This is a genomic window from Streptomyces sp. NPDC059832 (assembly GCF_042731715.1).
Lineage (GTDB): Bacteria > Actinomycetota > Actinomycetes > Streptomycetales > Streptomycetaceae > Streptomyces.
In genome coordinates, this window is the sequence record NZ_JBHWIY010000024.1 from 56,388 (window position 1) to 111,536 (window position 55,149).

At 69.9% G+C, this 55,149-nt stretch carries 56 protein-coding genes, 1 tRNA gene and 1 pseudogene (2 of these 58 running past the window's edge); 29 read left to right on the forward strand and 29 right to left on the reverse strand.

Features of this window, described 5'->3' with window-relative positions; translation table 11 throughout:
• Window positions 1-953 carry the 5' portion of an alpha/beta hydrolase gene (locus ACFV8T_RS32020; protein WP_385334428.1) on the reverse strand. It extends 325 nt beyond the left edge of the window, so the window shows 953 of its 1,278 coding nt (coding positions 1-953); it begins with the start codon at window positions 951-953; its stop codon lies off the left edge, out of view.
• Window positions 954-1,077: 124 nt separating this feature from the next.
• Entirely contained in the window at window positions 1,078-2,247 is a 1,170-nt protein-coding gene (locus tag ACFV8T_RS32025) for a steroid 3-ketoacyl-CoA thiolase (protein ID WP_385334430.1), read from the reverse strand.
• Between the two features lie 280 nt (window positions 2,248-2,527).
• Here ACFV8T_RS32025 and ACFV8T_RS32030 point away from each other — a divergent pair, with 280 nt between their 5' ends.
• Window positions 2,528-3,808 (forward strand): cytochrome P450, encoded by a 1,281-nt coding sequence (locus ACFV8T_RS32030; RefSeq protein ID WP_385334432.1) that lies wholly within the window; start codon window positions 2,528-2,530, stop codon window positions 3,806-3,808.
• Window positions 3,809-3,957: 149 nt separating this feature from the next.
• The gene (locus tag ACFV8T_RS32035) at window positions 3,958-4,968 is read left to right on the forward strand and encodes an AEC family transporter (protein ID WP_385334434.1); all 1,011 of its coding nucleotides are present in this window, start codon (window positions 3,958-3,960) and stop codon (window positions 4,966-4,968) included.
• Between the two features lie 204 nt (window positions 4,969-5,172).
• Here ACFV8T_RS32035 and ACFV8T_RS32040 read toward each other — a convergent pair whose 3' ends face one another.
• Complete coding sequence (locus ACFV8T_RS32040; RefSeq protein WP_385334558.1) at window positions 5,173-7,158, reverse strand: bifunctional glycosyltransferase 87/phosphatase PAP2 family protein; 1,986 nt, start codon at window positions 7,156-7,158, stop codon at window positions 5,173-5,175.
• A 407-nt stretch (window positions 7,159-7,565) separates the two neighbouring features.
• Between ACFV8T_RS32040 and ACFV8T_RS32045 the strand changes: the two genes are divergently transcribed.
• Window positions 7,566-8,663: a DUF2330 domain-containing protein gene (locus ACFV8T_RS32045; protein WP_385334560.1), complete on the forward strand. Its 1,098-nt coding sequence runs from the start codon at window positions 7,566-7,568 to the stop codon at window positions 8,661-8,663.
• Window positions 8,664-8,793: 130 nt separating this feature from the next.
• Entirely contained in the window at window positions 8,794-9,300 is a 507-nt protein-coding gene (locus ACFV8T_RS32050) for a GNAT family N-acetyltransferase (RefSeq protein ID WP_385334436.1), read from the forward strand.
• Between the two features lie 6 nt (window positions 9,301-9,306).
• Here ACFV8T_RS32050 and ACFV8T_RS32055 read toward each other — a convergent pair whose 3' ends face one another.
• Window positions 9,307-11,355 (reverse strand): MFS transporter, encoded by a 2,049-nt coding sequence (locus ACFV8T_RS32055; RefSeq protein ID WP_385334438.1) that lies wholly within the window; start codon window positions 11,353-11,355, stop codon window positions 9,307-9,309.
• Window positions 11,356-11,675: 320 nt separating this feature from the next.
• On the opposite strand from ACFV8T_RS32055, the gene ACFV8T_RS32060 reads away from it, so the two are divergent.
• Complete coding sequence (locus ACFV8T_RS32060; RefSeq protein ID WP_385334440.1) at window positions 11,676-12,338, forward strand: HAD-IA family hydrolase; 663 nt, start codon at window positions 11,676-11,678, stop codon at window positions 12,336-12,338.
• Window positions 12,339-12,419: 81 nt separating this feature from the next.
• Here ACFV8T_RS32060 and ACFV8T_RS32065 read toward each other — a convergent pair whose 3' ends face one another.
• A complete protein-coding gene (locus ACFV8T_RS32065) occupies window positions 12,420-13,154 on the reverse strand; it encodes an ABC transporter permease (RefSeq protein ID WP_385334442.1) in 735 nt (244 codons plus the stop codon).
• 267 nt (window positions 13,155-13,421) lie between these two features.
• On the opposite strand from ACFV8T_RS32065, the gene ACFV8T_RS32070 reads away from it, so the two are divergent.
• From ACFV8T_RS32070 to ACFV8T_RS32080, 3 genes are all read left to right on the forward strand, one after another.
• Window positions 13,422-14,066, forward strand: a complete 645-nt coding sequence (locus ACFV8T_RS32070; RefSeq protein ID WP_385334444.1) for an HNH endonuclease family protein — start codon at window positions 13,422-13,424, stop codon at window positions 14,064-14,066.
• A gap of 1,076 nt (window positions 14,067-15,142) precedes the next feature.
• Window positions 15,143-15,598: a DoxX family protein gene (locus ACFV8T_RS32075; RefSeq protein ID WP_385334446.1), complete on the forward strand. Its 456-nt coding sequence runs from the start codon at window positions 15,143-15,145 to the stop codon at window positions 15,596-15,598.
• A 278-nt stretch (window positions 15,599-15,876) separates the two neighbouring features.
• Window positions 15,877-16,548 carry a DedA family protein gene (locus ACFV8T_RS32080; protein ID WP_385334448.1) on the forward strand — a complete coding sequence of 224 codons (672 nt, stop codon included), beginning with the start codon at window positions 15,877-15,879 and terminating at the stop codon, window positions 16,546-16,548.
• Here ACFV8T_RS32080 and ACFV8T_RS32085 read toward each other — a convergent pair.
• From ACFV8T_RS32085 to ACFV8T_RS32100, 4 genes are all read right to left on the reverse strand, one after another.
• Window positions 16,535-16,759, reverse strand: coding sequence for a DUF2277 domain-containing protein (locus ACFV8T_RS32085; protein WP_072483455.1), 225 nt, complete (start codon window positions 16,757-16,759; stop codon window positions 16,535-16,537). The genes ACFV8T_RS32080 and ACFV8T_RS32085 overlap by 14 nt on opposite strands.
• An 86-nt stretch (window positions 16,760-16,845) precedes the next feature.
• A complete protein-coding gene (locus ACFV8T_RS32090) occupies window positions 16,846-18,234 on the reverse strand; it encodes a DUF1254 domain-containing protein (RefSeq protein WP_385334450.1) in 1,389 nt (462 codons plus the stop codon).
• Window positions 18,235-18,266: 32 nt separating this feature from the next.
• Entirely contained in the window at window positions 18,267-18,701 is a 435-nt protein-coding gene (locus ACFV8T_RS32095) for a hypothetical protein (RefSeq protein WP_385334452.1), read from the reverse strand.
• A gap of 141 nt (window positions 18,702-18,842) precedes the next feature.
• Window positions 18,843-19,499, reverse strand: a complete 657-nt coding sequence (locus tag ACFV8T_RS32100) for a hypothetical protein (protein WP_385334454.1) — start codon at window positions 19,497-19,499, stop codon at window positions 18,843-18,845.
• Between the two features lie 82 nt (window positions 19,500-19,581).
• Here ACFV8T_RS32100 and ACFV8T_RS32105 point away from each other — a divergent pair, with 82 nt between their 5' ends.
• On the forward strand, window positions 19,582-19,986 hold the full coding sequence (locus ACFV8T_RS32105; protein ID WP_385334456.1) for a MerR family DNA-binding transcriptional regulator: 405 nt from the start codon (window positions 19,582-19,584) through the stop codon (window positions 19,984-19,986).
• Between the two features lie 41 nt (window positions 19,987-20,027).
• A complete protein-coding gene (locus ACFV8T_RS32110) occupies window positions 20,028-20,102 on the forward strand; it encodes a 50S ribosomal protein bL37 (RefSeq protein ID WP_015034725.1) in 75 nt (24 codons plus the stop codon).
• 89 nt (window positions 20,103-20,191) lie between these two features.
• Here ACFV8T_RS32110 and ACFV8T_RS32115 read toward each other — a convergent pair whose 3' ends face one another.
• Together ACFV8T_RS32115 and ACFV8T_RS32120 are read right to left on the reverse strand one after the other, a co-directional pair.
• Complete coding sequence (locus tag ACFV8T_RS32115; protein WP_385334458.1) at window positions 20,192-20,476, reverse strand: hypothetical protein; 285 nt, start codon at window positions 20,474-20,476, stop codon at window positions 20,192-20,194.
• A 212-nt stretch (window positions 20,477-20,688) separates the two neighbouring features.
• Window positions 20,689-21,237 carry a DUF1062 domain-containing protein gene (locus ACFV8T_RS32120; protein WP_385334460.1) on the reverse strand — a complete coding sequence of 183 codons (549 nt, stop codon included), beginning with the start codon at window positions 21,235-21,237 and terminating at the stop codon, window positions 20,689-20,691.
• A 461-nt stretch (window positions 21,238-21,698) separates the two neighbouring features.
• On the opposite strand from ACFV8T_RS32120, the gene ACFV8T_RS32125 reads away from it, so the two are divergent.
• The 3 genes and pseudogenes from ACFV8T_RS32125 to ACFV8T_RS32135 all read left to right on the forward strand — a co-directional run.
• A complete protein-coding gene (locus tag ACFV8T_RS32125; RefSeq protein ID WP_385334462.1) occupies window positions 21,699-22,277 on the forward strand; it encodes a fasciclin domain-containing protein in 579 nt (192 codons plus the stop codon).
• 428 nt (window positions 22,278-22,705) lie between these two features.
• Entirely contained in the window at window positions 22,706-23,002 is a 297-nt protein-coding gene (locus tag ACFV8T_RS32130; RefSeq protein ID WP_266737179.1) for a GYD domain-containing protein, read from the forward strand.
• Between the two features lie 2 nt (window positions 23,003-23,004).
• Window positions 23,005-23,085 (forward strand): annotated as a pseudogene (locus ACFV8T_RS32135) (integrase); the annotation flags it as partial.
• 84 nt (window positions 23,086-23,169) lie between these two features.
• On the opposite strand, the gene ACFV8T_RS32140 reads toward ACFV8T_RS32135, so the two are convergent.
• A tRNA-Val gene (locus tag ACFV8T_RS32140) sits at window positions 23,170-23,244 on the reverse strand.
• 302 nt (window positions 23,245-23,546) lie between these two features.
• Here ACFV8T_RS32140 and ACFV8T_RS32145 point away from each other — a divergent pair.
• Together ACFV8T_RS32145 and ACFV8T_RS32150 are read left to right on the forward strand one after the other, a co-directional pair.
• Window positions 23,547-24,263, forward strand: a complete 717-nt coding sequence (locus tag ACFV8T_RS32145) for a DUF4097 family beta strand repeat-containing protein (protein ID WP_385334562.1) — start codon at window positions 23,547-23,549, stop codon at window positions 24,261-24,263.
• Window positions 24,264-24,335: 72 nt separating this feature from the next.
• Window positions 24,336-25,703: a hypothetical protein gene (locus ACFV8T_RS32150; protein WP_385334464.1), complete on the forward strand. Its 1,368-nt coding sequence runs from the start codon at window positions 24,336-24,338 to the stop codon at window positions 25,701-25,703.
• Between the two features lie 42 nt (window positions 25,704-25,745).
• On the opposite strand, the gene ACFV8T_RS32155 is transcribed toward ACFV8T_RS32150, so the two are convergent.
• A complete protein-coding gene (locus ACFV8T_RS32155) occupies window positions 25,746-25,895 on the reverse strand; it encodes a hypothetical protein (protein WP_385334466.1) in 150 nt (49 codons plus the stop codon).
• Between ACFV8T_RS32155 and ACFV8T_RS32160 the strand changes: the two genes are divergently transcribed.
• Window positions 25,888-26,478 (forward strand): DUF4383 domain-containing protein, encoded by a 591-nt coding sequence (locus tag ACFV8T_RS32160; RefSeq protein ID WP_385334468.1) that lies wholly within the window; start codon window positions 25,888-25,890, stop codon window positions 26,476-26,478. The genes ACFV8T_RS32155 and ACFV8T_RS32160 overlap by 8 nt on opposite strands.
• A gap of 101 nt (window positions 26,479-26,579) precedes the next feature.
• Complete coding sequence (locus ACFV8T_RS32165; RefSeq protein WP_385334469.1) at window positions 26,580-26,801, forward strand: zinc ribbon domain-containing protein; 222 nt, start codon at window positions 26,580-26,582, stop codon at window positions 26,799-26,801.
• A 48-nt stretch (window positions 26,802-26,849) separates the two neighbouring features.
• Here ACFV8T_RS32165 and ACFV8T_RS32170 read toward each other — a convergent pair whose 3' ends face one another.
• Genes ACFV8T_RS32170 through ACFV8T_RS32185 form a run of 4 tightly spaced genes read right to left on the reverse strand, consistent with a single transcriptional unit; the run spans window position 26,850 to window position 32,158 of the window.
• Complete coding sequence (locus ACFV8T_RS32170; RefSeq protein WP_385334471.1) at window positions 26,850-27,509, reverse strand: O-methyltransferase; 660 nt, start codon at window positions 27,507-27,509, stop codon at window positions 26,850-26,852.
• A gap of 46 nt (window positions 27,510-27,555) precedes the next feature.
• Window positions 27,556-28,419: an HAD family hydrolase gene (locus ACFV8T_RS32175; protein ID WP_385334473.1), complete on the reverse strand. Its 864-nt coding sequence runs from the start codon at window positions 28,417-28,419 to the stop codon at window positions 27,556-27,558.
• A complete protein-coding gene (locus ACFV8T_RS32180) occupies window positions 28,416-30,998 on the reverse strand; it encodes a phosphoribosyltransferase (RefSeq protein WP_385334475.1) in 2,583 nt (860 codons plus the stop codon). Before ACFV8T_RS32180 ends, ACFV8T_RS32175 begins: the two co-directional genes overlap by 4 nt.
• A complete protein-coding gene (locus tag ACFV8T_RS32185; protein ID WP_385334476.1) occupies window positions 30,995-32,158 on the reverse strand; it encodes an HpcH/HpaI aldolase/citrate lyase family protein in 1,164 nt (387 codons plus the stop codon). The genes ACFV8T_RS32180 and ACFV8T_RS32185 overlap by 4 nt, the downstream gene beginning before the upstream one ends.
• 219 nt (window positions 32,159-32,377) lie before the next feature.
• On the opposite strand from ACFV8T_RS32185, the gene ACFV8T_RS32190 reads away from it, so the two are divergent.
• The gene (locus tag ACFV8T_RS32190; RefSeq protein WP_385334478.1) at window positions 32,378-33,241 is read left to right on the forward strand and encodes a TerD family protein; all 864 of its coding nucleotides are present in this window, start codon (window positions 32,378-32,380) and stop codon (window positions 33,239-33,241) included.
• A gap of 104 nt (window positions 33,242-33,345) precedes the next feature.
• Here the strand turns inward: ACFV8T_RS32190 and ACFV8T_RS32195 are convergent, their stop codons facing one another.
• The 6 genes from ACFV8T_RS32195 to ACFV8T_RS32220 form a co-directional block, all read right to left on the reverse strand.
• Complete coding sequence (locus ACFV8T_RS32195) at window positions 33,346-34,080, reverse strand: Tellurium resistance (protein ID WP_266419652.1); 735 nt, start codon at window positions 34,078-34,080, stop codon at window positions 33,346-33,348.
• Between the two features lie 172 nt (window positions 34,081-34,252).
• Window positions 34,253-35,395, reverse strand: coding sequence for a DUF475 domain-containing protein (locus ACFV8T_RS32200; protein ID WP_385334480.1), 1,143 nt, complete (start codon window positions 35,393-35,395; stop codon window positions 34,253-34,255).
• A gap of 70 nt (window positions 35,396-35,465) precedes the next feature.
• Window positions 35,466-36,041: a TerD family protein gene (locus ACFV8T_RS32205; protein WP_266733268.1), complete on the reverse strand. Its 576-nt coding sequence runs from the start codon at window positions 36,039-36,041 to the stop codon at window positions 35,466-35,468.
• Between the two features lie 171 nt (window positions 36,042-36,212).
• Window positions 36,213-36,788 carry a TerD family protein gene (locus tag ACFV8T_RS32210; protein WP_037696943.1) on the reverse strand — a complete coding sequence of 192 codons (576 nt, stop codon included), beginning with the start codon at window positions 36,786-36,788 and terminating at the stop codon, window positions 36,213-36,215.
• Window positions 36,789-36,934: 146 nt separating this feature from the next.
• The gene (locus ACFV8T_RS32215) at window positions 36,935-37,393 is read right to left on the reverse strand and encodes a peroxiredoxin (protein ID WP_266419646.1); all 459 of its coding nucleotides are present in this window, start codon (window positions 37,391-37,393) and stop codon (window positions 36,935-36,937) included.
• Window positions 37,394-37,644: 251 nt separating this feature from the next.
• Complete coding sequence (locus tag ACFV8T_RS32220) at window positions 37,645-38,082, reverse strand: DUF3052 domain-containing protein (protein ID WP_114244351.1); 438 nt, start codon at window positions 38,080-38,082, stop codon at window positions 37,645-37,647.
• 471 nt (window positions 38,083-38,553) lie between these two features.
• Between ACFV8T_RS32220 and aceE the strand changes: the two genes are divergently transcribed.
• Entirely contained in the window at window positions 38,554-41,295 is a 2,742-nt protein-coding gene (gene aceE, locus ACFV8T_RS32225; RefSeq protein WP_385334483.1) for a pyruvate dehydrogenase (acetyl-transferring), homodimeric type, read from the forward strand.
• Between the two features lie 91 nt (window positions 41,296-41,386).
• Here aceE and ACFV8T_RS32230 read toward each other — a convergent pair whose 3' ends face one another.
• The gene (locus ACFV8T_RS32230) at window positions 41,387-41,764 is read right to left on the reverse strand and encodes a peptidase inhibitor family I36 protein (RefSeq protein ID WP_385334485.1); all 378 of its coding nucleotides are present in this window, start codon (window positions 41,762-41,764) and stop codon (window positions 41,387-41,389) included.
• A gap of 189 nt (window positions 41,765-41,953) precedes the next feature.
• Window positions 41,954-43,564, reverse strand: a complete 1,611-nt coding sequence (locus tag ACFV8T_RS32235; RefSeq protein ID WP_385334487.1) for an MFS transporter — start codon at window positions 43,562-43,564, stop codon at window positions 41,954-41,956.
• Between the two features lie 117 nt (window positions 43,565-43,681).
• Between ACFV8T_RS32235 and ACFV8T_RS32240 the strand changes: the two genes are divergently transcribed.
• The 5 genes from ACFV8T_RS32240 to ACFV8T_RS32260 all read left to right on the forward strand — a co-directional run bounded on the left by ACFV8T_RS32240 (window position 43,682) and on the right by ACFV8T_RS32260 (window position 48,962).
• Window positions 43,682-44,347 carry a TetR family transcriptional regulator gene (locus tag ACFV8T_RS32240; protein ID WP_385334489.1) on the forward strand — a complete coding sequence of 222 codons (666 nt, stop codon included), beginning with the start codon at window positions 43,682-43,684 and terminating at the stop codon, window positions 44,345-44,347.
• A gap of 228 nt (window positions 44,348-44,575) precedes the next feature.
• Window positions 44,576-45,787 (forward strand): alpha/beta hydrolase, encoded by a 1,212-nt coding sequence (locus tag ACFV8T_RS32245; RefSeq protein WP_385334491.1) that lies wholly within the window; start codon window positions 44,576-44,578, stop codon window positions 45,785-45,787.
• Between the two features lie 84 nt (window positions 45,788-45,871).
• Complete coding sequence (locus ACFV8T_RS32250; RefSeq protein WP_385334493.1) at window positions 45,872-46,840, forward strand: DUF4429 domain-containing protein; 969 nt, start codon at window positions 45,872-45,874, stop codon at window positions 46,838-46,840.
• A gap of 119 nt (window positions 46,841-46,959) precedes the next feature.
• Complete coding sequence (locus ACFV8T_RS32255; RefSeq protein ID WP_385334495.1) at window positions 46,960-48,282, forward strand: sensor histidine kinase; 1,323 nt, start codon at window positions 46,960-46,962, stop codon at window positions 48,280-48,282.
• Complete coding sequence (locus ACFV8T_RS32260; RefSeq protein ID WP_385334497.1) at window positions 48,279-48,962, forward strand: response regulator; 684 nt, start codon at window positions 48,279-48,281, stop codon at window positions 48,960-48,962. Before ACFV8T_RS32255 ends, ACFV8T_RS32260 begins: the two co-directional genes overlap by 4 nt.
• 52 nt (window positions 48,963-49,014) lie before the next feature.
• Here ACFV8T_RS32260 and ACFV8T_RS32265 read toward each other — a convergent pair whose 3' ends face one another.
• Window positions 49,015-49,338 (reverse strand): hypothetical protein, encoded by a 324-nt coding sequence (locus ACFV8T_RS32265; RefSeq protein ID WP_385334499.1) that lies wholly within the window; start codon window positions 49,336-49,338, stop codon window positions 49,015-49,017.
• Window positions 49,339-49,581: 243 nt separating this feature from the next.
• Between ACFV8T_RS32265 and ACFV8T_RS32270 the strand changes: the two genes are divergently transcribed.
• The gene (locus ACFV8T_RS32270) at window positions 49,582-50,628 is read left to right on the forward strand and encodes an alpha/beta hydrolase (protein WP_385334501.1); all 1,047 of its coding nucleotides are present in this window, start codon (window positions 49,582-49,584) and stop codon (window positions 50,626-50,628) included.
• A 75-nt stretch (window positions 50,629-50,703) separates the two neighbouring features.
• Here ACFV8T_RS32270 and ACFV8T_RS32275 read toward each other — a convergent pair whose 3' ends face one another.
• Both ACFV8T_RS32275 and ACFV8T_RS32280 read right to left on the reverse strand, forming a co-directional pair.
• Window positions 50,704-51,720, reverse strand: a complete 1,017-nt coding sequence (locus ACFV8T_RS32275) for an aldo/keto reductase (RefSeq protein WP_385334503.1) — start codon at window positions 51,718-51,720, stop codon at window positions 50,704-50,706.
• Window positions 51,720-52,181 (reverse strand): MerR family transcriptional regulator, encoded by a 462-nt coding sequence (locus ACFV8T_RS32280; RefSeq protein WP_385334505.1) that lies wholly within the window; start codon window positions 52,179-52,181, stop codon window positions 51,720-51,722. Before ACFV8T_RS32280 ends, ACFV8T_RS32275 begins: the two co-directional genes overlap by 1 nt.
• 70 nt (window positions 52,182-52,251) lie before the next feature.
• Between ACFV8T_RS32280 and ACFV8T_RS32285 the strand changes: the two genes are divergently transcribed.
• A complete protein-coding gene (locus ACFV8T_RS32285) occupies window positions 52,252-53,073 on the forward strand; it encodes a serine hydrolase domain-containing protein (RefSeq protein ID WP_385334506.1) in 822 nt (273 codons plus the stop codon).
• Window positions 53,074-53,079: 6 nt separating this feature from the next.
• Here the strand turns inward: ACFV8T_RS32285 and ACFV8T_RS32290 are convergent, their stop codons facing one another.
• Complete coding sequence (locus ACFV8T_RS32290) at window positions 53,080-53,514, reverse strand: ATP-binding protein (RefSeq protein ID WP_385334508.1); 435 nt, start codon at window positions 53,512-53,514, stop codon at window positions 53,080-53,082.
• A gap of 85 nt (window positions 53,515-53,599) precedes the next feature.
• On the opposite strand from ACFV8T_RS32290, the gene ACFV8T_RS32295 reads away from it, so the two are divergent.
• From ACFV8T_RS32295 to ACFV8T_RS32305, 3 genes are all read left to right on the forward strand, one after another.
• Complete coding sequence (locus ACFV8T_RS32295; RefSeq protein WP_385334510.1) at window positions 53,600-54,448, forward strand: helix-turn-helix transcriptional regulator; 849 nt, start codon at window positions 53,600-53,602, stop codon at window positions 54,446-54,448.
• A complete protein-coding gene (locus ACFV8T_RS32300) occupies window positions 54,408-54,674 on the forward strand; it encodes a DUF397 domain-containing protein (RefSeq protein ID WP_385334512.1) in 267 nt (88 codons plus the stop codon). The genes ACFV8T_RS32295 and ACFV8T_RS32300 overlap by 41 nt, the downstream gene beginning before the upstream one ends.
• 388 nt (window positions 54,675-55,062) lie before the next feature.
• Window positions 55,063-55,149, forward strand: partial view of a GNAT family N-acetyltransferase gene (locus ACFV8T_RS32305; RefSeq protein WP_385334514.1) — the 5' end (the start) only. 540 nt of this gene lie beyond the right edge of the window; the window shows 87 of its 627 coding nt (coding positions 1-87); it begins with the start codon at window positions 55,063-55,065; its stop codon lies off the right edge, out of view.

Below are 55,149 nucleotides of genomic sequence, written 5' to 3' on the forward strand. Positions count from 1 at the left end.
ATGATCTCCTCCTCGGTGTGGTTGGTGTCGAAGAGTTCGTCCACGATTCCCGCGTAGGGCTTCCGGAACGCCTCGGAGGGGTCCTTGTAGAGCGGGTGCAGTCGGCTCTGCGCGGTGAGGTAGTACGTCATGTAGAAGACGGCGCTGATGTCGTTGACCCTGCCGTCGAAGAGGGCGGGCGTCTCCGCGTGCTCGATGTCGTAGGGGCCCGATACGGGAGCGAGGGCCCGGAGCCTGAAGTGCCGGTCCACGCCGTTGTCGAGGGCCTTGCCCAGGGCCATCGCGACCTGGCCGCCCTGCGAGAAGCCGCTGGCGTACACATCGCCGGTGAGCGGCCGGTCCAGGCGCTGCGCGGCGGTGCGGGAGGCCCTCAGCATGTCGACGGAGGCCGTGACGGAGGACTTGGTGTCCATGTACGGGTGGCGTCCGGGGCCCTTGCCGAGGCCCAGGTAGTCGGGTGCGGCGACGGCGCGGCCCGCCGAGGCGTGGAGGTACGGGGCGAAGCGGCCGAAGTCCTCGCCGACGGAGGGTGCGTAGTCGCGGTGGGCCATGGTGCCGTGGGTGTCGGAGACCACGTCGAGGCGGTGGGGGCCGCCCTTGGGGAGGGCGAGGAGACCGGTCGCGGTGGTGGGTGCGCCCTGCGGGGTGACGGTGCGGTAGGTGAGGCGGTAGGCCCGCAGTCCGTGGCGGACGGTGCCGGTGTCCATGCCGCCCGCGGCGAGGAACCGGGCGACGTCCGCGCGGTCGAGGTCGGCCACGGGGGTGATGCCCAGCAGGGTTCCTCTGCCGTGCGCGGCGACCGAGTGCGGTGCCCCGGCGGGCTGTTGCGCGACGGCGGGCACGGCGCCCAGGGCGGCGAGGACCATCACCGCGGCGGCCGCCGTCGTCCGGCGGGCGATGCGCCGGCGCTGGCGCGAAGTCGGGTATCCGGTACGGCTGTTGTTGTTATCCATGGCCATGACGCTATTCAGCCGGGCGCCGCGCCGACATCGGCGTGGGCCCCCGGCCCGGGGTGCACCTGACAACACCCCCGGGCGGGGGCCCACCCTCCGCGGAGCCGCCGGGCAGCGCCCCGGGTCAGAGCCGCTGGATGATCGTCCCCGTCGCCAGCGCGCCGCCCGCGCACATCGTGATGAGGGCGAACTCCTTGTCCCGGCGCTCCAGTTCGTGCAGGGCCGTGGTGATCAGCCGGGCGCCGGTGGCGCCCACCGGGTGACCGAGCGCGATGGCACCGCCGTTGACGTTGACCTTTTCGAGGTCCTGCCCAAAGACCTGTGTCCAGCTCAGCACCACGGAGGCGAAGGCCTCGTTGATCTCGACGATGTCGATGTCCTTGAGCGACATCCCGGCCTTGCCGAGCACCGCACGGGTCGCGTCGATCGGCCCGTCGAGGTGGAAGTGCGGGTCCGAACCGACCAGGGCCTGGGCGACGATCCGGGCGCGCGGCTTGAGCTTGAGGGCGCGCGCCATCCGCTTGGAGGCCCACATGATCGCGCAGGCGCCGTCGGAGATCTGCGAGGAGTTGCCCGCGGTGTGGATGGCGGTGGGCATGACCGGCTTGAGCCGGGCGAGCCCCTCCATGGTGGTGTCGCGCAGCCCTTCGTCCCGGTCGACCAGGCGCCACATGCCCTGTCCGGCCGCCTGTTCCTCCTCGGTGGTCGGCACCTGGACGGCGTACGTCTCCCGTTTGAACCGTTCCTCGGCCCAGGCGACGGCGGCCCGCTCCTGCGAGATCAGCCCGAGCGAGTCGACGTTCTCCCGGGTCAGCCCGCGTTTGCGGGCGATGCGCTCGGCGGCCTCGAACTGGTTGGGCAGGTCGATGTTCCACTCGTCGGGCCAGGGCTTGCCCGGTCCGTGCTTGGAGCCGCTGCCCAGCGGCACGCGCGACATGGCCTCGACACCGCAGCTGATGCCGACGTCGATGACTCCGGCCGCGACCATGTTGGCCACCATGTGGGAGGCCTGCTGCGAGGAACCGCACTGGCAGTCCACGGTGGTGGCGGCGGTCTCGTACGGAAGACCCACGGCGAGCCAGGCGTTGCGGGCCGGGTTCATGGACTGTTCGCCGGCGTGGGTGACCGTGCCGCCGACGATCTGCTCGACGCAGTCGGCGTGGATGCCGGTGCGACCGAGGAGTTCTCGGTAGGTCTCGCCCAGCAGATAGCCGGGATGCAGATTGGCGAGCGCGCCTCCGCGCTTGCCGATGGGGGTGCGTACTGCTTCGACGATGACGGGTTCCGCGGCCATGAGCTCGTCCTCTCCTCGCACTTCCGCAGGGGCGTCCCGGCGCCCGCGGATGGAACTAGTACGCGTTCTAGTTCTTTAGCAGTCTTATGAGGCTTACCCCCGGTACGCAAGAGGGCTGCACGCTCCTTGCGTCCGCTTCATACCGACCCCACCCACTCTTCACGCAACAGAACGAACCACCTCTCTTGCCAGTTGTAGAACTCGTTACTACCTTTCCGTCAACATCTGATGGGTCGTCAGGCAACGTCCGGGCGGCCCTCGGACCGACCTGGAGCTGCCGATGTCCTGCCCCCATCTGCCCGAAGGGTTCGACTTCACCGATCCCGACCTGCTCCAATCCCGCATTCCGCACCCGGAGTTCGCACAGATGCGGCAGACCGCACCGGTCTGGTGGTGCACCCAGCCGGCCGGCATCTCCGGTTTCGACGACGCGGGCTACTGGGTCGTCACCCGGCACGCGGACGTCAAGTACGTCTCCACCCACCCCGAACTGTTCTCCTCCAACACCAACACCGCGGTCATCCGCTTCAACGAGTCGATCAGCCGGGACCAGATCGAGGTCCAGAAGCTGATCATGCTGAACATGGACCCGCCCGAGCACACCCGGGTCCGTCAGATCGTCCAGCGGGGCTTCACGCCCCGGGCGGTGCGCTCCCTGGAGCAGGCCCTGCGCAGTCGCGCCCGCTCGATCGTCGAGACCGCGCTCGCCTCCGCCGACGACGACGGATCGTTCGACTTCGTCACCAACATCGCTGTCGAGCTGCCGCTCCAGGCCATCGCGGAACTCATCGGCGTACCGCAGGAGGACCGGTCCAAGCTCTTCGACTGGTCCAACAAGATGGCCGCGTACGACGATCCCGAGTACGCGATCACCGAGGAGGTCGGCACCGAGGCGGCCATGGAGATCGTCTCGTACTCGATGAATCTGGCGGCCGCCCGCAAGGAGTGCCCGGCCAAGGACATCGTCTCCCAGCTGGTCGCCGCGGAGGGCGAGGGGAACCTCTCCTCCGACGAGTTCGGCTTCTTCGTGATCCTGCTCGCCGTCGCCGGGAACGAGACCACCCGCAACGCCATCAGTCACGGCATGCACGCCTTCCTCACCCACCCCGACGAGTGGGAGCTCTACAAGCGCGAGCGCCCGGAGACGACCGCCGAGGAGATCGTCCGCTGGGCCACCCCCGTGGTCTCCTTCCAGCGGACCGCCACCCAGGACACCGAACTGGGCGGGCAGCGGATCAAGAAGGGCGACAGGGTCGGGCTGTTCTACTCGTCGGCCAACAACGACCCCGAGGTCTTCGAGAACCCGGAGGCCTTCGACATCTCCCGCGATCCCAACCCCCACCTCGGCTTCGGCGGCGGCGGTCCGCACTTCTGCCTCGGCAAGTCCCTTGCCGTGATGGAGATCAACCTGATCTTCAGCGCAATCGCGGACGTACTTCCCGACCTGCGGCTGGTCGACGATCCGCGGCGGCTGCGCTCGGCGTGGCTCAACGGGATCAAGCAGCTCCAGGTCAGCACCGCCGCGAGCAACGCCGGCGGCGGTACCGCCGCCGGGAGCTGACCGCTGCCGTCGATTGCGGACGGTGGGGGCTCGTTCCGGACGGCGGGGGTCTCGTTCCTCACGCCCCGGCCCCCGCCGTCCGTACCCGGCACCGCGCCCTGCCGAACCCCCGCGTGGGAGGCGCACAACGGCGCGAGGATCATGGCGGCATGCACGCCCTGCTCTCCGCCTTCGCCCCCATCTGGATGCTCACCACGATCGGTTACGCGGTCGGCCGCAGCGGTCTGCTGGGCGAGCAGGCGGAGGCCGTGCTCGGCCGGTTCGTCTTCCATGTGGCCATGCCCGCCGCCCTGTTCACCATGGTGTCCGGGGCGCGGCTGGACTCCTTCGCCAACTCCTCGATGGTGGCCTTCGCCGTGGGTACCGCGCTGGTCTGCGGTCTCGGGTTCCTGGCGGCCGGGCGGCTCTTCGGCCGGGGCACGGCCGACCGGGCGATCGGCAGCATGGCGTCGGGCTACGTCAACTCCGCCAATCTCGGCATCCCGGTGGCGGTCCAGGTGCTCGGTGACGCGTCGTTCGTCGCCCAGATCATCCTGTTCCAGGTCCTGTTGGTCTCCCCGGTGATCCTGACGCTGCTGGACATGGGGACGGGTACGGGGGCGGGGACGGGTTCCGGGAAGGCCGTCGTGTTGCGGCGGATGCTGACCATGCCGGTCCGCAACCCCATCATCATGGCCTCGTTGCTCGGTGTGGCCGTGTCCGCGCTCGGACTGCGGCTGCCGCACGCCCTCGCCCACTCCTGCGACCTGCTCGGCGCCGCCGCCGTGCCGACGGCCCTGATCACGCTGGGCCTGTCCCTGAACGCCCGCCCGGCCACCGTCGGTTCGACGGACCTCGCGCGGGACGCGGCACGCCCGGTGCGCGCAAAGGGCGCGGGGCACACGGCGCGTGCCGAGGTCGTCGTGGCGGTGGCGCTCAAGACGCTGGTCCAGCCCCTGATCGCCTTCGCCGTCGGCGGCCCGCTGCTGCATCTGCCGGAGCACCAGCTCCTTGCCGTGGTGCTCTGCTCGGCACTGCCGACCGCTCAGAACGCCTTCATCTACGCCCAGCAGTACGGACTGGACACCCGGGTGGCCCGCAATGCCGTGGTGGCCTCGACGGTCGTCTCCATGGCCACGCTCTCCCTCGCCACCTGGGCCCTGGGCACGACCGGCTCCTGAGCCGTTCGAGTGGCGGACCGGGGCCGGCGGGCGGATGCTGGTCTGGCGGCGATCCACGCCGAAGGGGTGCCAGGACGAGGTGTTCGTCCCGGCGCCCCTTCGGCCCTTTCGAGGCGCCAGGGAAACCCGGTGACCTGAACCGCCGGCGCCCTGCCCCATCACGGCGCGCCCACGGCACCCCGGGAGCCGCTTGACGCCCGGCCCTCAGAGCTGCTTGCTGCCCACCCCTTCGTCCGGCGCTCTCGGCACCGGCACCGGCAGCGACCGCTCCAGGTCGTCCTGCGGCTTCGCCGCCGCCGGTAGGGCCGCCGGCCGCAGCCTCCGCGGCCCCGCCAGCAGATGGGTGAGCCCGAAGCCGAGCGCGACGACGGCCGCTCCGCCCACCGCGTCCAGCACCCAGTGATTGGCCGTGGCGATGATCGCGGAGACCGTGAAGAGCGGGTGCAGCAGCCCCAGCGCCTTCATCCACGCCTTCGGGGCCAGCATCACGATGACGACACCGCACCAGAGCGACCAGCCGAAGTGCAGCGAAGGCATCGCCGCGTACTGGTTGGTCATCGCGGTCAGGCTTCCGTAGTCCGGCTTCGCGAAGTCCTGGACGCCGTGGACCGTGTCGATGAAGCCGAGCCCCGGCATCAGGCGAGGCGGGGCCAGCGGGTAGAGCCAGAAGCCGACCAGCGCGAGCAGTGTGGCGAAGCCGATGGTGCTGCGGGCCCAGCGGTAGTCCGCGGGACGCCGTACGTAGAGGACGCCGAGGATCACCAGCGGCACGATGAAGTGGAACGTCGAGTAGTAGTAGTCGAAGAAGCCCCTCAGCCAGCCGATGTTCACGACCGCGTGATTGGCCCAGTGCTCGATGTCGATGTGCAGCCACTGCTCGATGGAGTGGATCTGGCGGCCGTGGTGTTCGGCGGTGGCGCGGCCGGCCGTCGCCGCGAGCCTGACATGGGAGTACGCGGAGTAGACGACCCTGATCAGGAGCAGTTCCAGCAACAGGTTGGGCCGGCTCAGCACCCGCCGCCAGAAAGGCAGCAGCGGGACACGGCTCCAGCGGGCCGGGACCGGGGCGGCACAGTCCGTGGGGATCGGATGCTGCCAGTACTCCGAGGTGCGCGGCAGGAACGGCACGGCGCAGGCCGCGGCGAGCGCGGCGATCAGCAGCACGTTGTCGCGTACGGGGGAGACCGCCTCGATGTTCGGCACCAGAATCTGCCCCGGCAGCGTGAGCACCAGGACCACGACCGCGGGCCAGACCAGCCGGTCGGAGGCCCGCTTCCCGACCCGGCCGACCACGGCGAGCAGCACCCACAGCAGCTGGTGCTGCCAGGCGGTCGGCGAGACGGCGACGGCGACGCAGCCGGTCACGGCGACGGCGAGCAGCAGCTGACCGTCCACCGCGTACCGTGCGGCGCGGCGCAGCCCGACGAAGCAGACGGCGGCCGCCAGCATCACGTACAGCGCGATCTCCAGCGGGCCCGCGAGGCCGAACCGGAGCAGGGCGCCGTGCAGGGACTGGTTGGCGAGGCTGTCCGCGTTGCCGCCGAGCCCGGTGCCCGCGACATGGTGCACCCAGTACGTCCACGAGTCGCCCGGCATCGCGGCCCAGGCCAGCGCCGTGCAGGCGGCGAACGCCGCACCGCCGGTCGCCGCGGCCTGCCGGCGCCCGGTCAGCCGGAGAAGTACGGCGAAGAGCAGCACGGTCGGCTGGAGCGCGGCCGCCAGCCCGATCAGGATGCCCGAGGTGCGTTCCCCGCGGACCGCGAGACAGCCCAGCAGCACCAGCAGGACCGGCAGGATGCTGGTCTGCCCCAGGTGCAGCGCGTTGCGGACGGGCAGCGAGAGCATCAGCAGGCTGATCGCGACGGGCGCGGCCGGCAGCGCGGTACGGCGGGACACCGGTCCCGGCAGCGCACGGGCGGCGACGATGCCCAGCGCGGCGACGAGCAGCAGCGAGCCGAAGGTCCAGGCGACGCCCAGGCTCTGTTCCGCGATACGGGTCAGCGGTTTCAGCACCAGCCCGGCGAACGGGGTACCGGTGAACCGGTCGCTGTCGTACAGCGAGCCCGTCACATGCAGGACGCCGCTCTCACCGATCCAGGTCTCCAGATCGGTGAGCCGTTCGCCCGGCGGCTGTCTCAGCACCACCGCCATCTGCCGTACAGCCAGAGCGGCCACAACCAGCCAGAGCAGAGCTCGGGCAGTCCCGGTCCTCGTCCCCGTCGCCGCGTCTCCGCGCACACTGTGCTCCGCATTCGCCACGCTGCGCCGACCCTCCCACCGTTCCGGTGCCCGTCCCTCGATCCGGGCGTCCGGGAAACCTTCGCATTTCGCTATGAGATAGACCCAATCACCCCCTTCTCCACCTGACCGACATCCCATTTCTGCCGAAAGAGTGTCCGGACGAACGGCCGGACGAACGGCCGTACCGGGCCGCCGGAAACGCAACTGTGGCCGGAACCGGAACTCCGGTTCGTACGTCCTCCCCCGTGTTCGTCGATCAAGGGGGAGGCAGGCGGAACATGCGGTGCACAGGGGTGAAGCGGGGTCTGCGGGGTGACGGGCGCGCGTGGCCGGTGCGTGCGCTGTCACTGCTGCTGATGCTGGTGTCATTGCAGCTGGGGTCGCTGATCAGTCCGGCGTACGCCTGTGGCTGCGGGGCGATGGTCCCGAGCAAGGAGACCCAGGTATCGGTCGACCGGGAGACATCGGTGGTCGACTGGGACGGCCGGACCGAGCAGATCGTCATGCGGCTCACGGTCCGCGGGAACGCTCCCGAGGCGGCCTGGATCATGCCGGTGCCGCACCGCGCGAGCGTGGCTCTCGGTGATCCCGGTCTCTTCTCCGAGCTCTCCGTGCTCACCGCGCCGGAACCGGTGACCAGGCACTACTTCTGGCCCCGCTCCCACGACTGGCCGTTCGCCGGCTCCGGCAACGTCGGGGACGGGGCCGCGGCTCCTTCGGCCGGTGCCCCGGCGGTCCAGGTGGTCGGCCGGGAGCGGCTCGGCCCCTTCGATGTGGCGCGGCTGGCCGCGACCGACCCGGCGGCGCTGCAGAAGTGGCTGCAGGACAACGGCTTCGACCTGCCCGACCGGCTGGCGACGGCGCTGAAGCCCTATGTCGACCAGAAGTGGGAGTACGTCGCGATCCGCCTCGCTCCCCGGGACAGCGGCAATCCGCTCCGCGGCACGCTCGACCCGTTGCGGCTGCGCTTCGCCAGCGACCGGCTGGTCTACCCGATGCGGCTGTCGAAGCTCGCCTCGACGCCGCAGCAACTCGGCCTGTACGTCCTCGCCGCGCACCGCATGGAGCCGCGCGGCCCGATCGGCGGCGATGCGCCGGAGGTGACGTACGCGGGCAGGGTCGATCCCCGGTCGGCGGCGGACGACACGGACGCCCTTGAGGAGCTGACGGGTGCGGAGCCGGTGTTCCTCACCGCGATCGAGCAGTCGTTCCCGCACCCGGAGCGGATCGACGGCGATCACGAGCTGCGCGCGGCCGACGCCGACACCCCGTACCGGATCGTGACGTACCGGAACCAGCTGCTGACCGTGGGCGGCATCCCCGCCTGGGTGCTGTCGCTGCTCGGGGCCGTGCTGGTGGTGGTCGCCGCCGTGGTGCTGCTGGTGGTGATGCGGGCCCGGCGGCGGCCGGTACTGCCTCCGGCACCGGTCACGGTTCCGCCGCCGCTGAGGTGAGCGCCGGGGCGGTGGGCCGGTAGGTGCGACGGCGGCGACGGGGACGGCGGGGCGACGGATGTGGCGGGTGTGGCGGGGGCCCGGTGAAATCGTTGGCCGTCTTGATCGCGCTCAGGTCAGAATGACCGGTATGACCTGGACATTGACCCCTGAACCGTTCGACTCGCCCGATGCCTCGCTGCTGCGCCGCGACTACTACGACGAGGTCGCCAGCCGGTACTGGGGGCGGCCCGCCACCGCCGAGGAGATCGACGAGGGGCTCACCGACGACGGGGCCGACCGGCTCGTCCCGCCCACCGGTCAGTTCGTCGTCGGCCGGTTCGGCGGGAAGGCGGCGGCCTGCGCCGGGCTGCTGGTGGTGGACGCGGACACGGCGGAGCTGACGCGGGTGTACGTACGCCCCGAACACCGCGGCACGGGCGGCGGCGGACTGCTCCTGGCGGCCGTCGAGGACGCGGCGCGCGCCTTCGGTATCCGCACGCTCCGGCTCGACACCCGCAACGACCTGGTCGAGGCGCGGGGACTGTACGCCAAGCACGGCTACCGGGAGGTCCCGGCGTTCCACCGGCGACAGTTCGCGGAGCACTGGTTCGCGAAGGAGCTGCCCGCGACGGCCTCGACGTCCGCGAGGTCGTAGCACGGTTCAGGCCGCGTGGTCCCGCTTCGGTTCGGGGCTGTGCGGCCGCTCCTTGCTCGACCCGCTCGTCTCGGCGGTCAGTTCCTCCACGAGCCTGACCAGATCGGTCGGCCGTTCCGGCCCCCACCAGTCACCCAGCAGCTCGGCCATGGACTCCTCACGCGCCTCCGCGAGCTTCACCATCACTTCCGAGCCGGCCTCGGTGAGCACCAGTTGCACGCCTTCGCGCCGCACCAGTCCGCGCTCCTCCAGCTGACGGGCCGCGTCGCTGATCACCCGCAGCGGCACCGGGGCGATCTCGGCGAGCCTGGCCGGTTCGACCGTGCCGTGCCGTCTGATGCGCAACAGCATCCAGCTCGCCGCGGGCAGCAGGTCGTAGCCCGCCCTCTTGGTGATCTTCACGTAGATCTCCCGGCGCCCCGCCCGTGTGGCGAGCACCGAGAGCGCGCGGGCGCATTCGTCGTACGAGGACCGCTCGACCGGGTTCGACGCCAGGGTCTCGGTGGCCTCCGGAGCGGTCACCGAGCCGCGCAGCTTGTCCTCCTTCAGGAACCAGGCGAAGACGAAGGCGATCAGCACGACCGGAGCCGCGTACAGGAACACGTCCGTGATCGACGTCGAGTACGCGTGGAGCACCGCGGGCCGCAGCGCGGGCGGCAGTTGCCCGATGGCGCGGGGGTCGGAGGCCAGTCCGTCCACACCGGCTCCGGGGGGCAGCGGGTGGCCGGCGAGCGCGGCGGCCAGTTTGTCGGTGAGCCGGTTGGTGAAGATCGTGCCGAAGACGGCGACGCCGAACGAAGCGCCGATGGAACGGAAGAAGGTGGCGCCGGAGGTGGCGACGCCGAGGTCCTCGTAGGTGACGGCGTTCTGCACGACCAGCACCAGGACCTGCATCACCAGGCCGAGCCCCGCGCCGAAGACGAAGAAGTAGCTGCTCATCACCCAGGTGCTGCTGGTCTCCGTGAGCCGGTGCAGCAGCTGGAGGCCGATGGCGGTGAGGCCGGTGCCCGCGATCGGGAAGACCTTCCAGCGGCCGGTGCGGCTGACGATCTGTCCGGACGCGGTCGAGGTGAGGAGCAGGCCCAGCACCATCGGGAGCATGTGCACACCGGACATCGTCGGTGAGATGCCGTGCACCACCTGCAGGAAGGTCGGCAGGTAGGTCATCGCGCCGAACATCGCGAAGCCGACCACGAAGCTGATGACGGCGACGAGGGTGAAGGTCCTGATCCGGAAGAGCTTCAGCGGGATGATGGGTTCGGTGGCCCGGCGCTCGACGTGCACGAAGGCGATCAGCAACAGCACGCTCAGGACGGCGAGACCGATGATCTGCGCCGAGTCCCAGGCCCAGGTGGTGCCGCCGAGCGAGGCGACGAGGACCATGCAGGTGGCGACGGAGGCGATGAGGAAGGTGCCGAGGTAGTCGATGGTGTGCTTCGTGCTGCGGACCGGGATGTGCAGTACGGCGGCGATCACGAGGAGCGCCACGACGCCGATCGGCAGGTTGATGTAGAACACCCACCGCCAGCTGAGGTGCTCGGTGAACAGACCGCCGAGGAGCGGTCCGAGGACGCTCGCCGCGCCGAAGACCGCCCCGAACAGACCCTGGTACTTGCCCCGTTCGCGCGGCGCGACGATATCGCCGACGATCGCCATCGAGAGCACGATGAGGCCGCCGCCACCGAGTCCCTGAAGAGCCCTGAAGCCGATGAGCTGCGGCATGTTCTGGGCGATGCCGCAGAGCGCCGAGCCGATGAGAAAGATGACGATGGCGGCCTGGAAGAGCTTCTTGCGGCCGTACTGGTCGCCGAGTTTGCCCCAGAGCGGGGTCGCGGCGGTCGACGCCAGCAGATAGGCCGTGACCACCCAGGAGAGGTGTTCCAGTCCGCCGAGGTCGCTGACGATGGTCGGCAGTGCGGTGGAGACGATGGTCTGATCGAGTGCCGCAAGCAGCATGCCGAGGAGCAGTGCTCCGATGGCTACGAGGACCGACCGCGTGGAGCGCTCTCCGCCGGGGGCAGGAGCCGGGGCCGGGGCGCTCAGATGCTGGGCCATGGAACATCTCCTCGGGTCCGCTACATCCCCATCCTGGCCTTTCCGTACGGTTATGGCCTGCTGAGCAGGAACGGGCCGGAAGCGATCTGCCACCCCGGGCGGAAGAGATCGGCCACCCCGGACGGAACGGACCCGACCACCCGGAACGGAACGGATTGGCTTTCTCGGACAGGTTTTTGTATCGTGATGGAACAAAGTAGCCTCTGCCCGCCACCCCCTGACCGGCGGGCGAGGCTGCTTGTTCCTTTTCCGTGTTCTGTTCTCTTCCCCGCGTCGCCGCCTCCCGGCGTCCCCGCTTCCCCGCGCTCTGGAGCCCGCCCATGCCGGCCACCGTCCTCACCGCCCGCGCCCTCCTTCTGGACATGGACGGCACCCTGGTGAACTCCGACGCCGTCGTGGAACGCTGCTGGCGGCGCTGGGCACTGCGCGAGGGACTGGACCCGGAGGCCGCGCTCAAGGTGGTCCACGGGCGGCAGGGGTACGCCACCATGGCGGTGCTCCTCCCGGACCGCCCGATGGAGCAGAACTACGCGGACAACCGAGTCATGCTCGCGGAGGAGACCGCCGACACCGACGGCGTCGTTCCGATCGGCGGCGCGCCCGCCTTCATGGACGCAATCGCCGCACTCCCGCACGCCCTGGTCACCTCGGCCGACGCCGCACTGGCCCGGACCAGGATGACCGCGTCGGGCCTGCGGATGCCGGAGGTCCGCGTCACCGCCGAGAGCGTCGGCGCCAGCAAGCCGGACCCCGAGGGCTTCCTCAAGGGCGCGGCCGAGCTGGGCTTCGCCGCGGCGGACTGCGTCGTCTTCGAGGACTCGGAGGCGGGCATCGCGGCGGGCCGGGCGGCGGGCATGCGGGTCGTGGGCGTCGGCCCGCGCGCCGGAGCGCTCTCCCCCGACGCACACGTCGACGACCTGACGCAGGTCCGGGTGGAAGCGGCACCCGACGGCTCCATCCGGCTGCACATCAGCGCGCGATAGCCGGCCCCGGCCGCGGCGGTCGGCCTCCCAGCGGAACCCGGCCCCCGGCACGAGCCACCCGCGCCGTCGGCCCCGCGGGCCTCAGTCCCGGTGCAGCCGGCCCCGCGCCACTAGTTCGAGCACCGCCGTGACGGCCACCGCCTGCACGGCCATCAGGGCTACCAGTACGAACAACTGCACGGCACCCGCCTGCACCGGTGAGGCGCCGCCCAGCAGCATGCCCACAAAGGCACCCGGCAGGGTCACGAGCCCCACCGTCCGGGTCTGATCGAGCCCCGGCAGCAGCGCGTCCGACGCCGCGGGCCGGGCGATCTCCATCCGCGCGTCACGGTCGAGCAGCCCGAGCGCCATGCCCGCCTCCACCTCCCCGCGCCGGGTCGTCAGCTCGTCCAGCGCCCGTCTCCCGCCGAGCACCGTCGCGGTCAGCGCACCGCCGATGAGGATGCCGGTCACCGGGATCAGCGCGATGCCCCGGACCGGGACGAGTCCGGTGAGCAGCAGCAGGGCGACCACCGGCGCGACCCCCGCCCCGATCGGCAGGGCCGCCCACCACCAGGTGCGATTGCGGGTGATCCGGCGGCCCGCGGTCCGTACCGCCACGGCGTACATCAGCGCCACGAACCCGAGCAGCGGCGGCAGCGAATGGACCACCCAGCCGATGAGCAGGGAAACCGCGGCGAGTTGGACCGCGGCCCGCAGCCCGGCCAGCAGAATCTCGCGCGACCGCCCGAGCGAGGCCAGAGCGGCGACCCCGGCCGCCGCCGCGAGCAGCACGGCGAGAACGACTCCGAGCGTGATGTTGACCGGTAGCAGCACGCCGCAACCCTATGACCGGCCCGGCCCGGACCACCCGCGCGAATCGGCCACCGGTGCAGCCGAATTGCCGCCGCGTCAGCCTGCGCGCCCGCGCAGATGCGGACGTACGCCCCCATGCTCCAGCCCTGTTCGTCAGAACCCTTGATGTGACGTGCCCATGTCGCCACTCTGTTACCTGGTGCCCACCCCACGGAAACCTGGCACCGCCACGATGGCCGGGCCCCACGGGTCACCCGTCCAAGGTCCCCCCACATCAAGGGAGTTCGCATGTCTGGTGTCTACGCGCGTCGCATCGCCGTCGTCGCCGCATCCGCCGCTTTCGCCGCAACCACCGGCCTGCTCACCGCGCCCACCGCCCAGGCGGCCATGCCCACCCCGGTCTCCGCTTCGACCGCCCGCACCTACCTCGGCGAGCTGACCGTCGCCGCCGAGGGCTCGTCGACCGGCTACAGCCGCGACAAGTTCCCGCACTGGATCACCCAGTCGGGCTCCTGCAACACCCGCGAGGTCGTGCTGGAGCGCGACGGCACGAACGTGCAGCAGGACTCCAGCTGCGCCGCCGTCAGCGGCAGTTGGTACTCGGAGTACGACGGCGCCACCTGGACCGCCGCTTCCGACCTGGACATCGACCACATGGTCCCGCTCGCCGAGGCCTGGCGGTCGGGCGCCAGCAGCTGGACGACCGCCCAGCGGCAGGCGTACGCCAACGACCTGACGCGCCCGCAGCTCATCGCGGTCACGGACAACGTCAACCAGGCCAAGGGCGACAAGGACCCGGCCAAGTGGATGCCCTCGCGCACCGCGTACAAGTGCACGTACGCCCGCGCCTGGGTGCACGTGAAGCACTACTACGACCTGACGGTCGACCCGGCCGAGAAGAGCGCTCTGCAGTCCATCCTGAACAACTGCTGAGCCCCGCACCGGACTCGGGCCCCGACGAGGGCCCCTGAGCGGATCCGCCCCGCCCTCCTCGCATCGCCGCATGCTCCGTATCCGCGTTCGCGGGACGACTTCGCGGGACGACGCGAGGAGGGCATTTCGCCACCGGGGCAGTCGCCGAACCGGCCGCGGACCCCCACGCGCACGCGCCGGAGCCATCGGCGTGTTTTCGGCCGAGTACGGCCGCTCGTGGCCGACACCCGCGCGCCCCGCGCACTCGACGAGCAGCGGCGGCCGGCGCCGGGCGCCGAGGAGGCCCGCCGGAGCCGCGAGGAGGCTCTCGCCACCCCCGGTTCGTACGACCGCCTCCCGATCGACACCTCGCCGCCGCGACTCCGGGCCGTCATTGGTCCACAGTGCGGAGCAGTGGAGCGCGGCGCTGCACCACGGCGGGCCCGGCAGGCCCGGCGGACTCCTGGCGCCCGTCGGCGAGAAGCCGCACCGGCGCCGCGACCTGGCACATTGGACGACCCTCCCCGGTTCCCGCCGGGAGCCGAAGGAGCCGATCCCGGCGGGCGGGCCGGGGTCCGGAGGTTCCGGCGACGGTTTGTGCGCTGTCGGGCGTTGTGCGCCGCGCGCACAACGCGGAGCCCCTGCCGTCCGCCTCGGCGCCGGGCGGCGCCCCGAGGCCCGCAACACGCGGCTGACCTGCCCGCCCGCGCACCACGCGATCCCCGGCCCGCCCAAAGCCGGCTTCCGCTTCGGCCGGAGCCGGGCCGGACGACGGATCGGCGGGCCGCTCACGCGGCGCGGGCGGACGGGCGCATTGCCGGTCCAGTGGTACAGAACCTGCGGACCGCGGTTCGACGACCGGCCCACACTCCTGCCCCCGCATGGCCGGAAAGCTGCGCTGCCATTGGTTCAGGCCAAGGCGGTGAAGGGAGGTTCGCAGTTGAAGGCGGTTCCGAACCGAAGCCTGACCGACAACCACAGGGCGACTTTCAGCCAGTCGACAGAATGTTGAACTTGCAAGCATTGGTGAGGTTTCCCTAATCTGGGGCACTCAATCGGTTCACGTCCCCACCAGACCGAAGGAGCCCTCCCCCCCCATGCAGACACGCTTGAACCAGGCTCAGCCCTACGCACTCGGCCTCTTCCGGATCGTCATAGGCCTGTTCTTCGCCTGTCACGGCGCCGCCTCGCTCTTCGGCGTCCTCGGCGGCGCCATGAACGGCGGCTCCATACCCGCCGGCACCTGGCCCGGCTGGTACGCGGCGGTCATCCAGTTCATCGGCGGCATCCTCGTGCTGCTCGGGCTCGGCACCCGCGTCGCCGCCCTGATCTGCTCCGGCTCCATGGCGTACGCGTACTTCAAGGTCCACCAGCCCGAGGCGCTGTTCCCGTTGCAGAACGGCGGTGAGCCCTCGGCCGTCTTCTGCTGGGCCTTCCTCCTGCTGGTCTTCACCGGCCCCGGCGCACTGGCCCTGGACCGGCTGTTCGGCCGGGGCGGCCCTGAGCGCGAAAAGGAGCGCGAGTCCGAGCAGGCACCGCCCGTCACGGTCTGATCCGCGCATCCCCGCATCCGCGCAGGCCGTTTCCCGCGCCCGTTTCCCCGCGCGTTTCCCGCGCCCGTTTCCCGCGTCCGCGCGGGTCGTTCCTCACGTACATCCGGGCATGCGCCCGGAACCGAGGCTTCCCATTTCCGGGTGTACGTGAGGTTCCCAACATCACTCGTATTTGTGGATCACCGGACGAACGCCAGGCGTACGCTGTACAGCTGACCCTGCCGCTCCTGCCGCTCCCCTGCGACGTCGCGGCGTTGTTCCGAATCGGGGAGTAGTAGGTGCTTGAGAGTGTGGGCGCGCTGACCAGCAGCCCATGGATCTACGCCGTGGTCGCGCTTTCGGTGCTCCTGGACGTCTTTCTGCCCCTGCTGCCCAGCGGGGTGCTGGTGATCACCGCCGCCACGGCTGCCGCCGCTGGTTCGACGACCGTCGCGGGTGCGGGCGCCGCCGAGCAGGTGACCGAGGTTCCCTCGCTCCTCGCCCTGATCCTCTGCGCGGCCACCGCCTCGGTGCTCGGCGACCTCGTCGCGTACCGGCTGGCCTGGCGTGGCGGGGAACGCCTGGACCGGGCCATCGCCCGCTCCCGTCGCCTCACCTCCGCACAGGAACGCCTCGGCGCGGCCCTCGCCCGGGGCGGCGGCATCCTCGTCATCATCGCCCGCTTCGCCCCGGCCGGCCGCTCGGTGGTCTCCCTGGGCGCGGGCGCCGCGCATCGCGAGGTCAAGGAATTCCTGCCCTGGTCGGCCCTGGCGGGCGTGGCATGGGCCGGTTACAGCGTGGGCCTCGGCTACTTCGGCGGCCAGTGGCTCGGCGCGACGTGGGTGGGCACGGCCGTCTCGGTCCTCGCCCTGTTCATGGCGGGCGCCCTGGCCGCGTATCTCATGCGCCGTCCGGCGGCGGAAGCGGCAGCCGCCGCGTCGGCGACCGCGACGGCCCCTACGGCGTCCTGACCGCACCCCGGATCTCCAGCCCGTCCAGCAGTCTGACCGTTGCCTCGGTGATCTCGTCGACGGCCCGGTCGAACACCTCCTGGTTGTGCGCGGCCGGAGCGCGGAAGCCGGACACCTTGCGTACGAACTGCAGGGCGGCGGCCCGGATCTCCTCCTCGGTGGCCTCTTCGGGGATGGCGGGCGGGCGAAGGGTCTTGATGCTGCGGCACATGTCTCCAGTGTGAACCGGACCACTGACAGTCGCCCGGCTCCGGCCCGGCTGCCCCGGCCCGTCACCAGTCCCCTTCGTCTTCGCCTTCACCGAATCCGTTCGACTGCGGGGATCTCGTACGTCCCGTCGAGGATCTCGGGCCCCGGCGCACAGAGCCTGAGCACCAGCCGGAAGTCCCCGTCGGGTACGGGCAGCCAGTTCGCCGCCGCGACCGGGTCCTCCGGCCGCTCCCGCCGGAGGTGGACCGTCAGCGAACCGTCCTCCCCGTGCACCAGGCCAGGCGTACGGTCACCGACCGGGCGCCGTCGCGTCCCCGGGGTCCCGACGAGGCGCTGACCGGTCGCGTCGTACACGGCCAGGGACCAGGACGCCTCGACCGGCGGCGGCCGTCCATCGAAGCGCAGGACATAGGAGCCGGCCCCGTTCAGCCGCTCGCCCCCGGCGTCGCGGAAGGTGTGGGCGTACACCGCCTCGTAGCCGTGGACGCCCCACAGCGAGCACCGTGCCGCCACCGCCCTGGTCCGGTAGGACGCCTCCCGGTCGGCGATCCGCCACTCCGGGGAGTCGATGGTTCCGACGCCGTAGTGGTCGAGGTTGTAGTCGTAGAGATGCGGATCCATCACCCATCCCCCGCGCCCCGCCGCGGCCCGGCCGGCCTCCTCCTCCACCCATGCCCTCCCCCGCGCCAGGCCCTCGGTCAGCGCGCGTACGAGGGCGGGATCGGCGCGGGTGTACGGCGAGGGACCTTCCTCCAGCAGCCCCAGCGGCTGGAACCGGTCCTGATACGCCTGGTCGCGCGCGGACGGCGGGAAGTCGGCCATCCACACCCTGAGCTGCTCGAAGAACCGCAGCGGCTCCGGTACGTCGGGGTCGGGCGCGGGCAGTCCCGTACGGTGCGTGCCCGGTTCGACGTACGTGACGCCCAACTGTGCCCGGAGCGCGCGGCCCCGCTCCGGTTCTTCGGAGTCATCGGAGTCGTCGACGGCGCGGGAGGCATCGCGGCCGATGACGGAGACGACGGAGGTGGGCGCGTCGATGACCCCGAGCACACCGTCGGGCACATCGCCCGCCCAGCCGGGTGGCGCGACGAGCCACTCCCCGGCCCGGGTGCCGGTCGCGCGGCGGCCGACGTACGCGAAGTTGTTGGTCCAGGCGTCGACGAACTGCAACACGCAATCCGCACCGCCCGCACCGCCCGCACCGTCCGTATCGTCTTCACCTTCCGCACCGGGGACATGGAGCAGTACCGGCCCACCGGAGAGATCGAGGTGGGCGAGGGAGCGGACGGTGTCGTCGTCGACGGACATGAGGGGCGCGCCGGGCGGCGCCGCTCGGCCCGCGTGCGCGAAATGGTTGAAGGGTGCGGGCGGCAGCGGCCCGAAGCCCGTGTGCATGAAGTCCTCGACCACCGACAGGTCCCGGACCAGCGGATACCCGTAGACGTACGCCTCGGCGGCAAGAGCGGCACGTTCCACCTCTGCCTCCGGCCCTTGCCGCCGTCCCCCGCTCAGATGACCGCCTTCGAGGTCTCCGTGCACAGGGCCCAGATCACGAACCCGTCGATGGCGATGGAGACGAGCGCCCAGATCGGCTGGTACGGCAGCCAGACGAAGTTGATGATCAGGCTGATGGAGGCGAGCACCACACCTGTGGCACGGGCCCAGACCGCGCCCTTGAGGACGCCCCAGCCGACGATGCCGAGGACGATCCCGAGGACGAGGTGGATCCATCCCCATGAGGTCACATCGAACATGAACGTGTAGTTCCTGACGTGTGCGTAGACATCGTCGGAGGCGATACCGGAGATGCCCTTGATCACTCCGAGGACACCGTCGACGAGCAGCAGCACACCGGCAAAGATGATCCCGCTGGCCGCCCAGGGGTTGATGTCCCTCTGGCCGGCGGAACCGGCCGGGCCGTGCGTGGGCGCTGTGTGTGCCATCGAAACTCCTTGGCCGGATCGGGACTGCGGAACAGAACCGACCCTGCCGGGCACCGTCCCGCGCAACCACTCGGACGCACCCATACGGGTGACGGCCCGGACCGCGGCACGCGGGGTCGAGGAGCCGCTCCCCGGCCCTCGCTACGAGGAGGGAAGCCGCGTCACCTTCGAGACCTTGCACGTCATCTTGCCCGGGACCTTCCCCAGCCCCTGGGCCTTCTGCACCGACTTCTGCCCCGCGGCCAGGTCGGTGGCCGTCGCCAGCCCCGAGGCCCGGCGCGTGCCTTCCCCGTCCACGAACTCCACGGACACGATGTAGGACGCCCGGGTGTCGGAGTGGTTCACGATCTCCACATCCGCGTCGGGCCACTCGGTCAACGAGTCCACCTCGCACCGGGTGATCCGCACATCCCCCGAGGCATCCGTCCCTTCGAGGGCCGGCAGCTCCGTGGGCGCATCGGAGGCATCACCCGGCACCGGCGCTTCGCTCTTCGTGGCCTCCGCCTTCGGCGGCTTCGACCTGGCCGTCGACGACGAGCCGCCGCTCGTCACGGCGATCAGCACACCGAGCGCCAGCAGGAGGGCCACCCCGCCGACCACGGACAGCGTGACGATCAGCCCGGTACGGGACTTCTTCGGCGGCTGCGGATAGCCGTACGCCCCGGGGCCGGCCTGCGGCCAGTGCTCGTACGGCGACGAGGACGGCGGCTGGGGCGGCTGACCTGGCTGAGGCTGCTGAGGCTGCTGACCTGGCTGAGGCTCTTGACCGGGCTGGGGCGGCGGATAGCCGTACGACATGTATCCCCCCTGGGATGGTGCTGACGTGAACAAGACACGTTACGACGGGCCCGGCCTTGACTCTCCCGCAGGGGGAGGCTCGATGGTTGCGGACATGAACGGCGACGCGCTCCTCCCGATCGGGGATCTGGCCAGGCTGACCGGGCTGACGGTGAAGACCATCCGGTTCCACTCCGACCGCGGGATCGTGCCCCCTGCCGACCGCACCCCGGCCAGACGCGGTTCCACAGCGGGCATCGCCCCGACATCACCCCAGGCCGCCCCGGTCATCAAGGCGATCACGGCCGAATACGCCCACCCCACTCGCCACGACCTGCTGCCACTCCTGGAAACGGCGAACGACCCCCGCCGCCGGCGCTACCTCCGGCTGCTCGCCGTGATCAACTCCTGGCCGCCCCCGGACAACCCGGGACCGGCCTTCACCTGGCGCATCGAGGCCTCGGCCTCGAACAACACCGCTGATGCGCCCGGGGCAGGCCGAACCTAAACTGACGGAGGCACGAAGACCCCAGGTGAGGGAGGCATGTCATGGCCAAGCGAGGAAACAAGCGCCGCGCCCGCAAGAAGAAGAACGCCAATCACGGCAAGCGCCCCAACGCCTGAACGGAACCAACCGAGTTCCCCGGAACCCTGCTCCGTAGTGCCCCGGGAAGAGCACGAGCCTCCCGGGGCACCGGCAGCTGCGCCCGGCACTACAGTCCGCGCAGCGCCTCGCGGAAATCGGCGTAGGCACTCCAACAGTCGACGCTGCCGTCGTCGTTCAGACTCCCCATGTACCAGTCGTCGTCGCCGACAGGCTTCACCAGACACAGTCCATGGAATCCCAAGACGATTTCAGGGCAGAGCTGTTCGTCCTCCCCCGGCCAGCCAAGCCACCTCACAGAGCGACCGCTGTCGAGCACTGTCGCCTCCCGGTCGCCGGAGACGCTGCGGATCTCCTCCAGAGTCCACCCTGCCGGCAGCTGCTCGCCCGTCATCCGCCGATGATGTCAGCTGCGGGGGGCCTTCACTCCGACGGGCACCTTCGTCTTGCGCTCGGCTTCCTTGCGCTCGGCTTCCTTAGGCTTCTGGATGACATACAACGACCAGGCGTCGCCGCAGTGGAGATAGCACTCGCCGCGTCAACCATGACGGACCAGGGGCCTGTCCGGCGGATCTTGCCGGACAGGCCCCTGGCCCTGAGGAGGGCTCAGCGCTTGAGCATGAAGGTGAAGTCGCCGGAGAGCTTGCCGCTCAGCCGGACTGCCGAAACGAGCTTCCCCTCCGTGATCAGCCTCTCGACCTCGGCCCGCGAAAGACCGCACCCTTCAGCGATCAGTCGCACCGGCCGGACAGGGATCCGCGCCGCAAAGCGGACCGAGACGTCGATCACCTCGCGGTCCAGGTGATCCGATCCCCCGGTGTCGAGGCGCCAGGCGTTGTCCCAGTCGAGGGCGATGCGATTACGGCGCCGTACGACCGGATCCTGGAGCAGCTCGGCTGTCAGGCCAAGGTCGTTGTCATGCAGCCGGTCCAGCAGCTCAGGTCGTACGGAGCGCACATTCATCCGCTCCAGGACCGTGAGCTTCGCCGTTTCCCCGCAAGTGGTACAGAGCACGAGGAGCCAGGCGTCGATGAGCTTGTGGTTTGCGTTGACGCGAAATTTACCGCTTGCCTTGAAACGCTCGGACGCGCACACATGGCAACGGCGGAGCACGAGCGGCAGGCAGGTGGGCACGACCACCCAGTTATTGAGCACAGAAGTACACCGGTTTCAGTGAGAAGACCGCAGCAGAAAGGAGCGCGGCGCACAGGCGCGACGCGCGACGAATCAGCACTCGGGAGGTCTCACAGGGTGTACAACGGAACGTCCTTGACCACTAGACGACTTGGCTCGGCAGCACGGTAGCGGCGCGCAGCGGCGCTGCTCCACCGGTTTTCGAATGCCTCACCGCCAGGTCCTGTCCGGCGGAGCACGGGCCGAGCCTGAGTCGGATCGATGTGAATCAGGCGGCTTCACATGTGGTGGGCGCGTGGCACAACCGGGCGATCGTCTTCGGGGTGCGGTTCTCACTGGCGATGCCTAACCTTGTTCCGATGGCCCACTGGGTACGCCGGAGCGGTGCGAACGACACCCCGGCCAAGCGGCCACACTCCTCGTCCTACGAGGGTCGGCGTCGACACCTCACGGACCTCCTCCTAGAGGGAAGAGGAATCGGTATGAGCTCACATCGCATCCGCACGAGCGCCGCAGCACTCACCGCTGTGGTGGCCCTCCCGCTCTCGCTCGGTACTCTCGCTCCACAAGCGTTCGCGGACACACCGAGCCCGTTCGGCCCGGGATGCTCCTCGTTGCCGCACAGCGGCAAGGGCAGCGCGACTGGCATGTCCAAGGAACGCGTGGCCACCGCAGCGGCCAACAATCCGAAACTCACCAAGCTGGTACTCGCGTTGAAGGACGCCGGGCTCACCACCAAGCTCAACGACGCGAAGCACATCACGGTCTTCGCCCCCACGAACGCGGCCTTCGACAAGGTTTCGAAGATGCAGCTTGCCGGCCTCCTCAAGGACAGGGCGCAGCTGAAGAAGGTCCTGACCTACCACGTCGTGGACAGGACCATCACCCCCAGCGAGCTTCCCAACGGCAGCTTCAAGACGCTGGAGGGCTCCATGCTCAAGACCTCCGGGTCGGGCACGTCGTTCAAGGTCAACGACACCGCGAAGATCGTCTGTGGGGACATCAAGACGGCCAACGCCACGGTCTATCTCGTCGACTCGGTCCTCATGCCCCCGTCCTAGGAGTAGTCCTCCGGCAGGCTTCGGTCGGCCGGTAGCAGGTGTACGGTCCTGCCTCCGCGCTTCAGAGAGGCAGGACCGTCGCCTGCGGTTTCCTACTGTGGGCGCGGACGGTTTCGAACCGCCGACATCTGCTTTGTAAGTTCGATCAAGGAGACGGGGAAAGCCCCATTTGAGGGTGCGAGTGGATCACCCTGCAGCTACAACCGTTTTAAGGGTCTTGGGATTCTGGGGCGTCCACGAACGAAGTGGTCGCGTGGGAGGGACAGAGAACCGCGGCGACCGTTGGTGTCCGCTGTCGTTGATGTCAGCCTGCCCCTCGATGCCTGTGGTCGCTCGTATTGCTCGTTCGGGTGCATATCTCGTGCAGGTTCTAGCCCAGATGTCCAGGCTTGGCCTCACGATGTGTCTCCTCGTGAAGGTGAAAGAACATGCCGACGTACGTCACCTTGCTGAGCTGGACCGACCAAGGGGTCCGAAACTACAAGGACACCGCAAAGCGCTCCGAGGCCTTCGGGTCAGCGGTACAGAAGCTCGGGGCGAAGCTCCTGAGTATCTACTGGACCGTCGGTCCGTACGACCTCGTGGCCATCGTCGAGGCGCCCGACGACGAAACTGCCACAGCAGCACTCCTGCAGCTCGGTGGGGTGGGCAACGTCCGTTCCACGACTCTGCGGGCCTTCGGCCCGGAGGAGATGGAGCGCATCATCGCCAAGGCGGCTGGCTGACGACCCACGTCGTCCAGGACACCCAGCGCGAGGCAGTCAGTCACCTGGACCGCATGCTCAAGCGTCGTCCCGGCCGTGAGTGACCACGCCCATGACTGACCGCTCCCGTTGATGTCAGAAGTGGATGTCAAAGACCCCCAACCATGATCGGTTGGGGGTCTTTGTACTGGTGGGCGCGGACGGTTTCGAACCGCCGACATCTGCTTTGTAAGAGCAGCGCTCTACCCCTGAGCTACGCACCCGTGGATGAGGCAACAGCGTACATGGACTACGGCCCGTGGTCACAAACGATCCCCGGCGGCAGCAAACGGGACGAGCGAGCGGGGACGGCAGCCGGCGAGATGGCGGAGCGTGGTGGCGGGGGCATACGGGGGATATCCCCACCCCGCATACGGTAGCCGTCCGGATTCTGTCGGGGGCGGTCGCGTACGTACGGTGAGGTCCGCAGCATCGGCAGCATCCGCCGTACGACCTGGGGGAAAAGATCATCGTGGCAGTCCGCACCCGCACCCGCACTCTCATCGCGTCCGGTGGCGCCGTGTTCATGGTTCTTGCTCTTGCCGGTTGTGGCAGTACGGACGTGGGCGACGCGCCCGCCGAGCACAAGTCGTTCGCGTTGAGCGGGAAGACGCTGACCATCGATTCCGGGCAGTCGTCGCTGAAGCTCGTACCGGCCGATGTGCAGAAGGTCGAGGTGACCCGTCGGGTCGACGGGTGGGTGGCGTTCGGGAACGGGCCCGATCCGCAGTGGGAGATGCAGGACGACACGCTCACGCTTCGCGTGAAGTGCGAGGCCTTGATCAGCGACTGTTCCGCGGAGCATCAGGTGAAGGTGCCGCGCGGGGTGGCCGTGGTCGTCAAGGGGGACAACGGGAGGGTCGTCGCTTCCGGCTTCCGTACTCCCCTCACCCTCCACGCCGACAACGGAAGGGTGACCGTCCGGGACTCCACCGGGCCGCTCAAGCTGGAGAGCCACAACGGTGGCATCGTCGCCGAGAGGGTCTCGGCCAAGTCCGTGTCGGCCCGGTCCGACAACGGCAGCATCCGGCTGGGGTTCGCGGCCGTGCCGGATCTCGTGGACGCCGTGAGCGGCAACGGGGCGATCACCATCGATCTGCCGGGCGGCTCCGTGAGGTATGCGGTGGACGCCGCCGCCCACAACGGGGGCACCTCGGTGGACGCGCCGCGCAGCGACGGCAGCAGCCACGTGGTGAAGGCCCGGAGCGACAACGGCGAAGTCACCGTCCGAAGCGTGAACTAACCGGCCCGTGTGTTCGTCCTTACCTGGTGGGACAATGTACCGGGCAGGGGCGAAACGGCACGGGAGAGGGATGTGACGGCGACACACGCGCAGCCGCGAGCGAGAGCGGGTGGGAGTTCCGCCGTCAGGGATGTCTTCGTGCTGATGCTGTTGCCGGTGCCGCTGCTCGCCGCCGCCCTGCCGGCCGCCTTCGCCGGTGGCGGTACGAGGCGCTGGTTCGGCGGGCGCGGGGAGAGTCAGCGCGTCGAGGCGCAGGCCGCGAAGGACGCCGCCGCGTCGGCCTTCTACGAGCTGGACACGGCCCAGCGCGATCTGCGCATCTCGATCGAGACGATCACCGCGGTGGACAGCTCGCCCGCCGCGCGCAAGGCCGTGGACGACTTCGCCGCCCTGGGGCGGCGGATCGACGAGGCCAGTCATACGTACATCACCGCGGTCGATGCGCACGACCTGGACCGGGACGATCTGGAGCCGTCGGTCGCCGCCCGCGCGCGGACCGAGCTGACCACGGCCAAGGACGAGCTGGTACGGGTCAAGGCCGAGCTGGACCGGTTCGCGCAGGGGCTCGGTCCGCTGCTGGGCAGCGCGGAGACGCAGCTCGCCCGGCTCGCACCCGCCGTGGAGCGGGCCCGGCAGGCCCTGCTCGGTGCGAGCAACGCTCTCGACGCGGTGCGCGCGTCCGGGCTGCGGGCGGATGATCTCGCCGCCCGGCTGGCGGCCCTCGCCCCCGAGCTGACCAAGCTCAACCAGGGTGCCGGGCGGCACGGCGTTCCGGAGACCTTGCAGCGCGCCGATCGGGTGCTGCGCGATGCCGAGGCGGTGCGGTCCGAAGCTGCCCAGCTGCCCGAGCGCGCCGCCGAGATCGACCACCGGCTGGTGTCGCTGCGTACGCGCGCCCAGGCGTTGACGACCCGGGCGGGCTCGGTGGAGCCGGTGCTGAGCGAGTTGCGGCGGCGTTTCTCGGCTGCGTGCTGGCAGGATCTCCAGCCGGTGCCCGAGCAGGCGGCCGTCAATGTGCGGCAGGCCGAGGAGAAGCTGAAGGAAGCCGCCCAGGCGCGGGACGAGCAGCGGTGGGCCGATGCGACGTCCCGGCTGAGCACGGTCCGCGCCCTGCTGAACGCCACGGACGAGGCGGTGTCCGCGGCCGGTGACCGGCTGCACCGGCTGGACGACGTGGCCAAGGACCCGCAGCAGGAGATCCAGCGGACCCGGTTCGCGGTCCGGGACGCGCAGCGCCTGGCCATGGCCGGTCGCAGCACGCCCGATCCGCGCCACGCCCGTCCGCTGGACGATGCCGTGGCCCGGCTGGACCGCGCCGTCGCCGGACTCGATGGGCGTCACCCCGACTACTGGCATTTCCTGACCGAGACCGAAGCGGTGCGGCGGACGGCTGCGCGGGTGGTCTCCGAGATCCGTGAGGAGCGCGGGGCCGGCGCCTGAGCTGTACGGGCGCTCGGCCACGGGCTCGTATGGACGGGTCGGTCACGGGCCGCGTACGGGCGGGTCGGTCACGGGCGTACGTACGGGTCGGTCACGGGCCGCGTACGGGCTCTCGGGTTCTCTGGTGTGCGGCAGCCACACCTTGGGCGGATCCTGGTAGTACGCCCGAAGGAGGCCGACCGACATGGCCACCCACGCACTGCACGCCACGGGACGGCGGTCGCCCCGTCGCCGCAAGGCCACCCGGCTCGACCAGCATCTGCCGGTCGATCACCGGCTCAGCCGCGTCTATCGGGTCGGGGCGGGGCTGATGGGGCTGGTGCTGCTCGCCTTCGGCGTCCTGGGGCTGATCGACAAGATCGGCTTCTTCAATACCGGCGGAGCCACCGTCGCGGGCCTCAACACCAACGGCGCCCTGAGCGTCCTGTCCATCTGCGTCGGCCTGCTCCTGTTCATCGGGATGGTGATCGGCGGCAACTTCGCCTCGACGCTCAACATGATTCTGGGCATCGCCTTCATCCTCAGCGGCTTCGTGAATCTCGCGCTGCTGGAGACCGACTACAACTTCCTCGCCTTCCACATCCAGAACGTGCTGTTCAGCTTTGTGGTGGGGCTGATGCTGATGGTCTTCGGAATGTACGGACGGGTCAGCGGCGGCCTTCCGCACGACAACCCGTACTGGCGGGCCCGCCACCCCGAGGAAGCCGCGCGGGAAATGCGGCTGAACCGGAAGGCGACCACGCCGTCCATGCCGGGCGTGCGGCGTAGCACCTGACCCGTACCCGTACCCGTCTCCGTATCCGTATCCGCACCCGCCCCTCATCCGCCGCCCATGGTGTCTGTCTCCGGCGGAGCGGTGACGGTTAGCCTGGGGCCATGCCTCGTTACGAATTCCGCTGCCGCTCCTGCGGAGACACCTTCGAACTCAGCCGCCCCATGGCTCAGTCCTCCGACCCGGCCTCCTGCCCCGCCGGGCACGCCGACACCGTGAAGCTGCTCTCCACCGTGGCCGTCGGCGGGTCGTCCGCCAAGTCCGCGCCCGCCACCCCGTCGGCCGGAGGCGGGGGCGGCTGCTGCGGTGGAGGTTGCTGCGGCTGAGGGGGCGAGCAGCCCTCGGCGGCCCGGTACCGCTCCCGCCATCGCTCGCTATCGCTTGCGGGAGAGCGTCAGGCCGTCGGACACGGTCAGCAGCACGCTGTCCATCCGCGGATCGGCGGCCACATGGTCGTTGAACTCCTTGATCGCCGCCGCTCCGCCGGTCGCCCGCGGGTCGGTCACCCCGCCGTGGAAGAGCACGTTGTCCGTGACGACAAGACCGCCCTGCCGCATCCTGGGCACCAGTTCCTCCCAGTACGGGATGTAGTTGCCCTTGTCGGCGTCCAGGTAGGCGAGATCGATGTGCGGCTCGGCCGGCATCGCCCGCAGTGTGTCGAGCGCGGGGGCGATACGGAGCTCGATCCGGTCCGCGACGCCCGCCTTCGCCCAGGCCTCCCGGCCGAAGGCGGTCCACTCCTCCGAGACGTCGCACGCGATCAGCCGTCCGTCGGCGGGCAGTGCCTGCGCCATCGACAGGGCGGAGAATCCGGTGAACGTCCCGACCTCCACGATGTGCCGGGCCCCGGTCAGCCGTACGAGGAAGGCGAGCAGCGGTCCCTGCTCCTCGGCCGACTGCATGCCGGCGTGCTCGGGCAGGCGTGCGTACGTGGTCTCGACGAGCTCGCGCTGCACCGGGTCGAGCGGTGGATTGTGCGCCAGCATGTACGCGTACAGCTCGTCCGTGATCTTGGTCTCGTTGCCCTTGGTCATCCTGCGCTCCTCGTGCGTCGATCGGCCGGTGCACCTGCGCCCGGCGTCAGGACGATCTTGCCTCGCCCGCGGCCCGGAGGAAGTACCGAAGGATCTCCTCGCCCGCTGCCACGCCGTGCGCGGCCGTCACCTCGGCATGCGGGGCGTGCCAGCCGATATCACCCAGTTCGCCGTGGGCCGGGCGCCAGGCGCGGTCGGCGGCGAGGAGCAGATCGGCGTCGAGGAGGCTGTCGCCGGCGGCGAGGGTGAGCGTGGCGCCGGTGCGTCGGGCCACCTCGTTCATCGCGGCGCTCTTGGTGAGCGGGCCCGGAACGGCGTAGATCTTGCGGCCCTGGAGGGAGACCGTCCAGCCACGCGTCCGCGCCCACTCCCCCAGTTCCTTGACCCAGTCCTCGGGCAGCAACGGGCGTTCCACGACGAGATAGGCGAAGAGGTCCTCGGCGACCCGTTCCTTGAGCAGCCAGGCCGGGTCGGCCGCGGCCAGGAGGTGGGCGCGGACCTCGGCGAGGGAGGCGCATTCGTCGGCGAGCCTGCGGGCCACCTGCCGCCGCCAGTCCGGGTCGGACTCGCCGTCGACGAGCAGATGTCCGCCGTTGGCGCAGATCGCGAACCTCGGTGCGGGGCCGGGCAGGTGGATACGCCCGTACTGCTCGCGGGTGCGGGTGGTCGTCGGGACGAAGACCGTGGTGCGGGCCAGTTCGTCGAGCAGTGCCGCGGCCGTCTCCGTGAGATAGGACAGCGGCTTGCGGTCGTAGACCTCCACGCAGAGCAGCCGGGGGGCTTCGGCGTCCGGCATGCCGAGCTGGAGCGCCGCCGCGGAGTAGATCAGGGTGCGGTCGAGGTCGCTGGCGACGAGCGTCACGGGGGCGCCGGCCGGGGCCCCGGCATCGGCCGTCGTCGGAGTGGTCACTTCGACTCCACCGCCTTGCCGTCCGCGCCCGTCGCGCCCCTGGTGTACTTCGGGTGGATCAGACCGACGCAGGTGTACGGGAGTCCGTCGACCTCCTCCACCGGTACGCCCCGCTGCTCGGCCAGCAGGCGGATGTGTTCGAGGTCCGCGCCCGCGCCGCGCTTGGCGAGGATCTTCCACGGGACGCGGCGCAGCAGTACCCGGGTCGTCTCGCCGACGCCCGGCTTGACGAGGTTGACGTCGTGGATGCCGTACTCCTCGCTGATCCGCTCCACGGCGGCCCAGCCCTCCCAGGTGGGCGCGCGGTCGGCCGCGAGCAGCTCCTTGACCTCGACGTCCACGGCGTCGACGACCTCGTCGAAGTGGGCGGCGACGGTGTCGAGGAAATGGCCGGACACATCGGTGTCCGCCAGTTCCCGGTAGAACTTCGCGCCGTGGAAGTCCTCGGGGCCCACCAGGTCGGAGCGGAGGACGGTCCGCGAGATCAGCCCGGAAACGGTGGAGTTGAGGCAGGCGGACGGGATGAGGAAGTCCTCGCGGGTGCCGTAGGTGCGGACGCAGCCGCCGGGGTCGGCCAGTACCGCGATCTCGGGGTCGAAGCCCTCGAACTCGGCGAGCGCCGCGGAGAGTTCACGGGTGATGGCGCCCTTGCCGGTCCAGCCGTCGACGAAGACGACGTCCGCCGGGTCGTGGTGGGCGGCCAGCCAGCGCAGGGCGTTGGCGTCGATGCCGCGGCCCCGCACGATGGAGACGGCGTAGTGCGGCAGATCGATGCCGTGCCGGTGCAGGGCCCAGCGGCGCATGAGTACGCCGACCGGCGTGCCCGCCCTGGCGAGCGAGACCAGGACCGGGCGGGGGGTGCGCTCGGCGAGGACCGTCTCGGTGACGGTGCCCACGGCGCGGGCGACGCGGGCGGCCGACAGCTCCAGCGCCGCCTTGAACAGGCCCTGGTACTGGGCGGACGGCTGGTACTCGACGGGCAGCGACTCGGCGTAGTGCGCGCCACCGCTCTGTATCGCCTCCTCGCGCTCCTCGGTGGGCGCCTCCAGCTCGGTGTCCGAGAGATCCTGGAGCAGCCAGCCGACCTCGTCCGGCGCGTAGGAGGAGAAGGCGGGGCCGCGGAGGGGCTCGGGCAGCATGGAGGGCTCCTGCCGTTCAGGGGTGTCCGTGCGGGGGCGCGTCGGGACGTACGAGGGGACGACCGCGAGCAGGACATGGTCGGTGTGTGCGGCGAGCTGCGCCAACAGGCCGTCGGGAGCGTGGAGTTCGGGGGTGTCGGCGACGGAGTCGACGGCGAGCACCACGGCGTCGAAACCGGCGCCCGCGACGTTGTACGCGTACCGGTCGCCGGGCCCGTCGGCCGGGTTGTCGTGGGCCGGGAAGACCAGCCGGGTCCGTATCGCGTAACCCGGGTCGTCCACGGCGAGGACGGGGGAACGCGTGGTGGTGGAGTAGCGCACCTCGGCGTCGGTGTGGTCCTCCAGGGCCGTGCCCAGACGCAGGGGGGCGTACATGAGCTCCTCGAAGCCGAGGACCAGTACGCGGCGGGCGTCGCCCAGCGCTTCGGCGATGCGGGCGGCCATGGCGGGGAGGGCGGGCTCCAGGGTCGCCCGGTGGGCGGGGGTGAAGCCGTGCCGTCCGCCGTCGGGCACACCGGCGGGCCACTGGAGGTCCACCCGGGTGCAGGGCCGGCGCCCCGGCCCGACGGCCGTTCGGGGGGCGGCGGGACCGGCCCCTTCGTGCGCGGCGACCAGTGCCTGGCCCTTCTCCAGGACGCCCTCCGGGAGGGCGACCGTGCCCGAGCTGCGCGCCACCAGGTCGACGCGGGCACCGATCTCCGCGGCGAACTCGGTCAGCCTTCCCCGGTCGGCCGGCGACCTCATGTCCACCAGGGCGACGATGACGTAACGGCTGCGCGGGTACCGCTCGTGCAGTGCGCGGATGGTGTTGAGCACGGTGTTGCCCGTGGAGAATTCGTCGTCCACCAGGACCAGCGGCGCGCCTGCGTACACACCCGCCGCGTCCGCGCCCGTCAGGACGCACTCGCCCGCCAGCAGATCCGGGTCCTCCGGGAGCAGCAGGTGCGAGGTGGCGTGCGAGTGGGACTCCTCGAAGCCGCCCGCCCGCGCCACGCCCTCGACGGGGCGGCGCGTCGAGTGGAGGTACGGCGCCACGCCCAGCCCGTCGGCGACCGCGTGGCCGAGGCCGGTGGCCGTCTCCGCGTAGCCGAGCACCACGGCCCGGCGCGCCTCCGCGTCACCGAGGAGTTCGCGCACCCGACGGCCGAGCTCGAAGCCGGCGCCGTACACCACGGAGGGCTTCTGCGGCACGTGCTTGCCGAGCACGTTCGACACGAGGAGGTGGGCCCGCTTGGGGTTGCGGCGCAGGGCGAGGCCCAGCAGCTCTCTCAGCTCGCTGTCGCCGTCGGGCTTCCCGTCACCGACGAGCTCGACGCCCAGTCGCTCCGCCACCCAGCTGCCCGACCACACCACGTTCGCCGTCTCTTTCTCTGTCCGTGCCTTCTCTGTTCTTGCCTTCTCCGGCCGTGCCTTCTCCGCCCCTGCCGAGTGCTCGCTCATTCGGCAGGACCCGCGGCCAGCAGCTCCACGAAGCCGACGTCCTGCCTGGCCACTCCGAAGACCTCGGCCCGCAGCAGGGTCCGCTCGGCCCAGGCGCGGTGCGGCTTCACCTCATTCATCTTGTTCGTGTAGGCGGAGCGCATGACGCCACCGCCGCCGCGCTCCGGCCGCAGGATGTCCTCCGCGTCGCTGAACTCCTCGTGGCTGACCACGGACAGCGCGTGCACGGGTGCGACATGCGACGGGTGGATGCAGGTCTTGCCGAGCAGGCCGTTGGCCCGGTCGAGCTCGATCTCGCGCAGCAGGCCGTCCAGATCGTGCTCGATCAGCGCCGTGCGCAGCTCCTCGGCCCGGCCCTCCAGGAAGGGGCTGCGGCGCAGCTGGGGTTTGAACATGCGCTCCTGGAGCCGGAAGTACTCCCACACCGGCCCGGTGATCGTGAAGCCGGTGCCGTCCGCGCGGCCCAGCACATTGACCACGTCGGCGATCACGGCGCCGACGATCTGCACGTCGTACGCCGTCATGTCGGGCGCCCTGCGCAGTCCGTACGCCGAGCAGAAGTCGGTGACGCCGAGCCGCAGCGCGAGCACCCGCTCGCGGTACTTGTCGACGGTGCGGGCTATTCCCTGGAGAGTTTCCCCGCGGGTCTCCAGGTGCAGCAGCTCGGGAGATTCGAGAACGGGCATCGCGAACAGGCGTCGGCCGCACGTCTTCTCGGCGTTGGTGAGCGCTTCCATGAAGGGCATGCCACGCTCTTCGGTGAACTTCGGAAGTACAAAACCAGACAACATCCGGGCGGTGGAGCCGAGCCGCTGCACCAGGTCGGCTATCTGACCCGGCTCCCGGACCCGGATGAAGAGCAGCGGCACCTCGGCGCCACGCGCGTCGAGATCGGCGAACTGTCTGACCAGGTTCTCCTCGGCGCCGGCGACCTCGGAGTCGTCGATCGAATCCTCCAGGCACAGCACCATCGAGACGACACCGCGTCCGGCCTGCTTGATGACGTCGTCAGCAAGCCTCGGCCGGGTGGCAGGGCTGTACAGGGTCGCTCCCAGGGCGGCCGCAAGCACGCGGGCCGACGAGCCCGGACCGAACTCGCACGGCTCCTGGAAGAACAGCCTCTCCCTCGCAGCGGGCGCAATATGCCCGAAATGACGCATGTAACTCCCCCGAACTGCCGGACCGGCCGGACAACGCATGGCCGGTAATAGTACGTATGGACGGGTGTCAACAGTTCCCCACGTGCATGAATTCCGGGTAACTCGTCCATTTCCCGACGGGTGGGGGCGCCGCGGACCGTGTGCTTCCGGTATGCCGCCCGGACACAGGTACGACCCCCGCGTTGTCCGCGTGGGCAGCCAGCAGGCAGGATGACGGGCATGACGCACGCGATGGTGAAGGGCTCGAACGTCCCTCTGGACGCCATGGCCGTACGGGCCGTGCTGCGCTGGACCCCGGGCGCCGGAGTTCCGGATGTGGACGCCTCGGCGCTGCTGCTCGGAGCCGGTGGCCGCGTGCGCTCGGACGAGGACTTCGTCTTCTACAACCAGCCCCGCCACCCCTCCGGCCTGGTACGACGGCTGCCGAAGCGCAGTGTCCCCGAGGGCCTCACGGACACCATCGAGGCCGATCTGGGCGGGCTGGACGCCTCGGTCGAGCAGGTGGTCGTCGCCGCGTCCTCCGACGGAGCCGCATTCGCTCAGGTGCACGATCTGCGCATCCTGCTGTACGACGCGGCGTCGGCCGACGGCGATCCGCTCGCGGTCTTCGATGTGCGGCCGGAGACCGGTGAGGAGACGGCGATCATCTGCGGCGAGCTCTACCGGCGCGGCGATGGCTGGAAATTCCGAGCCGTGGGGCAGGGCTATCCGACCGGGCTGGTCGGTCTGGCGACCGCCTTCGGCATCTCGGTCGACGAGACCGCGGCCGAACCGGAGCCGGCCCCGTCGCACGCGGCGGCTCCCGTGCCGGTGACGGCGCCCGGGTTCCCGCCCGCGCCCGACTTCCCGCCGGCCGCGGCACCCGGCCCCGACGCGCAGGCCACGGTCCAGCACCAGCAGCCCGCGTACGGCTACCCGCAGCCCGCGGCGGCCCAGCACGCTCCCCAGCCCGCGTACGGGTACCCACAGCCCGCCGCCGCTCAGCCGGCCTACGGATATCCGCAGCCCGCCGCGGCTGCGGCACCCGCCCCGGACCCGAATTTCGTGCTGCCGCCACAGGGGCCGCAGTTCGTACGGTCCTGAGGGACGGGACCGGGAAACGTTCCGAAGCACCCCCGGGCCCCGGTGAGAGCCAGGACCGATCCGAAGTCCCCGGGCCCCGGTGAGACCGGGTCCCCGGGTGTCGTTCAGGTCCGGGACTTGTAGCCGCGCCCCCACTGCATGCCGAAGCCGTACAGCCGGTCCAGCTCCGACTGGAATCCGTACACGAACTTCACCTCGCGCCGCACGATCAGCTCGTCCTTGATGTTCTCCACCGTGAACACGGCACAGGAACGGGCCTCCGGGGCATGCTCGTCGAGTTCGATCTCGATCCGCGGGCCGTTGCCCGGGTAGAGCGTCACCTTGGCGTGCGTACGGTCGAAGGCCGGCGTCTGGTCGTAGATGTAGACGAAGAACAGCAGCCGTTTGATCTGGTCGCGCTGGTCGAGATTGACGTAGACGGTCTCACCCGAAGGCGCGCCGAAGCGGTCGTCCCCGCTGAGCCGGATGTACGGCGGCCCGTTCAGGTCGCCGATGAGGTTGCCCAGCGGCTGGACGACTCCCTTGGTGCCGTCCTTCAGCTCGTACATGCAGCCCAGGTCCAGGTCGACGTTGACCATGCCCTGGGTGTGGGCCTGGACCACCTCGGGCTTGAAGAGATTCATCGGCCGCAGCAGCCGGCCGCTCTGCCGCGACCGGCCCATGATGTCCGACGTACGCATCTGCCAGGAGAGGTTGACCCGCAGATTGCCGGTCAGCGCACCCTGCTTGGTGAGCGAGACCGTGGCGTGCCGCCTGGAGAGCACGATGGAGCTCGTCGCCGCGCTGCCCGACTCGAACTGTGCCTCCCGCCGCGGCCACAGGTTGTCCCAGAACGCCATCCCCAACCCCCACACGTGTAGAAAAAGTGCCCCGGCCCCCGCGGGCCGCCCCGTGCCTCGCCGGGGACGCCCACATCGCTGCGGGGCGGCCGCGGGGCCGGGTCCGGATGTCTCCGGAGAACCGTTGCCTCACGGACCGCCCCGCTGAGAGCGTTCCTCAATCCCTACCGGGTCACACCCCGGACGGGACTTCCGCCTTGGAACCGGCGTCGTCGCCGCCTTCGGCTTCCAGCGCCTTGTTGCGCCGGACCGAGGACCAGAAGGACCAGGCGATCAGCACGACACCGACGAGACCGGTGATGAGCTCGTTGATCTGGTACTGGATGGTGATGAGCAGGATCACGGCCAGCGCGCCGATGGCGTAGTGGGCGCCGTGCTCCAGGTAGACGTAGTCGTCGAGCGTGCCCTGGCGGACCAGGTAGACCGTGAGCGAACGGACGTACATGGCGCCGATACCGAGGCCGAGGGCCATCAGCACGATGTTGTTGGTGATGGCGAAGGCACCGATGACACCGTCGAACGAGAAGGACGCGTCGAGCACTTCCAGGTAGAGGAACATGAAGAACGCGGCCTTGCCGGAGAGCACGATCGCGGAGACCTTCTTGCCGCTCTTCCTGGCCTCCTCCTCGACCTCGTGCTCGTGCTCTTCCTCCTCCTCCAGCTTGTTCTCGAAGAAGCCGGAGAGGCCGCCGACGATGAGGTACGTGATCAGACCGGCGACACCGGCGAGCAGGACCGTCTCCGCCTTGTCCGCGTGACCGCCACCGTGCTGGTGCGCGCTGGTCGCGAAGGTCATGGCCGAGATCAGCAGCACGATCAGCGCGATGCAGACCGACAGCATGTCGACCTTGCCGAGCTTGGCGAGCGGACGCTCGATCCAGCGCAGCCACTGGATGTCACGGTCCTCGAAAATGAAGTCGAGGAAGATCATCAGCAGGAACATGCCACCGAAGGCGGCAATCGCCGGGTGGGCGTCCGTGACCAGTTCCTGGTAGCGGTCGGGCTGGCTGAACGAAAGGTCGACCGCTTCGATCGGGCCCAGCTTGGCGGTGATGGCCACGATCACGACGGGGAACACCAGCCGCATACCGAAGACCGCGATGAGCACACCGACCGTGAGGAAGATCTTCTGCCAGAAGGCATTCATCTTCTTCAGGATTCCGGCGTTGACCACCGCATTGTCGAAGGACAGCGAGATCTCCAGGACGGAAAGAATCGCGACGACCCCGAAGGCTTCCCACCCCCCGTAGATCACAGCTGCGACCAGGCCGAGCGCGGTAACCGCGAACGACCAGCCGAAGGTTTTCAGAAGCACTGGCTACCCCATCGTGTAAGTAACGGGTCTCCCCCGAGGTGTACGGGGCTCCCCCGCGCCGTGCGCGGTTTTACGAAACGTTGACCCCGAAGTCTAGAGCGATGCCGCGCAGCCCGGACGCGTACCCCTGTCCCACTGCACGGAACTTCCACTCGCCGTTGTACCGATAGAGCTCGCCGAAGATCATTGCGGTTTCCGTCGAGGCGTCCTCGCTGAGGTCGTAACGCGCGAGTTCCTGACCGTCCGCCTGGTTGACCACGCGGATGAATGCATTGCTGACCTGACCGAAGGTCTGACCCCTGTTGTCGGCCTCATGGATGGAGACCGGAAAAACGATCTTGTCGCAGTGCGCCGGCACCTGGGTGAGGTTCACGATGACCGATTCGTCGTCGCCCTCGCCCTCGCCCGTGAGGTTGTCGCCGGTGTGCTCCACGGAGCCGTCGGGGCTCGTGAGGTTGTTGTAGAACACGAACCACTCGTCGCCGAGCACCCGGCCCGACTGGCACAGCAGCGCGCTGGCGTCGAGGTCGAAGTCGGCGCCCGTGGTGGATCGTGCGTCCCAGCCGAGACCGACCAGCACCTGGGTGAGGTTGGGTGCGGCCTTGGAGAGGGAGACATTGCCTCCCTTGGCGAGCGTGACGCCCATGGTGTGTGTCCTCCCCGAGTCGATGAACCGTCCGCTGGGCCCGTTGGGCCGTGCAGCCCCCCGAGCCGTCTGTCGAGCGCGTCCGGCGCCGCACAAGGGTGCGGCGCCGGACGAGGTGCATGGTGGCGTGAACCGGGCCGCGCCTCAGCGGCCCGGCCCGGTCGCGCCTTCTCAGACGTTGACGCCGAAGTCCTGCGCGATGCCGCGCAGACCCGAGGCATACCCCTGACCGATGGCACGGAACTTCCACTCCGCCCCGTTGCGGTACAGCTCGCCGAAGACCATGGCGGTCTCCGTCGAGGCGTCCTCGCTCAGGTCGTAGCGGGCCAGCTCGCTGTTGTCGGCCTGGTTGACCACGCGGATGTACGCGTTGCGCACCTGGCCGAAGCTCTGCTGCCGGGTCTCGGCCTCGTAGATCGAGACCGGGAAGACGATCTTGTCGACATCGGCCGGGACGCCGGCCAGGTTCACCTTGATGACCTCGTCGTCGCCCTCGCCCTCACCGGTGAGGTTGTCACCGGTGTGCTCGACGGAGCCGTCGGGGCTCTTCAGGTTGTTGAAGAAGACGAAGTTTCCGTCGCTGCCGACCTTGCCCTCGGCATTCGTCAGCAGGGCGCTGGCGTCGAGGTCGAAGTCACCACCGGTGGTGGTCCGAGCGTCCCAGCCGAGACCGACGACGACCGCGGTCAGGTTGGGCGCGGCCTTGGTCAGCGAGACGTTGCCGCCCTTGCTGAGGCTGACTCCCACGAGTCCTCCCATTGGTTTCCTTGGGGGCCGGCTGGCGCCGGCGCCTCCACGTTGCGTTGGCATCCGATCAACGACTGGATCCTAGTGACCGGTTCCCGGCGAAGCAGGCTTTTCGCCGGGTCGCCGGCAGATCAGCCGGTGCCGGTTCAGAGCGCGCCGAGCGCCTTGATGTAGTCGTTGAGGTCACGTGCGTCGGGCAGACCGTTGACGACGGTCCAGCGCACCACGCCCTCCTTGTCGATGATGAAGGTGCCGCGCACCGCGCAGCCCTTCTCCTCGTCGAAGACGCCGTAGGCCCGCGAGGTCTCGCCGTGCGGCCAGAAGTCCGAGACCAGCGGGTACTCCAGGCCCTCCTGCTCGGCGAAGACGCGCAGGGTGTGGATGGAGTCGTTGGAGACGGCGAGCAGCTGGGTGTCGTCGTTCTCGAACTTCGGCAGCTCGTCGCGGAGCGCGCAGAGCTCACCCGTGCAGACGCCCGTGAAGGCGAACGGGTAGAACAGCAGCACGACGTTCTTCTCGCCGCGGAAGTCGGAGAGCTTCACGGTCCGGCCGTGGTTGTCCTTCAGCTCGAAATCCGGGGCCTTGGTGCCGACCTCGATCGCCATGAAAAGCGTCCCTTCGCTACGTTCACCGGGCTGGGCCGTCCGGGTGGCTCCCACCCTACGCAGAGCCCGCAGCGGGCCACGCAGCGCCCGCACGGGCGCAGCCCGGCGCTCCCCGGCGCTCCCCGGCCGCCCGGCCGCCCGGCGGCTGCGCGAAGGCCCTCGACGGCGGTGGGCACGCGACGGCAGTACGAAGGCCCCCGGCGGCTCGGTGCCGTCGGGGGCCTTCAGGGCGAATGCGTGTCGAGGGTGGTTCAGCGCTTGGCTTTGGCCGCCTTCGGCGTGACCAGACGGCTGCCCGTCCAGTCCTTGCCCGCGTTGATGCTCTTGGTCTGGGAGAGACCGGCCGTCTGAGCGGCCTCGTTGATGTCGCTCGGTTCGACGTACCCATCACGGCCGGTCTTCGGCGTCATCAGCCAGACCGCGCCGCCGTCCTCGATCAGACCAATGGCATCCACCAGCGCGTCCGTAAGGTCGCCGTCCTCGTCGCGGAACCACAGCAGGACGACGTCTGCGACGTCGTCGTAGTCCTCATCGACGAGATCCTGGCCGGTAGTGGCCTCAATGCCCTCACGGAGCTCCTGCTCGACGTCGTCGTCGTAGCCGATCTCCTGGACCACCTGTCCGGGCTCGAACCCCAGGCGTGCTGCCGGGTTGGTCCGCTCCTCCGCGTGGTCCGCGGTCGCGCTCACGGGTTGCCTCCTGATCATGTTTCGGAAAATGCTTCAGCCACGCGCGTGCGCGGGGCGTTGGCCGTAGTCCACACGGGAGCGGCGGATCGCGCAAGTACCCAGCGTGCGAGACCGCCTAAACGGTGACGTTCCCTGCCACGTCGCCGCACTGTCGGCAGGCCCCCTGCGGGGGCCCGGCGCTTCCGTCCACACCCTTTACGTCCTTCCACAGCTTATGCCGTTTCGGTCCGCCATTCGGAGTCGAACATCCTTTGGGAACGCTTGGACGGGTTGGGCGTATGGTTGCGGTTTGGCCCGGACCATCCCCGCGCACCGGACGCGATGTCTCACAACACGGCGGTTACCCCTCGGTAGAGATGACGTTTGCGCCCTCGCGGTACACGATGGTGATGGCGTACTTGCATACATCCCGGGGGCATGTTCTCCCTCGATCAGGCCCCGTAGAGCACCACCGAACAGCGAAGGAACAGCGTGGCTTCCGGATCCGATCGCAACCCGATCATCATTGGCGGCCTGCCGAGCCAGGTCCCGGACTTCGATCCCGAAGAGACCCAGGAATGGCTCGACTCGCTCGACGCCGCGGTCGACGAGCGAGGTCGTGAGCGGGCCCGTTATCTGATGCTCCGGCTCATCGAGCGCGCGCGCGAGAAGCGTGTCGCCGTGCCGGAGATGCGCAGTACGGACTACGTGAACACGATCGCCACCAAGGACGAGCCGTTCTTCCCCGGCGACGAGGAGATCGAGCGCAAGGTCCTCAACGCGACCCGCTGGAACGCGGCCGTGATGGTGTCGCGCGCCCAGCGTCCGGGCATCGGTGTCGGCGGCCACATCGCCACCTTCGCCTCCTCGGCCTCGCTGTACGACGTGGGCTTCAACCACTTCTTCCGCGGCAAGGACGACGGTCTGGGCGGCGACCAGATCTTCTTCCAGGGGCACGCGTCCCCGGGCATCTACGCCCGCGCCTACCTGCTCGACCGGCTGAGCGAGGCGCAGCTCGACGCCTTCCGCCAGGAGAAGTCGAAGGCGCCCAACGGCCTGTCCAGCTACCCGCACCCGCGGCTGATGCCGGACTTCTGGGAGTTCCCGACCGTCTCGATGGGCCTCGGCCCGCTCGGCGCGATCTACCAGGCCCGGATGAACCGCTACATGGAGGCGCGCGGCATCGCCGACACCTCCAAGTCCCATGTCTGGGCGTACCTGGGCGACGGCGAGATGGACGAGCCCGAGTCGCTCGGCCAGCTCTCCATCGCCGCCCGTGAGGGCCTGGACAACCTCACCTTCGTGGTCAACTGCAACCTCCAGCGGCTCGACGGCCCGGTGCGCGGCAACGGCAAGATCATCCAGGAGCTGGAGTCGCAGTTCCGCGGCGCCGGATGGAACGTCATCAAGCTGGTCTGGGACCGCTCCTGGGACCCGCTGCTCGCGCAGGACCGCACGGGCATCCTGGTCAACAAGCTGAACACCACGCCGGACGGCCAGTTCCAGACGTACGCCACCGAGTCGGGCGCGTACATCCGTGACCACTTCTTCGGGGACGACCCGCGGCTGCGCGACATGGTCAAGGACATGACCGACGACCAGATCCTGCACCTGGGCCGCGGCGGTCACGACCACAAGAAGGTCTACGCGGCCTACGCGGCGGCCAAGGCCCACAAGGGCCAGCCGACGGTGATCCTGGCGCAGACGGTCAAGGGCTGGACCCTGGGGCCGAACTTCGAGGGCCGCAACGCGACCCACCAGATGAAGAAGCTCACGGTCGAGGACCTCAAGCGGTTCCGTGACCGGCTGCACATCCCGATCACGGACAAGCAGCTGGACGAGGGCTACCCGCCCTATTACCACCCGGGCCGCGACTCGGAGGAGATCCAGTACATGCACGACCGCCGCAAGGGTCTGGGCGGTTACGTCCCGACCCGTGTGGTGCGTGCGAAGCCGCTGCCCCTCCCCGAGGACAAGACGTACGCGACCGCGAAGAAGGGTTCCGGTCAGCAGTCGATCGCCACCACCATGGCGTTCGTCCGCATCCTGAAGGACCTCATGCGGGACAAGGAGATCGGCAAGCGTTTCGTGCTGATCGCGCCCGACGAGTACCGCACCTTCGGTATGGACGCCTTCTTCCCGAGCGCGAAGATCTACAACCCGCTGGGCCAGCAGTACGAGGCGGTGGACCGCGATCTGCTGCTCGCGTACAAGGAGTCGCCGACCGGTCAGATGCTGCACGACGGCATCTCGGAGGCCGGCTGCACGGCGTCCCTGATCGCCGCCGGTTCGGCGTACGCCACGCACGGCGAGCCGCTGATCCCGGTGTACGTCTTCTACTCGATGTTCGGTTTCCAGCGCACCGGTGACCAGTTCTGGCAGATGGCCGACCAGCTCGCGCGCGGCTTCGTGCTGGGTGCGACCGCCGGCCGTACGACGCTGACCGGTGAGGGTCTCCAGCACGCGGACGGCCACTCGCAGCTGCTCGCCTCGACCAACCCGGGCTGTGTCGCGTACGACCCGGCGTTCGGCTACGAGATCGCGCACATCGTCAAGGACGGTCTGCGCCGGATGTACGGCGGGACGCCCGAGGAGAACGAGGACGTCTTCTACTACCTCACGGTCTACAACGAGCCGATCCAGCACCCGGCCGAGCCCGAGAACGTGGACGTCGAGGGCATCCTCAAGGGTGTCTACCGCTTCAAGGCCGCCGAGCGGGGCGAGATCCCGGCCCAGATCATGGCGTCCGGTGTGGCGGTCCCGTGGGCGGTCGAGGCGCAGCGGATCCTCGCCGACGAGTGGAACGTCCGGGCGGACGTCTGGTCGGCGACCTCCTGGAACGAGCTGCGCCGCGAGGCCGTGGACGTGGAGCGGTACAACCTGCTGCACCCGGAGGAGGAGCAGCGCGTCCCGTACGTGACGCGGAAGCTCTCCGGCTCCGAGGGTCCGTTCGTGGCGGTCTCGGACTGGATGCGTTCGGTGCCGGACCAGATCGCGCGCTGGGTTCCCGGTGCGTACCAGTCGCTGGGTGCGGACGGCTTCGGCTTCGCCGACACCCGTGGCGCGGCCCGCCGGTTCTTCCACATCGACGCGCAGTCGATCGTCCTCGCGGTGCTCACCGAGCTCGCGAAGGAGAACCGGATCGACCGTTCGCTGCTGAAGCAGGCCATCGACCGGTACGAGCTGCTGGATGTCACGGCGGCCGACCCGGGCGCGGCCGGCGGCGACGCGTAGGCACCGGGCACGACGGAGTACGCATGAAGGGCGGCGGGACCGAACGGTCCCGCCGCCCTTCGGCGTCCGCGGCCGGCTCGCCGTCCTGCGGTCAGTTCTCCCAGATCTTGAAGGCCCTGACCTGGTACGGAGAACGGGGCACCCAGGTGCCGCCGCCCGGGTAGGTCTCGAACTCACCGGTCTCGGCGCATTCCGCCGACTGGTACGTGGTGACGGGGCGGCCGGTGCGGTTGGCGAGCGCCTGGACCCTGCTGCCCTTCGGCAGCGGGACACAGCTCTCGATGTCGGTCGTGGACAGCTCATGGGTGCGGCGGGTGCCGGTGAAGTCCGGCTGGTCCCAGAGGCAGAGCTGACCGGCGGCGCAGGACCCGAGCCCGACGGGCGCGGAGTGGGCCGCGGTCTGCGGGATCAGCGCGGTGGCGGCCAGGGAAGCGGCGGCCAGGGTGGTGGCAAGAACGGTCGTACGCATGGAAGTCGTCCCCCGTGGTGGTGCGAATCAGTTGCATGCACCCTGACCTGCGGAGCAAGGCCCGGGGAAGAGGCCGCGGGCTACACCACCCTGATAGGCGACAGCCCCGCCGGAAGGGTCCGGCGGGGCTGTCGTACGCACTGTGTTGACGCGTGGGCGCGGGGCCCGGGGCGTCGTCGCGGCGACCGGTCAGATGTGACCGGCGCCCGCGCCCGCCTCGGCGTTCGCACCGCGCTTGGTGAGCGTGGCGACCAGCGCGGCGACCACCGCGACGATGCCGGCGACCATGAACGCCGTGCTCATCCCTGACACGAAGGTGTCATGGGCGACGCCCGCGATCTTCCCCGCGATCTCCGGCGGGACGTTCCCGTCGACCGGCGGGATGCCGACCTCGACGGCCGAGGACGCCTGGTCCAGCTGCTGCGGGCTGAGCGGCGGGAGCTCCGCCGCCTTCCAGTTGTCGGCCAGCTTGGAGTCGACCTGGGACGCCATGACGGCGCCGAGCACCGCCGTACCGAGGCTGCCGCCGACCTGCATGGCGGCCTGCTGCAGACCACCCGCGACGCCGGAGAGCTCCATGGGGGCGTTGCCGACGATGACCTCGGTGGCGCCGACCATCACCGGGGCGAGGCCGAGGCCGAGCAGACCGAACCAGATCGACATGGTCAGGGTGCCGGTGCCGATGTCCAGCTGGGACATGCCGAACATGGCGACCGCCGTGCACACCATGCCGCCGACCAGCGGAACCCGCGGGCCGAACTTGGTGATCATGGCGCCGGCGAGCGGCGAGGCGACGATCATCATGCCGGTCAGCGGCAGCAGGTGCAGACCGCTGTCGACGGGGCTCAGACCGTGCACGTTCTGGAGGTAGAAGGTGACGAAGAACAGCCCGCCCATGAACGCGAAGGCCATCAGCACCATCAGGACCGCGCCCGCGGACAGCGGCACGGAGCGGAACATCGCGAGCGGGATCAGCGGTTCCCTGACGTTCTTCTGGGAGAGGGCGAAGACCACGAACAGGGCCACGGCGGCGCCCAGGAAGCCGAGCGTCTTGTAGTCGCCCCAGCCCCACTCGGAGCCCTTGATGAGCGCCCAGATCAGGCAGAACATCGCCTGCGACAGCAGCACGATGCCGCCGATGTCGAAGGAGCGCGGCGCGTTCTCGGCGCGGTGGTCCTTGAGGATCACCAGGCCCAGCACCAGCGCGATCACACCGACCGGCACATTGATGAAGAAGACGGACTGCCAGCTGACGTGCTCGACGAGCACACCGCCGAGGATCGGACCACCCGCGGTCGAGGCGCCGATCACCATGCCCCAGATGCCGATCGCCATGTTCAGCTTCTCGGCCGGGAAGGTGGCGCGCAGCAGGCCGAGCGCGGCGGGCATCAGCAGGGCGCCGAAGAGGCCCTGGAGCACCCGGAACACGATCACCAGGGCGACGCTGTCGGACAGGCCGATCGCCCCGGATGCCGCGGCGAAGCCCACGACGCCTATCAGGAAGGTCTGGCGGTGACCGAACCGGTCACCGAGTTTGCCCGCGGTGATCAGGGAGACCGCGAGGGCGAGCATGTAGCCGTTGGTGATCCACTGGACGTCTGCGAGCGAGGCGTGCAGGTCCTGCTGGATGGCGGGGTTGGCGATGGCGACGATCGTGCCGTCGAGCGCGACCATCATCACGCCGATGGCCACGGAGAAGAGCGTCAGCCAGGGGTGGCCGCGCAGCCCCTTGGCAGGTGCGGGAGCGGCGGTTTCCTGCGGCTCCCGCGACGCCTTGTCGACGGTGGTCTGACTAGTCATACTCGTGAGATTAGTGTCAGCCTCTGACAGTTGACAAACCATTTCACAAGTCGGTAACTGTCATGTAGCTCACAGGTACGCTGAGCTGGACAAAGCAGGAGAAAGAAGGCCAGTTAAGTGACCGATGGGCAGCGGGCCGTGCATCCGACCGGACTGCGCGAACGGAAGAAGCGACGCACCCGGGACGCCCTGCTGCACGCCGCCCTCGATCTTTTCACCACCCAGGGGTACGACGAGACGACCGTCGACGAGATCGTCGACGCGGTCGAGGTCTCCCAGCGCACCTTCTTCCGCTACTTCGCCTCCAAGGAGGAGGCCGCCTTCGCCATCCAGGAGATGGTCGAGTCGCGCTTCCTCTCGGAGCTGCGCCGGCGTCCCGCCGCGGAGGCCCCGTTCGAGGCGATGCGCAGCGCGGCCCTCTGCGCCTGGAACAGCATCGGCGAGGCGATCGAGGAGATCGTCACGGTCGAACTCCACATGCGTACGTACCGGATGATCGAATCGACGCCCTCGCTGCTCGCCGCCCATCTGCGACGGTGCAGCGATCTGGAGAACCAGGTCGCGCTGCTGATCGCCGCGCGCGAGGGGCTCGACGTGGACGAGGACCCGCGGCCGAGGGTCGCCGTGGCCGCGTTCAGCGGAGTGATGCGGGTGAGCGGTCAGCTCTGGGGGCGGGGCCGGGACGCCGATGTGGATTCGCTGTGCGCCCTGACCGAGGCGTACCTGGACCAGCTCGGACCGGCGCTGGCCGGCAACTGGCGGGCGGACGCCGATTCGGCGTGACGACAACCCCTGTCCGATGTGCCGTATGCCTCACTGCCGCGGCATGACCGACCTCACAACAGCCGCGCCCCGGCGGCCACATGTGACGTCCCGGAGGCGTTCCGCGCGCCTGAGCGTGCGGGTGACAACCACACAGCGTGAAAAGCATGCACTCGAATTCCCCGCAGCCGAGTGATGTGCGTCACCCTCTTCACGGCTGCCGTCGCGCGTCTCCTAATGTGGGCTGGAGTGACTTCCTTCGACTCCTCCCCCACGCTCACCGCTTGGCGCGCACTGCTCGCCGTCGCGGTCGTGTTCGTGATGCTGGCGACCACTGGCTGGACCGCCGTACGTCATCAACACTCCGACGAGCCACGCACCGTCGCACTCGCCGCCTGGGCGCGGGGCCGGGTAGCGGGTCATGCGCTGCCGGACGCCGACGCGCCGCCGTACCGGCTGGCCCATTTCTTCGCCGCGCTCACGGCCGCGCAGCGCGCCGGACTGGCCGACAAGTACCCCTTGGTCGTGGGCAATTTGAACGGCGCCCCGGTCACCCTGCGCTACCGCGCCAATCGGCTGGCCGTGGTGCAGGCGCGGCAGGTCGAGCGGCGGCGCATGCACGATGTGCGGCTCTCCCCCGACGGCCGCGCCGAGGCGGTCCGCCGGATGAACCGCTTCGACTCGATGCTCGACCGCGGTCGCCACTTCCTCGCCTTCGACCCGTCCGGGAAGGGCCGCGCCGCGGAGGTGTTCGGCAGTCTCGACCGGGCCGACCGGATCTCCGTGATCGTCCCCGGCGTCGACACCAATCTGCTGACGCTGGAGCGGCCCGCGCCCAAGGTGAACGCCGCCCCGGTCGGCATGGCGAAGTCGCTGTACGCGGCGGAGCGCGCCGCCCGCCCCGGCACCCGTACCGCCGTCATCGCCTGGGCCGACTACACCACGCCCGCCGGTATCGGCATGGACGCGGCCCTGGGCAACCTCGCCGAGCGCGGGGCGGTGCGGCTGAACGCGCTGGTGGGCGCGCTGCCCGGGGACGCCCCGGTCTCGCTGTTCTGCCACAGCTACGGCTCGGTGCTGTGCGGGGTCGCCGCACATGAACTGCCCTCCAGGGTCGGCGACATCGCGGTGGCCGGCAGCCCCGGCATGCGGGTGGAGAACGCCGCGCAGTTGCACACCGGAGCCAGGGTGTGGGCGATGCGGGACCGCGACGACTGGATCGAGGACGTACCGAACCTGGAGCTCGGCGGCCTGGGCCACGGGGCCGACCCGGTCGACCCGGGCTTCGGCGCGCGCATCGTCTCGGCGGGCGACGCGGTCGGACACAGCGGCTATTTCGAGCCGGGTACCGAGAGCCTCGGCAACTTCGCCGCCATCGGCGTGGGCGCCTACGAATCGGTGAGCTGCGCGGTCTCCGACAGCGGCTGCCACGAACGAATCACCGGAAGCCAGGGCATCTGACGGGCGCAGGGGCCGTGCGGACCATCGACCGCAGCCTGCTCCGAGGGGGGACGTACGAGGCAAGTGCCGCATACGATGAGGCACATGGGTGATGTGCTGGCCGGAATTCATGCCACCTGGGAGTTCGACACCGACTCCGTGCTCATCCGCTTCGAACGGGGAATCCGCACGCCGAAGCTCTTCCAGAGCCTTCGTGAACGACGCGTCCCGCACGCGGCGCTGTCGTCGGTGACGCTGACCCCGGGCAAGCGGGGCACGGTGGTCCTGCGTGCCGTGCCGAGACGGGGTGCCGACCCGTTGGTCGAGGCCGCGGCGGGCCAGCTGAAGGACGGCTGCGATCCGTACCGGCTGGTGCTCCCCGCCGAGCGCGAGACGCTGGCCGAGTACTACGCGGACGAACTGCGCGCCCGGCTGGGCCCCGACGCTGCGGAGCCCGCCGAACGGTTCCTGGTCGCGGCGCCCGAGGCGCCGATGCAGTTCAAGGCGTACGACGGCCGGGCCGGCTTCGACGGGCACCGGGTCTCCTTCCGCTGGTTCTGGACGGGCGCCTCCACGGCGAAGTGGAAGGCCGGCGACCAGACGTTTCCGGTGACGGAACTGAGCGGTGTCGAGTGGCGCTCGCCGGAGGCGTTCGAGGGGTATCTGCGACTGGTGCCCAGGGGCCTGGAGAGCGCGGTCCCGGGACCGGACACGGGCGCGGACCCCACCCGGAGCAGCGGTGCGGGCATGGTCGCGGATCCGGGCGCGGTGCAGTGCCCGCAGCCGGTGGCGCCCCGCCCCACCCGGGCCGATCAGGACCCGGCCGCGGTGGTCTTCGGTCTCGGCTACGGCCCGGTGCACGAGTCGCTGCCGTTCGCCGCGGCCGTACTGGAATCGGTGCGCAGGAACCATTGCGCCGCCGCCGTGCCCGCGGCCGTCCTGGCGGGCCCGGGACGGCGCGACCCCGCGGACATCGCGGAGCGGATCCGGCACCTCGGTGAGCTGCACCGGGCCGGTCTGGTGACGGACGACGAGTTCAGCGCCAAGAAGGCCCAACTGCTCGCCGAGTTGTAGGGCCTCGTGGCCTGTCGGTCCGATCGGCCCGTAGTACCCCCGTACGAGAGGGACGGGCGGCGAACCGGAACCCGGGTATGACGCCACCGGGCCGGTCCGCTGCCTACCCTGATGCGGCCATGACCACATCCCCGCCCCGCCCGCAGCCCGCCGCCGACGGCCTGGTGAGCGCCGCCCGCCGCAATCTGCGCGAGATCGTCCACGGGCTCTCCCATCCGTCCCATCCCCCGGTCCCTCCCCTGGCGGACGCGCGCAAACGGTGGCGGAGGCTGCTGCCGTACGTGGTGGTCTTCGCCCTCGCGGCGATCTTCCTCCCGATCACGATCAATGTGCTGACCAATGAGTACGGCGTGGTCGACGGGCTCGCGGGCCTCCTGGCCGTCACCCAGACGGTGCCGCTCCTGATGCTGGCGCACCGCCCGCTGCAGGCGTGGTGGATCATCTTTCCCGCCGACATCCTGGGGGCGCTGGTACTGCTCGTGTACCCGGACCCGCCGCAGGGCATCTGGCCGTGGCCGCCGCCCACGCTGATCTGCTACCTCTTCCTGATGCTGGCGGTGGCCCTGCGCGAGACCCGGCGGACCGTGGTCTCCGTGTGGGCGCTGACGGCCGCGGCGAGCCTGGTCCTGCACCTGACCACCACGGACCGCAGCAACGGCACCTCGGCACTGCTCCCGGCGCTCGGCGCCGTGCTCATGGTGATCGGTGCGGTGATACGGGAACGGGGCGACGCACAGCGCCGACTCGCCGAGCAGGAGACCATCAGCGAGGCCGAGCGGGCGCAGCGCACGCTGCTGGAGGAGCGCACCAGGATCGCCCGTGAGCTGCACGACGTGGTCGCGCACCACATGTCCGTGATCACGGTCCAGGCCGACTCCGCGCCCTACCGGATCAGCGGGCTGTCCGAGCAGGCGCGCGAGGAGTTCGGGGTGATCGCGGCGAGCGCGCGGGAGTCGCTGACGGAGATGCGGCGGCTGCTCGCGGTGCTGCGCAGCGACGGCACGGAGGGCGAGCGGGCACCGCAGCCGGGGCTCGACCGGGTGCAGCAGCTGGTGGAGGCGACGGTACGGGCGGGGCTGCCGGCCGAGCTGTCGCTCTCCGCTCAACTGCCGGACGTACCGCAGGCGGTGGATGTGTCGGCGTACCGGATCGTGCAGGAGGCACTGGCGAACGTGATCCGGCACGCGCCCGGTGCGCGGACCCGGATATCGATCACGTCCGACGGCGCGCATCTGACCGTCCTGGTGGTCAACGACCGGGCGGAACAGCCCGATTCGCCGCTGGAGACGACCGGGACGGGGCACGGCCTGGTCGGTATGCGCGAACGCGTACGGTTGACGGGCGGCACGCTGGACACCGGACCGCTGCCCGACGGCGGCTTCCGGGTGGCCGCGCGACTGCCCCTGACCCCTGTTACGCCCAAGGCCTCGGAGGACTCTTGACCATCCGCGTGATCATCGTCGACGACCAGGCCATGGTGCGGGCGGGGTTCGCGGCGCTGCTCTCGGCGCAGAGCGACATCGATGTGGTCGGCGAGGCACCGGACGGACGCCAGAGCATCGATGTCAGCAGGCGCGTCCACCCGGACGTGGTCCTGATGGATGTCCGGATGCCCGAGATGGACGGCCTGGCGGCGGCCCGCGAGCTGCTGAACCCGCCGGTGGGGGTGGTGCACCGGCCGAAGGTCCTGATGCTCACCACGTTCGACGTGGACGACTACGTGTACGAGGCGCTGCGCGCCGGGGCGTCCGGCTTCCTGCTGAAGGACGCGCCGCCCGCGGATCTGATCTCGGCGGTGCGGGTGGTCGCGGCGGGCGAGGCGCTGCTCGCGCCGTCCGTGACACGCCGTCTGATCGCGGACTTCGCCCGGCAGGGCCCGACCGGGGCCACCCGGAGCGGCCAGTCACTGCGGCTGAACGGGCTGACTCCGCGCGAGACGGAGGTGCTGGAGCTGATCGCGCGGGGCCTGTCCAACCAGGAGATCGCGAGGAAGCTGGTGCTGGCCGAGCAGACGGTGAAGACGCACATCGGCCGGGTGCTGGCCAAGCTGGACCTGCGGGACCGGGCGCAGGCGGTGATCTTCGCGTACGAGGCGGGAGTGGTGGTGCCCGGCGAGGGGTGATGTCGTTTCCTTTATCCGCCTTCCATCCCCCGGCACCCGTTCCCCACAGCATCTACTTATCGAAGACAAACAAAATGTGGTTGTCATCCAGGTACTTGATATCGATCTCGCAGCCTTTCTGCACCTTCGACGAGTAGAAGGCGGAAATGGTGTCACTGCCTTCCACCTGCTTGACCACACCGTCCTCGCGCCAGGAAAGCCGGTATTTTATATTGGCGGATCCGCCGTCATTCGAACTGATGTAACGGACGTCCTCCACCAGGGCCCGGATATCCCGCCCCTTCGACCGAATCTCCTGGTCGCGGTGAAAAAGATGGACGATATAGGCAATACCGCCCACTATGAGAACGGCGGAAATAATGACAACAAATATCACGGATGCACCCCTCGCATAAGCATTGCCATACCGTAGACCGACGCCCCCGGGGGGGGAGGCGAACCGGCAGGCTTTCGAATCCTCCGGTACCCGTCTGCCCGGACCCCCTACGCCCTACCCCGGTATGACCTGGCACTTGGCCCCCTGGTGTGACGTCCCCGGGCCCGCCCTCTCCCTACCTTCCTCTCCGTCGCGCCGCATGGCGTGCGGGAGCCGGATCAGCCGGAGAGGGAGGACGACGGGATGCGCCGTTACGCGAGGACCCTGGTCGCCGTCGCACTGGCCACCACCGTGGTGACGGGGACGGCCGGGTGGGCGTCCGAGAATGCCCAGCAGGCCCTCACCGGGCCGCCCCCGGGCATCGCGGCCTGGCGCGCGGATCACGCGCTGGGGCGGGAGCTGCCCGATCCCGGGCGGAGCACACCGGCCGAAGTGGGCCAGTTCTTCCGGGGGTTGACCGAGGCGCAGCAACAGGCCCTGGTCGTACGCCATCCGCTCGTCGTCGGCAATCTGGACGGTGCCCCGGTCGAGTTGCGCTACCGGGCCAACGCCCTTTCCCTGCGGGCCGGTCACGATCCCCGGTACGCCCGCCTCGGAGAGGGCCGCGGGCGACAGATCCTCGCGTTCGACCCGCGCGGACGCGGTCAGGTCGCCGAGGTCTTCGGGGACCTGCGCACCGCGCGTCATGTCGCGGTCGTGGTGCCGGGCTCGGACATCGACGCCGGAACCTTCGACCGTACGAAGGATGTGTACGGCACTCCGGCCGGCATGGCGAAGGCCCTGTACGCCCGCACCGGGCCCGGCAGTGCCGTCATCGCCTGGGCCGGGTACACCACCCCCGTGGGCCTCGGCATCGATGCCGCGACGGGCTCGCTCGCCGAGGCGGGGGCGGACCGGCTGGCCCGGTTCACGGACGGCCTCGCGGCCGACGGCGTGCCCGCGCCCGCCGTGTTCTGCCACAGCTACGGCTCCGTCGTGTGCGGGCTCGCCGCGTCCCGGCTGCGCGCCACGGATCTGGTCGTCCTCGGCTCGCCCGGGATGCGCGCGGACGACGTCGGCGATCTGCGCACCGGCGCCCGGGTCTGGGCCGCGAAGGACGCCACGGACTGGATCGGCAAGGTGCCGAACGTCGAGGTGGCGGGGCTCGGCCACGGCCCCGACCCGGCCGCCCCGGAGTTCGGCGCACGCCGCGTCCCGGCCGACGACGCCCACGGGCACACCGGCTACTTCGCCCCGGGCACGGACTCGCTCCGCGCCTTCGCCGCGATCACCGAGGGGAAGGCGCGGTGAGCCACGACCAGGAGGCGCGGTGAGTCCGGGACGGAGGCGCGGTGAGCCCGGGGCGGCTGCCCCGCCCCGGGCCGGCTACTCGCGCGCGGCGGACGTCGAGCTCATGTCCGGGTACCGGTCCCCGGCCACCAGTCCCGCGATCGGCTCCAGCTGTGCCAGCTCCCCGTCGGTCAGCGTGAGCCGGGTGGCGGCCACGTTCTCCAGCAGCCGGCTGCTCTTGCGGGTGCCCGGGATCGGCACCACGGTCAGCCCGTGCACCTGGGCCCGCTGCTGCACCCAGGCGAGCGCCACCTGAGCGGCCGACGCACCGTGCGCCGCCGCGATCTTGTGGACGGGATCCAGCAGGGCGGCGTTCCTCTTCGCGTTGTCGCCGGTGAAGCGGGGCTGGAACTGCCGGAAGTCGCCCTCCGACAGCTCCTTGGAAGCGTCCGTGAACGCCCCGGTCAGGAACCCCCGGCCGAGCGGCGAGTACGGCACGAAGGTCACCCCGAGCTCGACGGCGGCCGGTACGGCGCTGCGCTCGACGTCCCGGCTGAAGAGCGACCACTCGGACTGGAGGGCCGCGATCGGGTGCACCGCGTACGCCTCGCGCAGCTCCGCGCCGGTCACCTCGCTCAGCCCGAGCTGCTTGACCTTGCCCTGCTGGACCAGCTCGGCCATCGCGCCGACGGACTCGGCCAGCGGGACGCCCGGGTCGCGGCGGTGCATGTAGTAGAGGTCGATGACCTCGGTGTTCAGCCGTCGCAGGCTGTCCTCGACAGCCTGACGGATGTACGCGGGGTCGTTGCGCACTCCCCGGTAGCGCGGGTCGTCGCCCTTGCGCTCTATGGCGAACTTCGTGGCGAGCGTGATCTCGTCCCGGTGCGCCCCGACGAACGGGGCGAGGAAGGTCTCGTTGGCGCCGAGGCCGTACACGTCCGCGGTGTCGAAGAGGGTGACGCCCGCCGCCAGCGCCGTCTCCAGCGTCTCGCGGGCGGAAGGTTCATCGGTGTCGCCGTAGAACTCGCTCATGCCCATGCAGCCGAGTCCCTGCACGCCGACCTGCGGGCCGCCGTTGCCGAGCTCGACGGTGGTGATCTTGTCGTCAGACATCAGGCACTGGGCCTTTCCGGCGCCCGTCGGGCGCTCGCATAGAAGTCGATCTTGTGGTCGAGCACGGCCAGGGTGTCCTGGAGCTCCGCGATCCGCGTCCTCACGTCGCGGCGGGTCGCCTCCAGCAGCTCCTGCCGTTCCTCGAAGGTGTGCTCGCCCTCGCGCAGCAGCTCCGCGTACCGGACCATGTCGGCGACCGGCATCCCGGTCAGCCGCAGCTTGCCGACGAAGGCCAGCCAGTCCAGATCGCGGTTGGTGAAACGGCGCTGGCCGGTGTGGGACCGGTCGACATGCGGCATCAGCCCGATCCGCTCGTACCAGCGCAGGGTGTGCGCGGTGAGCCCGGTGAAGGCCGCGACCTCACTGATGGTGTACCGGTCCTGACCCTCGGGACGCGGATGCGCCTGCGGGGCCGAGGCGCAGACGTCCACCTTCGTCGAAGTGCTCTCCATCACCGTCATGCCCTCCACGCTAGAACCTTGGAGTGCACTCGAAGCAAGCGCAACCGGGGACGGGTTTAGGCTCGTACGCATGCACAGCCTGGCAATGATCGACAACTGGCCCGTCCCCACCGCGGCGGCTGCCGTCGTACGAGCGGACGGCACCGTTCTCGGTACGCACGGCCCGACCGCGCACCGTTTCCCGCTCGCCTCCGTCACCAAGCCGATTGCGGCCTACGCGGCGCTGGTGGCGTACGAGGAGGGCGCGGTCGAGCTCGACGAGCCGGCCGGGCCGGAGGGGTCCACCGTCCGGCACCTGCTCGCGCACACCAGCGGGCTCGCCTTCGACGAGCACCGCGCGACGGCCGCGCCCGGCACCCGCCGGCTCTACTCCAACGCGGGCTTCGAGGTGCTCGGCGACCACATCGCCAAGGCCACCGACATCCCGTTCCCCGAGTACGTGCGCCAGGCGGTGCTGGAACCGCTCGGGATGACGGCGACCGCGGTGGACGGCTCGCCCGCCAAGGACGGCGTCTCGACCGTCGACGACCTCGTACGGTTCGCGGCGGAGGTGCAGGTGCCCCAGCTGCTCGACCCGCACACGGTGCTGGCCGCGCAGACCGTCGTACACCCGGGCCTGAAGGGCGTACTGCCGGGCTACGGCCACCAGAACCCCAACGACTGGGGGCTCGGCTTCGAGATCCGCGACTCCAAGTCGCCGCACTGGACGGGCACTTCCTCGTCACCCGCGACCTTCGGGCACTTCGGGCAGTCGGGCACGTTCCTGTGGATCGACCCGGTCGCGGGCGCGGCGTGCATCGCCCTCACCGACCGCGCCTTCGGCCCGTGGGCGGCAGAGGTGTGGCCGCCGTTCACGGACGCGGTGCTCGCGGAGCTCCGCTCCGGTCACTGAGAGAGATCATCCGTCGGCCGCCTTCGCGGCCAGGCACTCGAACCACACCGTCTTGCCGCGCCCGTCCCGGCGCGGCTCGACGCCCCATCTGTCGGTGAGCGCGGCGACCAGCAGCAACCCCCGCCCGCCCTCGTCGAGTTCGTCCCCCACGACCATCCTCGGCACGTCCGGACAGTCGTCCGCGACCTCGACGCGCACACCCCCGGCCGGGAGCAGGAAGATGAACGTCTGACAGCGACGGCCGGGCACGTGCCGCACCACGTTCGCGATCAGCTCGGTCAGCGCCAACTCCGCCGCGTCGGCCAGGTCGAGGAGTTCCCAGCCGGTGAGGTAGAGGTGCAGGATGCGGCGCAGATGCCGTGCGGAGTGCTCACCCACCGCGAAGTCGGCGTGATAGGTCGGTTCCACGCTGTCCGGTGGCGGAGCAGTTACGTGATTCATGTCACCAGCGTGCAGCGGTTTGGTTACGCTCGGCTACGTACGGAAACGAACGCCGCGAGGCGTTGAACGCCGGAGGTGCCCCGCCGTGGCCAACATCCATACGCTCGACCCGAGCGCATCCCCACTGGATTACTACGGCTGGGAGTTGCGCCGCCAGAGAGAGGCCCACGGCCTCAAACAAGGTCAGCTCGGCGACATCATCTTCTGCACCGGTTCCCTCATCGGTCAGATCGAGACCGCGAAGAAGGTGCCCACCCGCGACTTCTCCGAGCGCGTGGACGCGGCACTCGGTACGGACGGCGTGTTCTCCCGCCTTGTCGGTCTGGTCCTGCGCAGCCAGCTGCCGACCTGGTTCCAGCCGTACGCGGACATGGAGTCCCGCGCGACGTACATCTCCACGTACCAGGCGCAGTTGGTCTACGGGCTGTTACAAACAGAGGAGTACGCGCGTGCGGTGCTAGCCACCGGCCTGCCTGAAGATCTCGAAGGACTGGTGGCTGCTCGTATGGAGCGCCAACGCATCTTGGAACGGAAACAGCCGCCGCTCACCGTAGCGATTCTCGACGAGGCCGCACTGTACCGGCCGATTGGCGGCCCCGAGGTCATGCGGAACCAACTTGCCCGCCTGTTGGACCGCACCAATCGCCGCTGGACGGAAATCCAGGTGCTGCCCTTCGCGGCTGGTGAACACGCCAGCCTGGATGGGTCCTTCACCCTCATGCGCTTCGACAAGGACCCGGACATCATCTACACGGAGGACCTCATCTCCGGGCATATGACCGCCTGCCCCGACACCATTCGGGAAGCCGCGCTCCGATACGCTCGCTTGCAGGCCGCTGCCCTCTCCGTCGAGGCGTCGGCGGCGTTGATCGCCCGCGTGATGGAGGAGCGTTATGGGAACCAGCCGCGACTTGAAGAACGCGCAGTGGCGTAAGTCCAGTTACAGCGGAAACACCGGCGGCGACTGTGTCGAGTGCACCGTCACCGGCGGTGCCGCATGGCGCAAGTCCAGTTTCAGCGGAAGCACCGGCGGCGAGTGCCTCGAAGTAATCGACGGCCTCCCCTGCTCCGTACCCGTCCGCGACAGCAAGAACCCCGACGGGCCGGTCCTGATGATCGGGGCCGCCGCCTGGCGGTCCTTCGTGGACGGGCTCGTCTGACACCGCCGCGACACATCCGTACGGCCCAGGGGGTCGGGGACGACTGGCCGTCGTCCCCGGCCCCCTTCGTCAGACGAGCGGTTCGATCATTGTGTGTGCGGGGAACTCCCTCGCGTCCGGGCTCCTCTCCGGCGTACGCGCGCGAGCGGAATCGCGGGTGCCGCCGCCGAGGGCGCGGTCGGAGTCGCGTGCGCGCATCAGAAGCCTTCCGGAGGGGTGCACGGGGTTCATCCCCTCCATGACTACGTGGAACACGCGGTGCGGGCCAGGTACACGAGGGCAGAATCGGCCGGCTCGCCGGACCGACACCCATGGCCGACGTGACCGCTCGACGCATCCTGTGCGGGACGGGGTCCGGCAGCCCGGGAACCCGCTACCCTCCTCGGCCATGGCCGACATAGTCCGCGCTACCGCCGCCGACGTCCCCGCGCTCGCCTCCGTGCTCGCCGGCGCCTATGCCGAGGACCCCGTCTGG

What these genes read in the sequence shown, in the direction of transcription:
- ACFV8T_RS32025 (WP_385334430.1), bottom strand. Translation starts at nt 2,247, where the DNA reads ATGGCCGCGGAACCCGTCATCGTCGAAGCAGTACGCACCCCCATCGGC.
- ACFV8T_RS32030 (WP_385334432.1), top strand. Translation starts at nt 2,528, where the DNA reads ATGTCCTGCCCCCATCTGCCCGAAGGGTTCGACTTCACCGATCCCGAC.
- ACFV8T_RS32035 (WP_385334434.1), top strand. Translation starts at nt 3,958, where the DNA reads ATGCACGCCCTGCTCTCCGCCTTCGCCCCCATCTGGATGCTCACCACG.
- ACFV8T_RS32045 (WP_385334560.1), top strand. Translation starts at nt 7,566, where the DNA reads ATGCTGGTGTCATTGCAGCTGGGGTCGCTGATCAGTCCGGCGTACGCC.
- ACFV8T_RS32050 (WP_385334436.1), top strand. Translation starts at nt 8,794, where the DNA reads ATGACCTGGACATTGACCCCTGAACCGTTCGACTCGCCCGATGCCTCG.
- ACFV8T_RS32055 (WP_385334438.1), bottom strand. Translation starts at nt 11,355, where the DNA reads ATGGCCCAGCATCTGAGCGCCCCGGCCCCGGCTCCTGCCCCCGGCGGA.
- ACFV8T_RS32060 (WP_385334440.1), top strand. Translation starts at nt 11,676, where the DNA reads ATGCCGGCCACCGTCCTCACCGCCCGCGCCCTCCTTCTGGACATGGAC.
- ACFV8T_RS32070 (WP_385334444.1), top strand. Translation starts at nt 13,422, where the DNA reads ATGTCTGGTGTCTACGCGCGTCGCATCGCCGTCGTCGCCGCATCCGCC.
- ACFV8T_RS32075 (WP_385334446.1), top strand. Translation starts at nt 15,143, where the DNA reads ATGCAGACACGCTTGAACCAGGCTCAGCCCTACGCACTCGGCCTCTTC.
- ACFV8T_RS32085 (WP_072483455.1), bottom strand. Translation starts at nt 16,759, where the DNA reads ATGTGCCGCAGCATCAAGACCCTTCGCCCGCCCGCCATCCCCGAAGAG.
- ACFV8T_RS32095 (WP_385334452.1), bottom strand. Translation starts at nt 18,701, where the DNA reads ATGGCACACACAGCGCCCACGCACGGCCCGGCCGGTTCCGCCGGCCAG.
- ACFV8T_RS32100 (WP_385334454.1), bottom strand. Translation starts at nt 19,499, where the DNA reads ATGTCGTACGGCTATCCGCCGCCCCAGCCCGGTCAAGAGCCTCAGCCA.
- ACFV8T_RS32105 (WP_385334456.1), top strand. Translation starts at nt 19,582, where the DNA reads ATGGTTGCGGACATGAACGGCGACGCGCTCCTCCCGATCGGGGATCTG.
- ACFV8T_RS32115 (WP_385334458.1), bottom strand. Translation starts at nt 20,476, where the DNA reads ATGACGGGCGAGCAGCTGCCGGCAGGGTGGACTCTGGAGGAGATCCGC.
- ACFV8T_RS32125 (WP_385334462.1), top strand. Translation starts at nt 21,699, where the DNA reads ATGAGCTCACATCGCATCCGCACGAGCGCCGCAGCACTCACCGCTGTG.
- ACFV8T_RS32130 (WP_266737179.1), top strand. Translation starts at nt 22,706, where the DNA reads ATGCCGACGTACGTCACCTTGCTGAGCTGGACCGACCAAGGGGTCCGA.
- ACFV8T_RS32145 (WP_385334562.1), top strand. Translation starts at nt 23,547, where the DNA reads ATGGTTCTTGCTCTTGCCGGTTGTGGCAGTACGGACGTGGGCGACGCG.
- ACFV8T_RS32160 (WP_385334468.1), top strand. Translation starts at nt 25,888, where the DNA reads ATGGCCACCCACGCACTGCACGCCACGGGACGGCGGTCGCCCCGTCGC.
- ACFV8T_RS32165 (WP_385334469.1), top strand. Translation starts at nt 26,580, where the DNA reads ATGCCTCGTTACGAATTCCGCTGCCGCTCCTGCGGAGACACCTTCGAA.
- ACFV8T_RS32170 (WP_385334471.1), bottom strand. Translation starts at nt 27,509, where the DNA reads ATGACCAAGGGCAACGAGACCAAGATCACGGACGAGCTGTACGCGTAC.
- ACFV8T_RS32180 (WP_385334475.1), bottom strand. Translation starts at nt 30,998, where the DNA reads ATGAGCGAGCACTCGGCAGGGGCGGAGAAGGCACGGCCGGAGAAGGCA.
- ACFV8T_RS32185 (WP_385334476.1), bottom strand. Translation starts at nt 32,158, where the DNA reads ATGCGTCATTTCGGGCATATTGCGCCCGCTGCGAGGGAGAGGCTGTTC.
- ACFV8T_RS32190 (WP_385334478.1), top strand. Translation starts at nt 32,378, where the DNA reads ATGACGCACGCGATGGTGAAGGGCTCGAACGTCCCTCTGGACGCCATG.
- ACFV8T_RS32195 (WP_266419652.1), bottom strand. Translation starts at nt 34,080, where the DNA reads ATGGCGTTCTGGGACAACCTGTGGCCGCGGCGGGAGGCACAGTTCGAG.
- ACFV8T_RS32205 (WP_266733268.1), bottom strand. Translation starts at nt 36,041, where the DNA reads ATGGGCGTCACGCTCGCCAAGGGAGGCAATGTCTCCCTCTCCAAGGCC.
- ACFV8T_RS32215 (WP_266419646.1), bottom strand. Translation starts at nt 37,393, where the DNA reads ATGGCGATCGAGGTCGGCACCAAGGCCCCGGATTTCGAGCTGAAGGAC.
- ACFV8T_RS32230 (WP_385334485.1), bottom strand. Translation starts at nt 41,764, where the DNA reads ATGCGTACGACCGTTCTTGCCACCACCCTGGCCGCCGCTTCCCTGGCC.
- ACFV8T_RS32235 (WP_385334487.1), bottom strand. Translation starts at nt 43,564, where the DNA reads ATGACTAGTCAGACCACCGTCGACAAGGCGTCGCGGGAGCCGCAGGAA.
- ACFV8T_RS32250 (WP_385334493.1), top strand. Translation starts at nt 45,872, where the DNA reads ATGGGTGATGTGCTGGCCGGAATTCATGCCACCTGGGAGTTCGACACC.
- ACFV8T_RS32255 (WP_385334495.1), top strand. Translation starts at nt 46,960, where the DNA reads ATGACCACATCCCCGCCCCGCCCGCAGCCCGCCGCCGACGGCCTGGTG.
- ACFV8T_RS32270 (WP_385334501.1), top strand. Translation starts at nt 49,582, where the DNA reads ATGCGCCGTTACGCGAGGACCCTGGTCGCCGTCGCACTGGCCACCACC.
- ACFV8T_RS32275 (WP_385334503.1), bottom strand. Translation starts at nt 51,720, where the DNA reads ATGTCTGACGACAAGATCACCACCGTCGAGCTCGGCAACGGCGGCCCG.
- ACFV8T_RS32280 (WP_385334505.1), bottom strand. Translation starts at nt 52,181, where the DNA reads ATGACGGTGATGGAGAGCACTTCGACGAAGGTGGACGTCTGCGCCTCG.
- ACFV8T_RS32285 (WP_385334506.1), top strand. Translation starts at nt 52,252, where the DNA reads ATGCACAGCCTGGCAATGATCGACAACTGGCCCGTCCCCACCGCGGCG.
- ACFV8T_RS32290 (WP_385334508.1), bottom strand. Translation starts at nt 53,514, where the DNA reads ATGAATCACGTAACTGCTCCGCCACCGGACAGCGTGGAACCGACCTAT.
- ACFV8T_RS32300 (WP_385334512.1), top strand. Translation starts at nt 54,408, where the DNA reads ATGGGAACCAGCCGCGACTTGAAGAACGCGCAGTGGCGTAAGTCCAGT.